General features: G+C 62.1%; 54 protein-coding genes (2 of these 54 cut by a window edge). 26 read left to right on the forward strand and 28 right to left on the reverse strand.

The genetic code is table 11. The annotated features are described in order from the left end of the window. The 3 genes from NCR39_RS27160 to NCR39_RS27170 all read right to left on the reverse strand — a co-directional run. Window positions 1-634: the beginning of an MFS transporter gene (locus NCR39_RS27160; protein WP_250455698.1), read on the reverse strand. It extends 677 nt beyond the left edge of the window; 634 of the gene's 1311 nt are visible here — the first part of the coding sequence; it begins with the start codon at window positions 632-634; the stop codon falls past the left edge of the window. 231 nt (window positions 635-865) lie between these two features. Then, a complete protein-coding gene (locus NCR39_RS27165) occupies window positions 866-1759 on the reverse strand; it encodes a LysR family transcriptional regulator (protein WP_250455700.1) in 894 nt (297 codons plus the stop codon). 119 nt (window positions 1760-1878) lie between these two features. Next, window positions 1879-2190: a hypothetical protein gene (locus NCR39_RS27170; RefSeq protein ID WP_250455702.1), complete on the reverse strand. Its 312-nt coding sequence runs from the start codon at window positions 2188-2190 to the stop codon at window positions 1879-1881. 234 nt (window positions 2191-2424) lie between these two features. On the opposite strand from NCR39_RS27170, the gene NCR39_RS27175 reads away from it, so the two are divergent. Continuing rightward, on the forward strand, window positions 2425-2646 hold the full coding sequence (locus tag NCR39_RS27175; protein WP_040052512.1) for an HP1242/YdcH family protein: 222 nt from the start codon (window positions 2425-2427) through the stop codon (window positions 2644-2646). An 85-nt stretch (window positions 2647-2731) separates the two neighbouring features. Beyond that, on the forward strand, window positions 2732-3805 hold the full coding sequence (ppk2, locus tag NCR39_RS27180) for a polyphosphate kinase 2 (protein WP_284507381.1): 1074 nt from the start codon (window positions 2732-2734) through the stop codon (window positions 3803-3805). A 3-nt stretch (window positions 3806-3808) separates the two neighbouring features. On the opposite strand, the gene NCR39_RS27185 is transcribed toward ppk2, so the two are convergent. Then, window positions 3809-4693 (reverse strand): LysR substrate-binding domain-containing protein, encoded by an 885-nt coding sequence (locus NCR39_RS27185; RefSeq protein WP_250455704.1) that lies wholly within the window; start codon window positions 4691-4693, stop codon window positions 3809-3811. An 81-nt stretch (window positions 4694-4774) separates the two neighbouring features. Between NCR39_RS27185 and NCR39_RS27190 the strand changes: the two genes are divergently transcribed. Both NCR39_RS27190 and NCR39_RS27195 read left to right on the forward strand, forming a co-directional pair. Continuing rightward, on the forward strand, window positions 4775-5542 hold the full coding sequence (locus NCR39_RS27190) for a sulfite exporter TauE/SafE family protein (RefSeq protein WP_250455705.1): 768 nt from the start codon (window positions 4775-4777) through the stop codon (window positions 5540-5542). A gap of 26 nt (window positions 5543-5568) precedes the next feature. Then, a complete protein-coding gene (locus NCR39_RS27195; RefSeq protein ID WP_250455707.1) occupies window positions 5569-5793 on the forward strand; it encodes a hypothetical protein in 225 nt (74 codons plus the stop codon). Here NCR39_RS27195 and NCR39_RS27200 read toward each other — a convergent pair. Together NCR39_RS27200 and NCR39_RS27205 are read right to left on the reverse strand one after the other, a co-directional pair. Then, window positions 5764-6198, reverse strand: a complete 435-nt coding sequence (locus tag NCR39_RS27200) for a hypothetical protein (RefSeq protein WP_250455911.1) — start codon at window positions 6196-6198, stop codon at window positions 5764-5766. The two genes, NCR39_RS27195 and NCR39_RS27200, sit on opposite strands and share 30 nt — an antisense overlap. Window positions 6199-6418: 220 nt before the next feature. Further along, a complete protein-coding gene (locus tag NCR39_RS27205; RefSeq protein WP_008347993.1) occupies window positions 6419-6622 on the reverse strand; it encodes a cold-shock protein in 204 nt (67 codons plus the stop codon). Window positions 6623-6933: 311 nt separating this feature from the next. On the opposite strand from NCR39_RS27205, the gene NCR39_RS27210 reads away from it, so the two are divergent. From NCR39_RS27210 to NCR39_RS27225, 4 genes are all read left to right on the forward strand, one after another. Further along, a complete protein-coding gene (locus NCR39_RS27210) occupies window positions 6934-7788 on the forward strand; it encodes an oxidoreductase (protein ID WP_250455710.1) in 855 nt (284 codons plus the stop codon). 23 nt (window positions 7789-7811) lie between these two features. Further along, window positions 7812-8354, forward strand: a complete 543-nt coding sequence (locus NCR39_RS27215; RefSeq protein ID WP_250455711.1) for a hypothetical protein — start codon at window positions 7812-7814, stop codon at window positions 8352-8354. A 109-nt stretch (window positions 8355-8463) separates the two neighbouring features. Continuing rightward, the gene (locus NCR39_RS27220; protein WP_250455713.1) at window positions 8464-9258 is read left to right on the forward strand and encodes an EAL domain-containing protein; all 795 of its coding nucleotides are present in this window, start codon (window positions 8464-8466) and stop codon (window positions 9256-9258) included. A 96-nt stretch (window positions 9259-9354) separates the two neighbouring features. Then, on the forward strand, window positions 9355-9699 hold the full coding sequence (locus NCR39_RS27225) for a response regulator (RefSeq protein ID WP_040052506.1): 345 nt from the start codon (window positions 9355-9357) through the stop codon (window positions 9697-9699). Between the two features lie 22 nt (window positions 9700-9721). On the opposite strand, the gene NCR39_RS27230 is transcribed toward NCR39_RS27225, so the two are convergent. The 3 genes from NCR39_RS27230 to NCR39_RS27240 all read right to left on the reverse strand — a co-directional run bounded on the left by NCR39_RS27230 (window position 9722) and on the right by NCR39_RS27240 (window position 13508). Continuing rightward, a complete protein-coding gene (locus tag NCR39_RS27230) occupies window positions 9722-9979 on the reverse strand; it encodes a hypothetical protein (protein WP_040052505.1) in 258 nt (85 codons plus the stop codon). Between the two features lie 50 nt (window positions 9980-10029). Further along, window positions 10030-11112, reverse strand: coding sequence for a glycosyltransferase family 2 protein (locus NCR39_RS27235; RefSeq protein ID WP_250455717.1), 1083 nt, complete (start codon window positions 11110-11112; stop codon window positions 10030-10032). Window positions 11113-11552: 440 nt separating this feature from the next. Next, a complete protein-coding gene (locus NCR39_RS27240; RefSeq protein ID WP_250455719.1) occupies window positions 11553-13508 on the reverse strand; it encodes a methyl-accepting chemotaxis protein in 1956 nt (651 codons plus the stop codon). Between the two features lie 412 nt (window positions 13509-13920). On the opposite strand from NCR39_RS27240, the gene NCR39_RS27245 reads away from it, so the two are divergent. Further along, window positions 13921-15210 (forward strand): MFS transporter, encoded by a 1290-nt coding sequence (locus NCR39_RS27245; RefSeq protein WP_250455721.1) that lies wholly within the window; start codon window positions 13921-13923, stop codon window positions 15208-15210. Between the two features lie 38 nt (window positions 15211-15248). Here NCR39_RS27245 and NCR39_RS27250 read toward each other — a convergent pair whose 3' ends face one another. Further along, window positions 15249-16262 carry a LacI family DNA-binding transcriptional regulator gene (locus NCR39_RS27250; RefSeq protein ID WP_250455723.1) on the reverse strand — a complete coding sequence of 338 codons (1014 nt, stop codon included), beginning with the start codon at window positions 16260-16262 and terminating at the stop codon, window positions 15249-15251. Window positions 16263-16450: 188 nt separating this feature from the next. On the opposite strand from NCR39_RS27250, the gene NCR39_RS27255 reads away from it, so the two are divergent. The 4 genes from NCR39_RS27255 (at window position 16451) to NCR39_RS27270 (ending at window position 20873) form a co-directional block, all read left to right on the forward strand. Then, window positions 16451-17281: an NAD-dependent epimerase/dehydratase family protein gene (locus NCR39_RS27255; RefSeq protein WP_250455725.1), complete on the forward strand. Its 831-nt coding sequence runs from the start codon at window positions 16451-16453 to the stop codon at window positions 17279-17281. Continuing rightward, window positions 17278-18186: an SMP-30/gluconolactonase/LRE family protein gene (locus tag NCR39_RS27260; RefSeq protein WP_250455726.1), complete on the forward strand. Its 909-nt coding sequence runs from the start codon at window positions 17278-17280 to the stop codon at window positions 18184-18186. The genes NCR39_RS27255 and NCR39_RS27260 overlap by 4 nt, the downstream gene beginning before the upstream one ends. A 156-nt stretch (window positions 18187-18342) precedes the next feature. After that, window positions 18343-19686, forward strand: coding sequence for an MFS transporter (locus NCR39_RS27265; protein ID WP_250455728.1), 1344 nt, complete (start codon window positions 18343-18345; stop codon window positions 19684-19686). A gap of 209 nt (window positions 19687-19895) precedes the next feature. Then, window positions 19896-20873, forward strand: coding sequence for an aldo/keto reductase (locus NCR39_RS27270; RefSeq protein WP_040052498.1), 978 nt, complete (start codon window positions 19896-19898; stop codon window positions 20871-20873). A 30-nt stretch (window positions 20874-20903) separates the two neighbouring features. Here NCR39_RS27270 and NCR39_RS27275 read toward each other — a convergent pair whose 3' ends face one another. From NCR39_RS27275 to NCR39_RS27300, 6 genes are all read right to left on the reverse strand, one after another. Further along, window positions 20904-22478 (reverse strand): phospholipase D family protein, encoded by a 1575-nt coding sequence (locus tag NCR39_RS27275; RefSeq protein WP_250455730.1) that lies wholly within the window; start codon window positions 22476-22478, stop codon window positions 20904-20906. Window positions 22479-22490: 12 nt separating this feature from the next. Beyond that, the gene (locus NCR39_RS27280) at window positions 22491-23846 is read right to left on the reverse strand and encodes a TAXI family TRAP transporter solute-binding subunit (RefSeq protein WP_250455732.1); all 1356 of its coding nucleotides are present in this window, start codon (window positions 23844-23846) and stop codon (window positions 22491-22493) included. Window positions 23847-23993: 147 nt separating this feature from the next. After that, window positions 23994-24815, reverse strand: coding sequence for a hypothetical protein (locus NCR39_RS27285; protein ID WP_250455734.1), 822 nt, complete (start codon window positions 24813-24815; stop codon window positions 23994-23996). Window positions 24816-24984: 169 nt separating this feature from the next. Further along, window positions 24985-25551, reverse strand: a complete 567-nt coding sequence (locus tag NCR39_RS27290; protein ID WP_250455736.1) for a TetR/AcrR family transcriptional regulator — start codon at window positions 25549-25551, stop codon at window positions 24985-24987. Between the two features lie 80 nt (window positions 25552-25631). Then, window positions 25632-26078, reverse strand: coding sequence for a hypothetical protein (locus NCR39_RS27295; protein ID WP_250455739.1), 447 nt, complete (start codon window positions 26076-26078; stop codon window positions 25632-25634). A gap of 130 nt (window positions 26079-26208) precedes the next feature. Next, complete coding sequence (locus NCR39_RS27300; RefSeq protein WP_250455913.1) at window positions 26209-27132, reverse strand: DNA-3-methyladenine glycosylase family protein; 924 nt, start codon at window positions 27130-27132, stop codon at window positions 26209-26211. A 133-nt stretch (window positions 27133-27265) separates the two neighbouring features. On the opposite strand from NCR39_RS27300, the gene NCR39_RS29710 reads away from it, so the two are divergent. Next, window positions 27266-27391 (forward strand): hypothetical protein, encoded by a 126-nt coding sequence (locus tag NCR39_RS29710; protein WP_284507383.1) that lies wholly within the window; start codon window positions 27266-27268, stop codon window positions 27389-27391. Window positions 27392-27434: 43 nt separating this feature from the next. Here the strand turns inward: NCR39_RS29710 and NCR39_RS27305 are convergent, their stop codons facing one another. Then, window positions 27435-28178 (reverse strand): GntR family transcriptional regulator, encoded by a 744-nt coding sequence (locus NCR39_RS27305; protein ID WP_250455741.1) that lies wholly within the window; start codon window positions 28176-28178, stop codon window positions 27435-27437. A gap of 163 nt (window positions 28179-28341) precedes the next feature. On the opposite strand from NCR39_RS27305, the gene NCR39_RS27310 reads away from it, so the two are divergent. The 6 genes from NCR39_RS27310 to NCR39_RS27335 all read left to right on the forward strand — a co-directional run bounded on the left by NCR39_RS27310 (window position 28342) and on the right by NCR39_RS27335 (window position 37647). Next, complete coding sequence (locus NCR39_RS27310; RefSeq protein WP_250455743.1) at window positions 28342-29562, forward strand: pyridoxal-phosphate-dependent aminotransferase family protein; 1221 nt, start codon at window positions 28342-28344, stop codon at window positions 29560-29562. Beyond that, a complete protein-coding gene (locus tag NCR39_RS27315) occupies window positions 29559-30341 on the forward strand; it encodes a 2-keto-4-pentenoate hydratase (RefSeq protein WP_250455746.1) in 783 nt (260 codons plus the stop codon). The genes NCR39_RS27310 and NCR39_RS27315 overlap by 4 nt, the downstream gene beginning before the upstream one ends. A 52-nt stretch (window positions 30342-30393) precedes the next feature. Next, window positions 30394-33432, forward strand: a complete 3039-nt coding sequence (locus NCR39_RS27320) for an FAD-binding and (Fe-S)-binding domain-containing protein (protein WP_250455748.1) — start codon at window positions 30394-30396, stop codon at window positions 33430-33432. Window positions 33433-33694: 262 nt separating this feature from the next. Then, entirely contained in the window at window positions 33695-34984 is a 1290-nt protein-coding gene (locus NCR39_RS27325; RefSeq protein ID WP_250455750.1) for an MFS transporter, read from the forward strand. 152 nt (window positions 34985-35136) lie between these two features. After that, complete coding sequence (locus NCR39_RS27330; protein ID WP_502800287.1) at window positions 35137-36384, forward strand: CaiB/BaiF CoA transferase family protein; 1248 nt, start codon at window positions 35137-35139, stop codon at window positions 36382-36384. A gap of 114 nt (window positions 36385-36498) precedes the next feature. Next, window positions 36499-37647, forward strand: coding sequence for a DSD1 family PLP-dependent enzyme (locus tag NCR39_RS27335; RefSeq protein WP_250455752.1), 1149 nt, complete (start codon window positions 36499-36501; stop codon window positions 37645-37647). A gap of 46 nt (window positions 37648-37693) precedes the next feature. Here NCR39_RS27335 and NCR39_RS27340 read toward each other — a convergent pair whose 3' ends face one another. The 5 genes from NCR39_RS27340 to NCR39_RS27360 form a co-directional block, all read right to left on the reverse strand. Beyond that, window positions 37694-38332, reverse strand: a complete 639-nt coding sequence (locus tag NCR39_RS27340) for a LysE family translocator (protein ID WP_250455754.1) — start codon at window positions 38330-38332, stop codon at window positions 37694-37696. A 93-nt stretch (window positions 38333-38425) separates the two neighbouring features. Next, complete coding sequence (locus NCR39_RS27345) at window positions 38426-40015, reverse strand: GGDEF domain-containing protein (protein ID WP_250455756.1); 1590 nt, start codon at window positions 40013-40015, stop codon at window positions 38426-38428. A gap of 146 nt (window positions 40016-40161) precedes the next feature. Continuing rightward, window positions 40162-40728, reverse strand: a complete 567-nt coding sequence (locus NCR39_RS27350; RefSeq protein ID WP_250455758.1) for a hypothetical protein — start codon at window positions 40726-40728, stop codon at window positions 40162-40164. Between the two features lie 554 nt (window positions 40729-41282). Beyond that, window positions 41283-42614, reverse strand: a complete 1332-nt coding sequence (locus NCR39_RS27355) for an MFS transporter (RefSeq protein ID WP_250455761.1) — start codon at window positions 42612-42614, stop codon at window positions 41283-41285. 143 nt (window positions 42615-42757) lie between these two features. Next, a complete protein-coding gene (locus tag NCR39_RS27360; RefSeq protein ID WP_250455763.1) occupies window positions 42758-43843 on the reverse strand; it encodes a tartrate dehydrogenase in 1086 nt (361 codons plus the stop codon). A 118-nt stretch (window positions 43844-43961) separates the two neighbouring features. Between NCR39_RS27360 and NCR39_RS27365 the strand changes: the two genes are divergently transcribed. The 6 genes from NCR39_RS27365 to NCR39_RS27390 all read left to right on the forward strand — a co-directional run bounded on the left by NCR39_RS27365 (window position 43962) and on the right by NCR39_RS27390 (window position 49731). Continuing rightward, on the forward strand, window positions 43962-44882 hold the full coding sequence (locus NCR39_RS27365; protein ID WP_250455765.1) for a LysR family transcriptional regulator: 921 nt from the start codon (window positions 43962-43964) through the stop codon (window positions 44880-44882). Window positions 44883-45063: 181 nt separating this feature from the next. Then, window positions 45064-46218 (forward strand): efflux RND transporter periplasmic adaptor subunit, encoded by a 1155-nt coding sequence (locus NCR39_RS27370; protein ID WP_250455767.1) that lies wholly within the window; start codon window positions 45064-45066, stop codon window positions 46216-46218. Continuing rightward, window positions 46187-46912 carry an ABC transporter ATP-binding protein gene (locus NCR39_RS27375; RefSeq protein WP_250455769.1) on the forward strand — a complete coding sequence of 242 codons (726 nt, stop codon included), beginning with the start codon at window positions 46187-46189 and terminating at the stop codon, window positions 46910-46912. Before NCR39_RS27370 ends, NCR39_RS27375 begins: the two co-directional genes overlap by 32 nt. Before the next feature lie 3 nt (window positions 46913-46915). Next, window positions 46916-48070: an ABC transporter permease gene (locus NCR39_RS27380; protein ID WP_250455771.1), complete on the forward strand. Its 1155-nt coding sequence runs from the start codon at window positions 46916-46918 to the stop codon at window positions 48068-48070. A gap of 12 nt (window positions 48071-48082) precedes the next feature. Continuing rightward, window positions 48083-49249 carry an ABC transporter permease gene (locus NCR39_RS27385; RefSeq protein WP_250455773.1) on the forward strand — a complete coding sequence of 389 codons (1167 nt, stop codon included), beginning with the start codon at window positions 48083-48085 and terminating at the stop codon, window positions 49247-49249. A gap of 98 nt (window positions 49250-49347) precedes the next feature. After that, a complete protein-coding gene (locus NCR39_RS27390) occupies window positions 49348-49731 on the forward strand; it encodes a tautomerase family protein (protein ID WP_250455778.1) in 384 nt (127 codons plus the stop codon). A 4-nt stretch (window positions 49732-49735) separates the two neighbouring features. Here NCR39_RS27390 and NCR39_RS27395 read toward each other — a convergent pair whose 3' ends face one another. From NCR39_RS27395 to NCR39_RS27420, 6 genes are all read right to left on the reverse strand, one after another. Beyond that, a complete protein-coding gene (locus tag NCR39_RS27395) occupies window positions 49736-50350 on the reverse strand; it encodes an HAD family hydrolase (RefSeq protein ID WP_250455780.1) in 615 nt (204 codons plus the stop codon). A 91-nt stretch (window positions 50351-50441) separates the two neighbouring features. Beyond that, window positions 50442-51095 (reverse strand): hypothetical protein, encoded by a 654-nt coding sequence (locus NCR39_RS27400; protein WP_250455786.1) that lies wholly within the window; start codon window positions 51093-51095, stop codon window positions 50442-50444. A gap of 155 nt (window positions 51096-51250) precedes the next feature. Beyond that, entirely contained in the window at window positions 51251-53728 is a 2478-nt protein-coding gene (locus NCR39_RS27405; RefSeq protein ID WP_250455788.1) for a glycosyl hydrolase 2 galactose-binding domain-containing protein, read from the reverse strand. Between the two features lie 75 nt (window positions 53729-53803). Then, window positions 53804-54796 carry a DUF1839 family protein gene (locus NCR39_RS27410; RefSeq protein ID WP_250455790.1) on the reverse strand — a complete coding sequence of 331 codons (993 nt, stop codon included), beginning with the start codon at window positions 54794-54796 and terminating at the stop codon, window positions 53804-53806. Further along, entirely contained in the window at window positions 54793-55851 is a 1059-nt protein-coding gene (locus NCR39_RS27415) for an amino acid--[acyl-carrier-protein] ligase (RefSeq protein ID WP_250455792.1), read from the reverse strand. Before NCR39_RS27415 ends, NCR39_RS27410 begins: the two co-directional genes overlap by 4 nt. A gap of 4 nt (window positions 55852-55855) precedes the next feature. After that, a protein-coding gene (locus NCR39_RS27420; RefSeq protein ID WP_250455794.1) for an acyl-CoA dehydrogenase family protein crosses the window boundary here: on the reverse strand, window positions 55856-56424 show its end. The gene runs 697 nt beyond the window's last position; 569 of the gene's 1266 nt are visible here — the last part of the coding sequence; the start codon falls outside the window, past its right edge; its stop codon occupies window positions 55856-55858.

Below are 56424 nucleotides of genomic sequence, written 5' to 3' on the forward strand. Positions count from 1 at the left end.
GCAGCGTGCTTTCGAGCCATTGCTTTTCGTCGGTGCTGAGCCACGTCGCATCGGCGGGACGCTCCTGCATCACGCGCAACGTGATGACGCCCAGCAGCATCGCGGGCACGCCTTCGCAGATGAACATCCATTGCCAGCCCGCGAGACCCAGTACGCCGTTGGCATACGTCATCAACGCGGTCGAAACGGGACCGCCCAGCACCGCTGAAAACGAGCCCGCGATGATATAGCCGCCCACCGCGCGCGCACGGTAACGCTCGGGAAACCACTTCGTCAGATACACCGCGACGCCCGGCAAGAAGCCCGCTTCCATCACGCCGAGCAGAAAGCGCACGATGTAGAAGCTCGTATCGTTGAAGACGAACGCGGTGGCGGCCGCGACCGCGCCCCATGTAATGAGAATGCGCGCGATCCATCGCCGCGCGCCCACGCGATGCAACAACAGATTGCTCGGCACTTCGAGCAGCATGTAGCCGACGAAGAACACGCTGCCCGCGAAGCCGAATACCGCAGGACTGAAGTTCAGCGCGTGATTCATGTCCAGCGCGGCGAACCCTATGTTGATGCGGTCGAGGTAATTGAAGAACATCATCGCGAAGAGCAACGGCATGAGGCGGCCGTAGACCTTGCGCATCGTCGTGGACGCGATGGCTGATTCTCTTTCCGATGAAAGCGCCTGGTTCATCTTCGTCTCCATGCTGCGCGGGCTTTTTGCCCGCGTCTATGTGATGGCGTGATGCGGGCGCATTGATTCGCCCGGTCACGAACGACGATCATAGGGACGCGAGGCGCACGCGTCCAAGACGGATTGCGTATCCTTGTATAGGCTTTTGCTTATAGCGTGCGCGAGCGCTTGCGAAGCGCGTTAGCGTGGCGCATCGACCGATGGAAGGCACGCGAGGAATGCTTGCAGATGCGGCGACGTATCGCCGGTTCGAAAGCTCGCGGTCAGCGACGTGATCTGTGCCGCGCCCGGTCCCGCGAGATGCCGATACACCACGTCGGATCGCCCATGACGCGCGACGGATTCGCCCACATAAGTCACGCCAAGGCCCGCAGCGACGAGCGCAATGGCCGTTTGAATTTCGTAAGCTTCATGCGCGATGTTGAGCGCGACGCCCGCATCGCGATACAGCGAAGCGATCAAACGAGGAAACTGCGCAGCGGGATGCTTCGGATAGACGATCAGCGGCGTGGTCGCGAGTTCGCCGATGCGCACAGCCTTGCGTTTTGCAAGCGGATGATCGGAAGCGAGCACCGCCATCACGCGTTCGTTCAGCAGCGTGCGCGTGGTGCACGAGGGCACGTCGGGCGCCTGTCTGCCGATGCCGACATGAATGCGCGCATCGCGAAAGGCATCGGCCTGTTCCTCCGTCAACATTTCGAACAGCTTTAATTCGACTTTCGGATAGGCCGAATGAAAGGCCTTGAGCGCGGGCGGCAACACGCTATACATCGCGGAGCGCGTGAAGCCGATGGCGAGCCAGCCATGCGTGCCCGCGCCGATGTCGCGCACGCCGAGCGTCGCCTGCTCGCAGCGTTCCAGTATCTCGCGTGCTTCGGTATGAAAGTAGCTGCCCGCTTCGGTCAGGCGCAGCGGCCGGCTGCCACGATCGACGAGCTGGCTGCCGAGCCGCGCTTCGAGCGCGCGGATTTGCTGCGAAAGCGCGGGTTGCGCGATATGAAGGCGCTCCGCCGCGCGGCTGAAGTTCAGCTCTTCAGCGAGCACGATGAAGCATTGCAATCCCCGTAAATTCATTGCGTGGCGCTCCTGCGGCGGTGCATTTTTTTATCGATGACGGGCGAGGACTCCAGCCCTCGTAACGCGACATGATAGCGAGCGGCACCGCGCGCTTGCACCCGACAGAGCTTGCGGTTTTATCGCCCGTTACGCGCTGCCGCAGCGGCATTCGCCGCGTTCGCTGAATTTGCGGCGTTGGCTGCATTGGCGTTGTATGCCCCGCTGTTTCCCGAATTGGCCGAATATCCCGACGTGCCCGGGCTTTGAGTCGTCGAATTGGTATTGGCTCCGGGCGATGATCTCGGCGGCTTCGGCTGAAGCGTCTGGTTGATGACGCCTATCTGCCCGAGCTTCTGGGCGGCGCGGCTGTCCGCATGCGCGGCATCGGCCATGAAAACGGCGGCCACGGCCATCGACAATGCGGCGGCGGCAATGCGATTTCTCTTCATGATGATCCTCCACAAGGGCGCTCGATGCGCCCGGACAACCCATCCATTGTGCGCAAGTAGCTTGCCTGCGTGCAGGAGGGTTTGTGCCTACGGTGACGGCGCGCCACGATGCCCCGCACTCGGGACTGCGGCGATATCACGCATGAGCAAAGTGCAATATCCGGACGAAAGCGCTGCACTCAATCGGTAAGATGTACTACGAAGTACCCAGCCGATTTTGCTTTGGAGATATGCATGTTTCCCGAATACCGTGACCTCATTTCCCGCCTCAAAACAGAAGACGCGCATTTCGCGAGGCTTTTCGAGCGTCACAATCAACTCGACCATGAGATTCAGAACATGGAAAGCGGCGTCACGCCCGCGGACGCATTCGCCATCGAATCGCTCAAGAAGGAAAAGCTGCTGTTGAAGGACAAGATGTACGTCGTGCTGCGAAAAGCCGCGCAAGCCGCTTAAAAAACTCAAGCCAACACCGCAGCATGCCAGGGAGAGATTGAACGTGAAAACCGCGCACCCATCCGAGGGAAACAGAAGCAAGACCTTGCAACGATCCGCGAAGGACGATCTGGACGGCGACGTCAGCGTCGTCGAGGCGTCGGAGCATGTGATCAGGCGCGAAACGCTAGAAGCGGTCGATGCCGCGAACGAGCTGATTTCCAGCAGCATGGAAGACATTCTCGTGAGCGCCGCAGCCGGCAGCGTCGAGACGCGGCTCGATACGATGAAGGCGATGATGGGCGGCCTCTCGCCGGATGAAATCGCGACGTTGCGCGCGTATCTGCTGGAAGGCGCATCGCCGATCGGTGCGCAAGGCTCGCGACGTCAGCGTCAGGACGAAGAGCTTGCGCCGGGCTGGCGTCATGGCGGCTACCCGTACAAGCATCTCATGTCGCGGCAGGCGTATGAGAAGCAGAAGTATCGGCTGCAAGTGGAATTGCTCAAGCTTCAGGCGTGGGTCAAGGAAACGGGCCAGCGCGTCGTCATTCTGTTCGAAGGGCGCGACGCGGCGGGCAAGGGCGGCGCGATCAAGCGTTTCATGGAGCATCTGAATCCGCGTGGCGCGCGTGTCGTTGCGCTGGAGAAGCCATCGGAACGCGAACGCGGCCAATGGTACTTTCAGCGATACGTCGAGCATTTGCCGACAGCCGGCGAGATCGTGCTGTTCGACCGTTCCTGGTACAACCGCTCGGGCGTCGAACGCGTGATGGGTTTCTGCTCGAATCAGGAGTACGACGCGTTCATTCAACAGGTGCCGGCGTTCGAGCGTCATCTCACGCAGAGCGGCGTGCATATCATCAAGTTCTGGTTTTCGGTGAGCCGCGCGGAGCAGCGTCGCCGTTTCAAGGAGCGCGAAGTGCATCCGCTGAAGCAATGGAAGCTGAGCCCGGTGGACCTTGCGTCGCTCGACAAGTGGGACGACTACACCGCCGCCAAGGAAGCGATGTTCGCTCACACCGATACCGCCGATACGCCCTGGACCGTCGTGCGTTCCGATTGCAAGAAGCGCGCACGGCTCAATGCCATGCGCTACGTGCTGCATCGCTTGCCGTATGCGAATCGCGATGTGCAGACCATCGGGCCTGTGGATCCGTTTATCGTCGGGCGTGCGTTTTGATCTCTAAGCGCCGGCTGCCATCAATTCGTGCGCAAGCAGGCTTGCATGCGGCGTGAGCGCATCGAAGGAGCGGGCGCACAGATGGAGGCGACGCGTGGCCCAGGGCTCGGATAGCGGCGCGATCACGAGCCCGGGGCGCTTGAGCAATTGCGCCGATGCACGCGAAAGAATCGCGATGCCAATGCCCGCTTCGACGAGCATCCCCACGTTGTCGATGCTGCGCATGTGAATGCGGTAGTTGAGCTGTCTGCCAAGCCGCGACGCGCGCTCGGCCAGATGCATTTCCAGCGCGGCATCGGCGAGTCCCACGAAGGCTTCCCCCACGATATCCGCGAACGCCACCGCGCTTTCGTTCGCCACGCGATGCGTGCGGCTCGTCACCACGACGAGTTGATCCTGCGCCACCACATGCGTCTTGAGGCTCGCCAGGTCCGTGATATCGGCGACGATACCCAGGTCCACGCGTCCTTCCATCACGGCCTGCACGATCTCCGAACTGGGCCGCTCATCGAGATCGATCGACAAGTCAGGGTGCGTCGCAAGGAAACGCGTGAGCCGCGGCGGCAGATACGCCGCCAATGCCGCCGTGTTCGACATCAGTTTGATGCGGCCTTTCAGGCCCGTCGCGTAGGTCCGCAATTCGCCGCGCATCTGTTCGACCTGCCCGAGAATCATGCGCGCGTGCCGCACGAAACTCTCGCCTGCGGCCGTTGCTTGCACGCCGCGCCGATTGCGCTCGAGAAGCGGCGCGCCCAACGCCGCTTCCATGCCCGCGATCCGCTCGCTTGCGGATGCCAGCGCGAGATGCATGGCCTGCGCGCCCGCCGTGATGCTGCCGCGTTCGATCACGGTCAGGAAGAGACGCATGTCGGTCAGATCGAAACGCATGCCGTGCCTTCGGCCGCGCCGAAGCCTCGCAAAGGAAATGCCAGATTGTAAGCGCGCACCGCGCTCGCTACGATTTGCCGCATGGAACCTCTCATCGTAGTGATCCTCGCGGGATTCGTCGCGGGCGCAATGAATGCGCTGGCCGGCGGCGGATCGTTCGTGAGTCTGCCCGCGCTCATCGCGGCGGGCGTGCCACCGGTCCAGGCGAACGCTTCGTCGACTGTCGCGCTGTTTCCCGGCGGCGCCGTGAGCGCGTGGGCGTATCGCGATGGCCTGAGTCCTGTCGGCGCGGTATCGATTCGCAAGCTGCTCGTCGCGACGCTGTTCGGCGGCCTGGCCGGCGCGGTGCTGTTGCTGTCGACATCGTCATCGACATTCTCGTTCGTCTTGCCCTGGCTGCTGCTATGCGCGAGCCTGACGCTCGCCTTCGGCCGACGCCTCGGCGAAGCGTTGCGCAAGCGCTGGCGTATCGGCGCGCCCGCCGTGCTCGCGATTCAATTCGCGCTCGGCGTATATGGCGGCTATTTCGGCGGCGCGGTCGGCATCATGATGATGGCCGTGTGGGGCTTGCTCGACACGCGCGACCTGAAGAGTCTCAACGCGCCGCGCACGCTGCTCGTGAGCGCGGCGAATTCGGTTGCGGTAATCACGTTCGCCGTGGCGCATGCCGTGCGCTGGCCCGAGACCCTCGCGATGCTCGTGGCCGCGATTGCCGGCGGATACGGCGGCGCGCAAGTGGGCCGGCGCGCGTCGCCCGCGCTCATCAGAGGAGGGACGCTGCTCGTGAGCGCAGGCATCACGGTCGCGTTCTTCGTGAAGACTTACGGGCCGATGCTGTCGCATCGATGACGCGCCACCTTCCTTATCGAACCATCATGATCGATGCCTTGCTCGAAACCGTCGGTGCGCTTTCGGTGCTCGCAAGCGTGGCCGCCAAGATTGCATGGATGCGCGAGCATCGTGAAGACGTCGCCGATCGCACGGCCTCGCCGACGCGCCGTCCGCAGTGCGCGCGCATCGAACATGCGAAGCGCGGCGCTGCGCGGTATCGTCGATGCAGGCAACGTGACTCAGCGCGCGTTGCGCACGAGCGGCGGTAATCCGAGCGGCTTGGCTGCGGATTCATAGGCGCGAATGAAGCGGGGATCGTCGGCAAGTTCGCGCGCCATCCACTTGGCGAGTTCGTCGCTGCAAGCCGGTTGCGCGATGGAATCGAAACACGCGGAGTTCGCGGGCATCATGCTCGCTGCCCAATAGAAGCTGAAGAGCGTCTGCTTTTCCGCGGGTTCCATGTGAAGGGCATCGGGCGCGGTGCCGGAAAGCCAGCGTTCCAGCTTGGCCGTCAGCGTCGCTTCGGTTTCCTGCTTCTCATAGGAGAAGACATAGCCGCCGCCTGCTTGCGCCGTGTGAAAGTCGTCCATGACGACGGCGGTCACGAAGCGAACCGCGCGTGCGTTGGCCGCAAACGATTGCGCATGCGCGTTGACGATCACGCACCAGAGCATGACGAGCAATGCACTTGTTGTTGGCCGTGCCCATGCACGGAATTCTTGTCGATTGCTTCGCGGCTTCACGCAGGTACGGAGAAAGAGGTGGACGCTTCTGACGCTCACGGCGCCGGGGCCGATGCGCGATTCTACTGATTTATCGCGACGCCGGATTAGACGCGCGCAAAAAAACAAACGGCCCCGAAGGGCCGTTGTGCACCGAGGCAGACCGCTTGTATTACAGCGGCTGGATGGTCGAAGCCTGCTTGCCCTTCGGGCCTTGCTTGACTTCGAAGCTCACCTTTTGGTTTTCCTGGAGCGACTTGAAACCCTTGGACTGGATTTCGGAGAAATGTGCAAACAGGTCTTCGCCGCCGTCATCCGGCGTGATGAAACCAAAACCCTTTGCATCATTGAACCACTTGACCGTACCTGTTGCCATTTTTCCAAACCCTATGAGACGAATTAAACGTTGATGATGCGCTCGCCGTTTCGAGCGACAGTGATTTTTACCACGGCTTGCTATTTTGGTCCAATAAGCGTTTTTGCTTATCTTATTGCCGCACGGTCGTCATAAAAGCCAAAATTACTTGGCCGCTCGCAATATACCGGTTTATTTTTCCTCCTTGCGTTTCACGAGTCTGTACGGTTTCGTACGAACTACCCAACGCGAAGGCGACGGCGGCATCCGGGCAGAGTGGCGAAGTTGCGTCCACAATGAGTGAGTCAATATCCCTCTCACGGAGACTCGCAATGTCAGTGTCGTCGAACGAATCGCCTGTCTGGTTCATCACGGGTTGCTCGACCGGCTTCGGCCGGGAATTGGCCGCCGCCGTCATCGAGCGCGGCTGGCGCGCAGTCGTTGCCGCGCGAAACCCGGATAGCGTGACGGACCTCGTCGAACGGGCGGATGGCCGCGCGATCGCCGTTCGTCTCGACGTCACGCGCCCCGATGAAATCGCCGCCGCGATGCACGATGCGCGCAACGCGTTCGGCCATGTCGACGTGCTCGTCAACAACGCAGGCTTCGGCTATCTCGCCGCCGTCGAAGAAGGCGAGGACGACGAGGTGCGCGCGATGTTCGAAGCGAACTTCTTCGGTGCGGCCGCGATGATTCGCGCGGTGCTGCCCGGCATGCGCGAGCGCCGCTCGGGGCATATCGTCAATATCACGTCGGTGGGCGGGCTCGTCGGCAATCCCGGCAGCGGCTACTACGCGGCGACGAAGTTCGCGCTGGAGGGCCTGGGCGAAGCGCTTGCCCGCGAAACGGAAGCGCTCGGCATCAAGGTCACCGCGGTCGAGCCCGGACCGTTTCGCACGGATTGGGCGGGGCGCTCGCTCAAGCAGACGCAACAGCCTATCGACGATTACGCCGAAGTCGCGGGCCGCCGCCGCGCGAGCATCGCGGAGAAAAGCGGCAAGCAGGCGGGCGATCCCGCGCGTGCGGCGCAAGTCATCATCGAAGCGGTGCTCGCGCCGCAGCCGCCTGCGCATCTCGTGCTCGGCAACGCGGGCATGGACCTCGTGCGCCGCAAGCTCGCGCGCCTCGACGCGGACCTCGGCGCGTGGCAGGAACGCAGCGCATGGAGCGATAACCCTATCGAGTGACGGCGTTTGTCTTCGCATCCATCATGGAAACGGCCGAGCAACATGTCTCGCGTCTCGTCGCGACCGATGCGGCGGCGCTCGGCATCGAGCCGCCCGCCGTGCGATTCGTCGCGACGAATTCGGGGCCGTGCTATGAAGCGCTCTTCGATCGCATCGAAGTCGATGCACGCACGCTTCTGTTGCCCGAGCCTTTGTTGCGCCTCGTGATCGCGCATGAAGTGGCGCATGCCACGCAACGGCCGGCGCTCTTGCTCGATTTCGCGTGGACCGTGCTCGGCGTGGCCGCGCTCATCGCAGGGCCGTGCGTCATGTTCGCGGCGTGGCCTGACGATGACCTGTGGCGCGTATCCGTTCCTGGTGCTGTGTTTGCGTTCGTCGTGGCGATGTTGTTCAAAGCATGGCGAACGCATGGCGCGAAGCGCGCGATTGCGCTGGAACTCGATGCCGATGCGAAAGCCGCCTTGATCTGCGGCGCGCGGCCCGCATTGCAGGCGCTCGAAGCGATGACCGAGCGCGGCATCATCGACGAGATGCGCCTTAAAGCCATGCGCGAGCGTTGCAAGTGAATTAAAGGACCGGAAAGCGCGTGCCGTTAAAAGTCTTGATGCGCGCCTGCATGATCGGTCATGTTGACTTGTCGAAGCGCGGCATCGGACAAAGATACAGGATTCATTCATGAGCGATGCTAAAGGCGCTGCCAGCACGATTGCAATTCATTCGGCTTCGTCGGGCTGCGCGGGATGCAAGACCGATCCCGATTCGACGATCGCGCTTGCGTTCGCGTTTCAGCCGATCGTCGATGTCAAGGCCGGCGTCGCCTATGCACACGAAGCGCTCGTTCGCGGTCCGCAAGGCGAACCGGCAAGCACGGTGTTGGGGCAGGTGAACGCCGAGAATCGCTACCACTTCGACCAGCGCTGCCGCACGACGGCCATCGCGCAGGCCGCGCAACTCGGGCTCGAAGGCTTCCTCTCGATCAACTTCATGCCGAACGCGGTGTATCGGCCCGAGGCCTGCATTCGCAGTACGTTCGAAGCGGCGGACAAGCACGGCTTTCCGATCGAGCGAATCATCTTCGAGACGGTGGAAGGCGAGGACATCATCAGCCGGCCGCATCTCGTCGATATCTTTCGCGCCTATAAGCGTTTCGGTTTCCAGACGGCTATCGACGATTTCGGCGCGGGCTACTCGGGCCTCACGCTGCTCGCCGATTTCCAGCCGGACCTCATCAAGCTCGACATGGATCTCGTGCGCGGCATCGATACGGATACGGTGCGGCAACGCATCGTGCGCGGCGTGCTCGCCATTTGCCGCGATCTCGGCATTCGCGTGATCGCTGAAGGCATCGAGACCAAGGGCGAGCGCGACTTCTTCATCGCGAACGATGTGCCACTGATGCAGGGCTACTTCTTCGCCAAGCCCGCTTTTGCGGCGGTTCCTTCGCTGAGCGCGCAATCTTTCGCTCTCTAAGCGTGGCTCGCTTCTTGCGTGAATCTTGCGTGAACTGAAAACGCGAAGGCAACGCCCTTGCATGGGAAGGGAACCAACGCTTCCGGATGACCGATCATGCTTGTCTTGTTTGTAGAAGATGACACCCATCTTTGCGATGCATTCCGAGACCTCGCGGTGTCGCTGGGACATGTCGCGCACGTCGCCTATGACGGTCATCAGGCGATGCTGCTCGCCGCCGCCCACAGCTACGACACGATCTTCCTCGATCTCGGCTTGCCCGATGTCGATGGTCGCGATTTATGCCGGCGTTTGCGCGCGGCGGGTCCGAGCAGGCTCGCGTGTGTCGTGGCCGTCACCGGCGACGACCGGCACCAGAATGATGCGCACGAGCACTTCGACGGATTTTTCCTCAAGCCATTTACCGCGGATGGCTTCAGAGCGGTGCTGAACGCGTGCTAAAGCGCCTGGCGATTCTCTTTAGCTAGAGATCCATGTCTTCGGCGGCTTTGCGCGCGCGACGCTCTTCATTGGCGCGTCGTGCGCGCAAGCGTTGACGCGACAGTTGCGCGATCACTTCGCCGGTGCTCGCGCCTGCCGCGATTTCATTGCGTATGACGTTCGGGACCATGGGCAGGCCCATGCGCTGTCGGCGCAGCGCACGTGCGATGGCGGTACGGCAGTCTTGTCCGTGACAGTCCCATTCGTCACGGATTCTTTCGCAGTAAGGGCACTTTTCCATTCGTGCAGTTTACTGCGAAATGTACGCCCGCCGCCCGTGCGCCCGGTCACTCAGCCGCTCAACTGATTCGACGGAGCCGGCCGCCGCGCGCGCTGATGATGATCGAGGCTGCGTCGCAAGATTTTCTTGACGAGCGCCTTGAGAAAGTGAACGGACCGATCCGCACGCACGTTCAGATCGAATGGCTTAAGCCGGACGACTTCGCGGCCATTGCGCTCGGCCAGTTTCGCCCGTGTTTCGCGATGATCCGCCGCCATGTCCGACAGCGTGTCCGACGCTTCCCGGAACGATGCGCGATCGACGCGTGCGCACACATGGCAGGCGCGCTGAAACTCCTTGTCGAAGACGGTCAGCCAGAAGTCGTCCATTTCGCCGCCATTGCAGCGTGCAAGCGCTTCGCGGCCATTGATGCGCAAGTCGCGCATGTCGTGCAAAGTGGCCTTCTGCGTGATGCTGCCGAAGCGCCGCCGATAGCCGAGCAACGGCTCGCTCACGCGAAAATAGCGCCTGGCGCGAAGGTACAGCGACGGTATGAGCGCCATGTCTTCGTACTGCCGGCGAACCGGGAACTGCATGTCCCTGAACATCGCGGTGCGATAAACGCGCGCCCACACGAAAGTGTGAAACGTGTCCGCGAACTGCTGTAGCGCATCGCGGTTCATCGGATGGCCGCCGCCTTCTCCGGCGTTCACGAGTTCGAGGCCGTCGAGTTCGCGGCCATCGTCGTCGATGATCTTGACGTTGTATTCCACGAGGTCGTACTGGTCTTCGGCCAATCGCGGAATGACCGCTTGCGTGAAGTTCTTCAGATAGATGTCGTCGCCATCGAGAAAGCCGACATAAGGCGTGCGCACGGCGGCAAGGCCCGTGTTGCGCGCGGCGCTCACGCCGCCATTCGCTTGCCGCATGACTTCGATATGTCTGCCGCCGTCGCGATCGGCAACGGCTTGCGCCGCTGCGTATGTTTCGTCACGAGAGCCGTCGTCGACGACGATGATCTTCATTGCATCGATATGAGGCTGCGAAAGCAGGGATTCGAGTGCTTCCTCTATATAGCCTTCGACTTCATAGGCTGCCACCACGATGGTGAGCAGCGGACTTTTGTACTGCACAGAGTCACGTTCAAAGGACATATGGACGCTCCGTCGTTGATGGTTAGGGTTGCGTCGCGTGGTTGACGCAATGGCGCGCGAAGCTGCGTGCGCCCCAGACGAGTGAGTGCTTGAGTCGAATGTCTGTCGATGATGTCTGCGGCGCGCCCGGTCATTGCATCGAATGCAATGGAAGGGCGACGTTGAGCCGTCTCATCGGGAATTGAGTCCCGAAGTGATGCACTGGATGTGATGGGGAATCGCAGTAGATCGACATTTCCAAAGCGGGTTCCCCCGAATTCGCTTTGGTATGACCTGCTGCGTATAAGCGTGCTGTGAGATGCTTTCGCAAGAACGGTGCCGCGCTTGATTCATTCACGCGGTGCGATGCATGTTAGCCGTACAAAAAGAATGAACGCCGCCACGGCGTTCATCAATGTGACTCACAGACTTCATGCGATGAAGCACAAAGCCTGTGCAACTCACACGCGGAACATGCTGACCGCGCGCGCAAGACGCTCTGCATGGTCGCGCAATTCAGCGGTCGAATGTTCAGCCTCGCCGACGAGCGCCGCGTTCTGCTGAGTCGCTTCGCCAATCAGCATGACCGCGCTATTGACCTGCTCGATGCCGCTTGCCTGCTCGCGCGACGCGACGCCGATCTCACCGACGATCGCATTGACTTGCGTCACGCGTTCGACGATGCCGTTCATCGTGCTGCTGGCCTGCTCGGCGATCTTGTATCCGCGCGAGACTTTGGCTGCGGACTCGGCGATCAACGCTTCGATCTCCTTCACTGCGGCGGCGCTTCGTTGCGCAAGCGCGCGCACTTCGGATGCGACCACCGCGAAGCCCTTGCCGTGCTCGCCCGCACGCGCGGCTTCCACCGCTGCATTGAGCGCGAGAATGTTGGTTTGAAACGCGATGCCTTCAATCGTCGCGGTGATGTCCGCGATGCGGCGCGCGGATGCATCGATCTCGTTCATCGTCTCGACGACGCGGCCCACTGCTTCGCCGCCTTCACGCGCGGCATCGGACGCCGATGCGACGAGCGTGCCCGCCTGCGCGGTGTTCGCGGCGTTGTGCTGCACCGTCGACGTGATCTCTTCCATGCTGGCCGCGGTTTCCTCGACGCTTGCGGCCTGCGTCGCGATGCGCGATGCAATGTCGGTGCTGCCCGATGCAATGCGCGCGGTGCCGTCCGTCATGTCGGCGGATGCGCTGCGCACTTGCGCGACGATGCCTGCAAGCCCTTGCGCGATGCCGTCGATCGCGCGCATGAGGCGGCCGATGTCGTCTTCGCGGTCCGTATCGATGCGCACGGTGAGATCGCCCGCTGCGATGCGTTCCGACGCGCGCGTGACTTCATCGATGGGACGGCCGATGAGACGCTTCACCGCCAACAGCAGCACGCCGACGAGCGCGACGATGACCGCGAGTCCGAGCAGCAGGAAGCGATTGCGGCTCGCGTGCACGCTGGCGAGCAATTCATCGCGATACGCGATGCCGCCGATCACCCAGTTCCATTGCGGCACCGTCATATAGACGATTTCCTTGGCGCCGCCATGCACGCGCGCGTTGGCGCCGGCAATGTCCTCGCCTTCGAATGCGAGCTTGCCTTCGCGCGTGTCGAGCATCTGCTTGAAGGGCGCGACGCGTTCGTCCGCCATTTGCCCTTCGCCATCCGGATGCACGAGCAGCTTGCCGCGATTCGCGCCATTCGATGCATCGACGACGAAGTGATAGCCGCTCTCGCCGATGGTGAGCTTGCGAATATCGTCCTGCAACGCGGCCATCTCCGACGACACGTCGACGCCGACGAAGAGCGCGCCGATCACGCGCCCCGACGCATCCGTCACGGGCTTGTACTCGGTGATGTACTGCTTGCCGAACAGCGCCGCAATGCCGATATACGACTTGCCGTTCAGCACCGGCCGGTACGCCGGCCCCTTGCGATCGAGCAGCGTGCCGATGGCGCGCGCGCCGTCCTGCTTCTTGAGCGAGGTCGTCACGCGCACGAAGTCGTCGCCGGTGCGCGCGAACACCGTCGCGATGGCGCCGCTTTCCGCGAGGAACGCATCGGGAATGGAGAAGTCGCCGTTCAGGGGCTTGTCGCCGGTGAGGAGGGTCGGCGTCGCGACCCCGCCGATATCGACCGTATGCGCTTCATCGAGCGTGAAGCTGTCCTGCAGGCGACGCGAGAACATCGTCATGAAGCGCGAGACTTCAGCGCTGACGGCCGTGTCGTAGAGGCCGATCATCGTGACGATCGAACGGTTGTCGCTTTCGACGCGGGCGATCGCGTGCGCGTCGATCTGATCGCCGGCCGAGCGCGTGACGGCGAGCGTGAAGCTCGCAACGACGATTGCCGCAAGCGCACACGCGATAGCGGCAAATTTGGCCCCGACGTTCGTGCGGGCCAGAGAGATGTGGGGCATGGGAAGGACTGGAGAGTTACCGGAGAGTTGAAACGTTGTCGTGTCTATATCGGCAACAGACGGCCTCGACTTGAGGCAAACGTGCTCTCGCGTCGAGCGGTCGTTTGCATGCGGCATGCAACATGCCGCATGCAAAATGCCATTTTCGCGTCTCACAGAAAACGATTGACGGTCGTTCGAGACTTCTCGTCTCGCGGCGCGACGCTTGATGGCAGCGCTTCTGAGACGGCGCTAGGGAAAGTCCTAGGCTACCGCCTCCCCGCCATCGTCTATATCCTTTAGAAAAACGTTTTCCAAGAAAAACTCCAGTGGCGTGCGTGCCTTCGAGCGACGCCACGCCTACGGCGCTCGTCGCCGTCCATGAACAAAAGACACGCGGTCCGACGAGCGCCGCCGCGTACCGGAGACTTTCATGCAAACAGCCGTCGTCGGCGTCGTGCGTGCCGCGAGCCGTTATCGCTGGACCGTGTGTGCGTTGCTCTTCTTCGCGACCGTCATCAACTACATGGACCGGCAGATTCTCGGTCTGCTCGCGCCGCTGCTCCAGCACGACATCGGCTGGACGCAGGTGCAGTACGGCCGCATCGTGATCGCGTTCTCCGCTTTCTATGCGGTCGGCCTGCTGTGCTTCGGGCGCATCGTCGACTGGCTCGGGACGCGCATCTCCTACGCGCTCGCGATGTTCGTCTGGAGCATCGCCGCGATGCTGCATGCGGCGGTCGGATCGGTAATGGGCTTCGCGATGGTCCGCGCGCTGCTCGGCATCGGCGAAGGCGGCAACTTTCCCGCCGCCATCAAGACGACGGCGGAATGGTTCCCGCGCCGCGAACGCGCGCTGGCAACTGGTATTTTTAATTCAGGCGCGAACATCGGCGCGGTCTTCGCGCCCGCCATCATCCCGGCGCTCGCGGTGGCGTTCGGCTGGCGCGCGGCGTTCGTGATCATCGGCGCAATCGGCCTCGTGTGGCTCGCCGTGTGGTTCGTCATGTATCGCCAGCCGGACGGCAGCGCGCATGACGACGAACTCGCCGAAGAGAACGACGAAGCCGCCGCCGCCGATGCGCGCAACGCGAAGGCCGCCGCGCCCGGCTTCGGCGTGCTCATTCGCAAGCGCGAAACGTGGGCGTTCATCGTCGGCAAGTTCCTGACCGACCCGGTGTGGTGGTTCTATCTGTTCTGGCTGCCGAAGTGGCTGAACGAATCGCGCGGCATGGACATGCAGCACATCGGCTTGCCGCTCGTCGTGATCTACGCGATCACCACGGTGGGCAGTATCGGCGGGGGATGGATTTCGTCGGCGCTCTTGCGCTCGGGATGGAGCGTGAATGCTGCACGCAAAACTGCAATGCTGATCTGCGCATGCTGCGTGTTGCCGATTGCATTCGTTTCGCAGGTTCACGACCTGTGGATCGCGGTGAGTATCGTCGGTCTCGCGGCGGCGGCGCATCAGGGCTGGTCGGCCAACCTCTTCACGACGGCATCGGACCTGTTCCCGAAGCGCGCGGTCGGCGCGGTGGTCGGTATCGGCGGGATGGCGGGTTCGGTCGGCGGCGTGCTGTTCTCGGAAGTGATCGGCCAGGTCCTGCAACGCACCGGTCAGTACTGGGCGCTGTTCGCCATCGGCGCGCTCGCGTATCTCGTGGCGTTCGGCGTGATGCACGTCCTCACGCCGAAGATGACGCCCGCGAAACTCGGCGCCTGATTGCGAACGTCGCGAGCGTCGGGATCATGCGCCGCGCTTCACGTGCTCGTTGCTGTCATGGACGCCGCAGCCGCGGTCGATTCACGCACGATGAGGCGCGGCTCGAACATGGAGTTGCCGGGATCGGGGTGACCGGCGAGTGCGTCGATGAGTTTCTGCATCGCGAGTTCGCCCATCTTCTCGCTCTGGATGTCGACGGTGGTGAGGCCGGGCGCGGCGTAGGCGCCGTAAGGCACGTTGTCGATGCCCGTCACCGACACGTCCTGCGGCACGCGAATGCCGAGCGTCGCCGCTTCCTTCATGAAGCCGAGCGCGATGAGGTCGTTGTAGCAAATCACCGCTTGCGGCCGCTTCGGTCCGAGCATCACGCGCGAGCAGGCATGTTCGCCGGCGAGCGCGGTCGGCGCGTGGGCGTCGTGCACGTCGAGTTCGAGGCCGGCTTCTTCGAGACACTCGCGCACGCCGCGGATGCGTTCGTCGTTGATGCGCGCCTGGCCGAAGCCGAGGTATGCAATATGCCGATGCCCGAGGTTCAGCAGATGCCGCGCGAGCATGTGCGCGGCGAGCCGGTTGTCGATGCCGACGCTCGGAATCGGCAGCGCCTCGGCGTTACGCAACAGAACGACGGGCTTGTCGAGATCGAGCATCCAGCGCGCGTCCTCATCGGGCAGACGCGAACTGACGATCAGCCCGTCCACGCGCTGCGACAACGCTTCGATCAGCGGCCGCTCGCGTGCCTGCTGTTCGTCGATATCGACGAGAAGCAGCGTGTAGTCGTGCCGCAGCGCGATGCGGTTCGCGCCTTTCACGACGTTGGTGAAGTGCGGATTGCTGATGTCGAGAATCGTGAGGCCGATGGTGCGCGTGCGGCCGGTGATCATCGAGCGCGCAAGCGGATTCGAGCGATAGCCGAGCGATTCGATGGCCTCCTTAAGCCGCGCTTCGACCGGCGCCGAGAAGCGCTGCGCGCCGTTGATGTATTTGGACACCGTCGCGACCGAAACGCCCGCTGCGGCGGCGACGTCGCGAATGGTCGGAGAGTTTTTCTTCATCGAGGTAACGTTTTCTCTGACTTTTCCAATATTTTCGGATTGTCGCAGAAAACGGCGCGGTCGAAATGTTTTTTGCATGCGGCATGCAATCGACAAAATGCCATTTGACGGCGGGTTGCGCGGATCGCTATAGTGCGGAAAACGTTTTACTTCATTCTGCTTTTTACGCATTCGAGAGGAGTGTTGCGATGAACCAGTCAACAGCAGCGGGCAAGCCGTTCAAGCGCCTGCTCCTGACCGGCGCCGCCGGCAATTTGGGCCGTCAGTTGCGCGGCGCGCTCGCGCAATGGGCCGATGTGGTGCGTGCATCCGACATCGCGCCGATCGACGACGCAGCCGCCCACGAAGAAGTGAGCGCGGTAGATCTCGCGGACCGCGACGCGGTCATGCGTCTGGTGGAGGGCGTCGATGCGATCGTGCATCTCGGCGGCATTTCGGTCGAAGCGCCGTTCGACGACCTGATCGAGGCGAACATCCGCGGCACGTACAACATCTATGAAGCGGCGCGGCGTCACGGCGTGAAGCGCGTGGTGTTCGCGAGTTCGAACCATGCGATCGGCTTTCATCCCGTGACGGAAGTGCTCGACGCCGACGCGCCGCAGCGCCCCGACAGCCTCTACGGCGTGACGAAGTGCTTCGGCGAATCGCTGTCGCGCTATTACTTCGACCGCTTCGGCATCGAGACGGTGTGCCTGCGCATCGGGTCGTCGTTCGAGGAGCCGAAGAATCCGCGCATGCTCGTGACCTATCTCAGCTATCGCGATTTCATCGAACTCGTGCGCTGCTCGCTGTTCACGAATCGCGTCGGGCATGCCGTGGTGTACGGCGCGTCGAACAATCCGCTCAAGTGGTGGGACAACACGAAGGCGAACTTTCTCGGCTTCGATCCGCAGGACAGCTCGGCCGAGTTCAGCGACCGCTTTCCGGTGCGCGCGCCCACCGACGATCACGACGATCCGGCGCAGCGGTTCCAGGGCGGCGCGTTCGTGCTCGGCGAGCCGATGGAGCGCAGCCGATGACTAGCACGCCTCGCGTGGAGCGGATCGAAGCGGCAGGGCGCGCGGCGGTCGGCGAGTGTCCTGTTTGGCATGCAAAAGACCGCGCGCTGTATTGGGTCGACATTCCCGCGCGGCGCATCGTGCGGTTGCGCACCGAGAGCGGGCAGCGCAGCGAATGGACGCTGCCCGAACAAGTCGCGTGTTTTGCATTCGATGCGGCGGGCACCATCGTCGCGGGCATGGAAAGCGGGCTCTTCGCGGTGACGCTGCAAGACGCGGGCGATGTGCGTTTGACGAAGCTCGCCGCGCCGCGCTTCGGTGCATCCGAAATGCGCTTCAACGATGGCCGCTGCGACCGGCAGGGCCGCTTCTGGGCCGGCACGATGGTGCAGGACATGGCGCAGGCGAGCACCGCGGGCGCGCTCTATCGCTTCGATGCGGATGGCACGCTGTCCGCGCCGATCGTCGACGGACTCATCACGCAGAACGGCCTCGCGTTTTCGCCGGATGGCGCGACCCTGTATCTGTCCGATTCGCATCCGCAAAGACGCCTGATCTGGGCCTTCGATCTCGATACCGACACGGGCGTGCCGCATGACCGTCGCGTTTTCGTGGATCTGAATCATCACGTGGGGCGTCCCGATGGCGCGGCGGTCGATGCCGATGGCTGCTACTGGACCTGCGCAAACGATGCCGGCTGCCTCTTGCGCTTCACGCCGGAGGGCAAGCTCGATCGCACCGTCGCGGTGCCGGCCATCAAGCCTTCGATGTGCGCATTCGGCGGCGACGATCTTTCCACGCTCTACGTGACATCGATCCGTCCCGCTTCCAACGCCACCGACGACGACGGTTGCGTGTTCGCTTTGCGTCCCGGCGTGCAAGGATTACCGGAGCCCGGCTACGCAGGAATGTTACCGGTCGCATAAACGTCACGAAGAGGCGCGTGAAAGCGCCTCTTTCCGGTGTTTTTTCGGCAAAACACAGGCTAAACACCAGTTCTGCAGTTCCTCCTTAAAGAGTAGGCTGCGCAAGTCGATTGCAAGTCAACGATCTGCCTGTTCCCTATAACGGAGGAGACATTGATGGACCTTGAAACTCGCACCATGAAGCGCGTGATGTTACGTCTCGTGCCGTTTCTGATTCTCTGTTACTTCATCGCCTATCTCGATCGCGTCAATGTCGGCTTTGCTGCACTGCAAATGAACAAGGCGCTCGGCTTTTCGGCGAGCGCCTTTGGTCTTGGCGCGGGCATTTTCTTTATCGCCTATTTCTTTTTCGAAGTCCCGTCCAACCTGTTGCTCGAACGATTCGGCGCACGCAAGTGGATCGCGCGGATCATGTTCACGTGGGGCATTCTCGCCGCGCTGATGGCGTACATCCCGCATATCGCGCAGGCGACGGGCTTGTCGAACGCGTATGTGTTCTTTGGACTGCGCGTGTTGCTGGGCATCGCGGAAGCGGGCTTCTTCCCCGGCATCATTTACCTGTTGACGCTGTGGTTCCCGGCGAAATATCGCGGGCGCGTCGTCGGCTATTTCATGGCGGCGATTCCGTTGTCCACCGTGATCGGCGGCCCCATCTCGGGCGCGTTGCTGCAGATGGACGGCATCGGCGGAATGCAGGGCTGGCAGTGGCTTTATCTGATCGAAGCATTTCCCGCGCTCATACTCGCGTTCGTCGTGTTCTTCTACCTCACGGACAAGCCCGCGAACGCACACTGGCTCGCCGACGATGAGCGCAACTGGCTCGTCAACCGGCAAGCGCACGAACGCGCGCATCGTGAGTCGGTGCATTCCTTTAGCGTGAAAGAAGCGCTCTTCAATCCGCGCGTGCTCGCTATCGCACTGATCTATTTCGGTGCAAACGCGACCAATTACGGCTTGAGTTTCTTCTTGCCGCAGATCGTCAAGGCGTTTGGCCTGACGAATCTTCAGACTGGTTTCGTGACGTCTCTGCCGTATGCAGTCGGTGTCGTCAGCATGGTGCTCTGGGGCCGTCATTCGGATCGCAAGCTCGAACGACGCTGGCACGTCGCCATTGCGCTGATGGTCGCGGCGGGCGGCATCGCGGCATCGGCGGGACTCGACAATCCGGTGCTGAAGATGATCGCGCTGTCGATTGCAGGCTTCGGTATCTTCGGCTGTCTGCCGGTGATCTGGACGCTGCCTGCATCGTTTCTCTCGGGTGCAGCGGCGGCGGGCGGAATCGCAGCAATCAACTCACTGGGCAATCTCGCGGGCTTCTTCGGGCCTTATGCAATGGGCTGGATTAAAGACAGCACGGGCGGTTTCGGTGCGGGCCTGCTTTGCCTCGCGGGGGCGGGCATGGTTGGCGTAGCGGCGGTCCTGCTGCTTCATCACGATCCGGCCTTGGAGGCCATTTCTCACGGGCGTGAGATGGAAGAGGGCGAGCCCGCGCGTTCCTGAGGCGCTTGAGAAAACGCACAGCGCCGCTCGGCGCTGTGCGAGTAAGTTTGCATCGATTCCTTGCAAGCAATACTTACGGTGCTTAACGACTGTAAGACAAGCAAGCGCGGCCAACCTGCGCTAATGTCTATGCTTTTCGCCTCTCGCGCACGAAGACGTCGAAGTCTTCGTGCTTTCAGAAAAGCAGTCGACGGCAAGGAGATTCCCCGATGGACTACGTGAAACTCGGCACGACCGGCCTGGACGTGTCGCGGCTGTGCCTTGGATGCATGACCTTCGGCGTGCCTGAACGCGGCACGCATCCCTGGACGCTCAACGAAGAGCAGAGCCGTCCCATCATCCAGCAAGCGCTGGATGCAGGCATTAATTTCTTCGATACCGCGAATACTTACTCCGATGGCACATCGGAAGAAATTGTCGGACGTGCATTGCGCGAGATGACGAAGCGCGATGACATCGTGATCGCGACCAAGGTATTCAATCGCATGCGGCCCGGTCCGAATGGCGCGGGCCTTTCGCGCAAGGCGATCTTCAATGAAATCGATAACAGCCTGAGGCGCCTCGGCACCGATTACGTCGATCTTTATCAGATTCACCGCTGGGATTACACGACGCCGATCGAAGAGACACTCGAAGCGTTGCACGATGTCGTGAAGGCGGGCAAGGCCCGTTATATCGGCGCGTCGTCGATGTATGCCTGGCAATTCAGCAAAGCGCTTTATACGTCGCGCGCAAAAGGTTGGACCGAGTTCAAGACGATGCAGAATCACTTGAATCTGCTGTATCGCGAAGAAGAGCGCGAGATGCTTCCGCTATGCAAGGATCAGGGCATCGGCGTGTTGCCATGGAGTCCGCTTGCGCGCGGCCGTCTCACGCGCGAGTGGGATGCGACGAGCGAGCGTCAGCAAACCGATGCCTTCGGCAGCACGCTTTATCAGACGCATGATGCGGACAAAGCCGTGGTCGAAGCCGTCGCAACGGTTGCCAAGGCGCGCGGTGTGCCGCGTGCTCAAGTGGCGCTCGCATGGGTCGCGCAAAAGTCGCCCGTCAGTGCGCCGATCATCGGGGCATCGAAGCCGAATCACGTCAGCGATGCGGTCGCGGCGCTGTCGCTGAATCTCACGGCCGACGAAATCGCGCAGCTCGAAGCGCCGTATGTGCCGCATGCGGTCGCGGGCTTCAAATAAGTCTATCGACGTTCGAGTCGCAATCCTGCCTCACAGTTGCGACTCGATCGGCAAGAGGCCCAGCATCCATATCGTCGCGCGCCTGAACGTCGAGACATCGGGCTCGCTGTCCAGCGTTGTGACCGCGCCGTTTGCGTCAGTGTCGATCCAGACCATGTGTTGACTGCCATCGGCATTCGGCTGTAATTCCACACGCCACGCAATGCGATCGATATTCGTCCCGATACCATCCGCGACTTGCTGCGCCGCTTGCGGGCTTTCGCAATAGACGCCTATTTCCGTATTCAGTTCGACGGAGCGCGGGTCCAGATTCATCGAACCGATAAAGATGCGTTCGCGGTCGAATACATAAGTCTTCGCATGCAGCGAGGCCTTCGACGAGCCGAACATCGCTTTATTTTCTTTGTCTTTGTCCTTTTGATCGCCGGAAGCCGCAGGCTTGAGTTCATAGAGCCGCACGCCCGCTTCCAGCATTTGCTTGCGATACCGTTGATATCCCGCATGGACGGCGGCTACATCGGTGGCGGCCAAAGAATTGGTCAACACAGTCACGCGCACGCCGCGCGCGGTCATCCCTTGCAGCCACTTCACGCCCGCTTCGCGCGGCACGAAATAGGGCGACACAATCAGCAATTCACGCTTCGGTTCGAGCTTGAGCGCCCTGAATCGCGACATGAGGCGGCCTTCGCTGTCGTCCGGGTTGCGCGTGATTTTGGCGGGATCGTCATAGAGTAAAGTGGCTTTGCCCCATGCGAAAGATGCATCGTGCGATTCGATCGCTTGCGCGATACGTTGCCTTGTTTGCGCGACATACGGCGAGTGAGTTTCAGACAGCAGATACGCATCGAGCCGGCTTCTATACGTTGCGAGTGAGTTCGCATCCGCATGGCGGCCCATGAGATTGTCGATAGGATACGCCGCATCGGAATTCCAATAGAGATCGAACGCATCCGATACTTCGCGCACGACAGGACCGTGCACGAGCACATCGAGATCGCCGAATGCCACCGTGCTCGACGCACCGAAATACTCGTCGCCAATATTGCGGCCGCCGAGAATCGCCGCCTGGTTATCGGCGACGAGCGACTTGTTATGCATGCGCCGGTTCACCCTGAAGAACTCGACTGCGGAGCCGAGCCGCTTGAAAGTACGATTCGCCACCGGATTGAAAAGCCGTACCTGTATGTTTGGATGCGAGGCGAGCGCGAGCAGGAGATTGTCGTCGGCGTTGGTGCCGAGGTCGTCGAGCAGCAATCGCACACGCACGCCGCGATCCGCCGCGCGCAATACCGATGCGGCCATCGCGCGGCCAGTGAGATCGTCGTGCCAGATGTAGTACTGGAGATCGAGCGATCGGTCCGCGGTTTCCGAAAGCACGACGCGCGCGACGAGCGCATCCATTCCATCGGACAAGAGATGAAATGCATTCTCGTCGGGGTGAAGCAACTCACTTGCATTAAAAGCCTTGCTTAAGCGCGTATCGGTTGTCTGCGTGAAAGCGTAGCTCGGCGTGCGGCCGCTTTGAGGCGGAAGGCTCGCGCATGCCGTCATCAAAGCGAGCATGATGATCGCGCAATGCAATCTCGTCACCGCTTGCTTGAGCATGGGCATCGCCTCCTAAACGGTGCTGCGTTCCTTGCGTACTGTGCCATTCAATCGCGAACGCACGAAGCCGATATGCTCGCGAAGCACATAGAGCGCATCCGTATAGGCAAGCGGCAGCTTGAGCGTATCGAGTGATTCTTCGATGTAGTCGAGTTCGACGAGTAGCGCACGTCGTTCTTCATCGCTCGACATATGCATTGCGCCGCGTTCGATTGCAATCAACGCACCGTAATAGCGATAGATACGCGAGCGCACGCGCCATCGATATAACGCGGGCACGACCCGCAACGCAGGAAAAATAAGCACCGCGACGGGCAGCAGCAACACAAGCGCGCGGTCCGCAATGTTCGCGAGCCAGAATGGCAGCGTGCGATAGAGAAAGCTTTTGCCAGAACGATAATAGCGGCTTGCGTCTTCGCTGATTGGAAACTCATGCGCGACGGGACTCGGAAACTGACCCGCGCGCTGCAACAATCCCGCCATGCCATGCACTTCTTGCGCAGCTTCGATCAATAGATCGGATAACGCGGGATGCAGGCTGGTGCGCGCAACCAACTCAACCGTCGGACTGATCAGATGCACGGTCGCCGGCGGAATGCGTCGGCCAAGATCGAGCACGCCGGGTGGCAATTCAATGTCGTCGAGATACGGAAAGAGCCGCGTATAAGCGCTCGCTTCGTTGAAGTCCATCACCGATATGCCGGGCACCTTGAGCAGGCGCAACATGAGCCCGCGCGTGGCCGAGTCACCGCTGAGAAACACGGCGTCCGCTTCGTTGCTCACCAGTTGCGTGGCGGCCTGCAGGCCGTCCGTTGGAAGAAGCTGGGTGCTGCCGCCAGGCGTAATGCCGTTTGCTTCGAGTAACTTCAGCGACAGCATGCGTGTGCCGCTGCCTTCGCGCCCGATCGCAATGCGTTTGCCTTCCAGTTGAGATAGCAACGTAAGCCCTTTGCCGCGATAAAACACGACGATAGGCACGTACGCCACACTGCCAAGCGACATCAGAGAGACCGCCTGCTCTTTAGTCGCGATGCCGCCCTGCACGAGCGCGAGATCGATCTTCTGTTTAGGGTCGAGGAGGCGTTCGAGGTTCTGCACGGAGCCGTCGGAGGGCAGCACCTTCAACGTGATGCCGTTGCGCGCGAGGATCTTTGCGTATTCCTGCGCGGTTTGATAGAGCGAGCTGTCGGGCTGGCCGGCGCTCATCGTGATCGTCTTGGGCGGCGCGGGATCGACGAGCCAGACGACGAGCGCGGTCGCCAGCGCAAAGGCGAGCAAGACGGGCCCGACCGTCCACGTGAGGTCGTGCAGGACCCCTTTCGCGTGATCGTGCGGCAGATGCGGACGCTGCATGCGATCCCGCGTCATGAGCGGATTGCCCTCGATCCGTGTACGTCGAACGAGACACTGAGCATGTCGAGCCTTCCCTGGCGGCGGCGTTGACTCGCAGTGTGCGCCAGCCGCCCGGTCGATGGCAACGACTACAGCGGCGATGGCGCTTTTGGCATTTTGTATTCAGGCCCAGTGCGCGGGGATCCAGACCGCGCCGGCCCAGTGGCCGGGCACCCATACGGCCGGCGCCGGCGCGGGCGCGACATACACGGTCGCGGGCGGCGGAGGCGGCATCACGACTACCGCGCTCGACGTCGTGGCACCGCCGGTCATGACCGTCGTGCTGTGCGAGCCGGTCGTCGCGACCGCCGTCCCCGAGGTCACGACGACGCCCGGCGCGACGCTCGTCGCACTGCCGGAATGGGCGACGGTGCCGCCGCTGGCTGTGTTGACCGTTCCGTACCGGTTGCATGTGTAACCGGCGCAACTGGTGGATGCGCTGTGCGTCGAGGTGTTGCCGTTCGGTCCGGTCACGGAGCCGGAGGACGAAAATTGCCCCGGCGCGTTGCGCGTGACGGTGTCCGCGCCGGTTGCGGTGTTGCCGTTGGGGCCGGTCATGCTGCTGGTGTGCGAGCACGATCCGCCCGCGCAACTCGTGTCGCCCGCGTGCTGCATCGAGCGCCCGTTGGGGCCGTATGCGGTGCCGGCGTTCGAGAACTGGCCCGGCGCGGTGCGCGTGACCGTGCCCGAGTTCGTCGCGACGCCGCCCCACGGGTTCATCACACCGCCCGCGTGGGAGCAGCTCCCGCCGCCGCACGAGCCGAAATGGGCGCCGTTATATTCGCCGCGCCCGGTATAGGCAGTGCCGCCCCGCGCCCAGCCGGCAAAGGCCGAGCCGCTCGACAACGCGAGCGCTGCGGCACTGACGACGATCAGCGTCCGGCGCAGTCCCGTCTTCGCAGCGGATGAAACGAGCTTGCATGCAAAATTCGATCTGTCGTTCACGGAAGCGTCCTCTCGGTGCGTGGGCCACGGCGTTGTGTGTGGCGACGTGCTCACTATAGGAGAAGGCTTCCGCGGAGTCTCGCTCAGACTTGTTTCACGCGATGTCACGCCGACGGGCAATCGAATGCGGCATGCAAAACGCAAGATGCAATCGCGCCAAAGGCGCAGGTCAGCGCGAAGGTTGAACGGCGCGCTCGCCGGTGCGCGGCAACATCGCGAAAAGGGCTTCGATGGCCGCGCTCGCACGCCGCTTGCCGTCGCTGCGTCCGACCGCGAGTTCGATCACCGCGAGTCCCACGACGAGCGCATGAATCATCGCGATGTGCTCCTTGCTCACGGCGAGTCCCATCGATTCGAGCATGCGCGTGATGCGCAGAGCGATGGCATCCGCGAACTCGCGAAACAGGCTCCGTATCGAAGGCTCTTCGTCGGAAGCCTGCGCGAGCGCCATCAGCACGCGTGTGTTCTCGTGCCGCATGGCGACGTTGGCAATGGACGCCGCCGTGACCTTCGGCGACGCTTCTCCCGCGAAGGCATCGAGTGCGTCGAGCTGACCGTTGACGGCGGCGCGCGCGACCGCTTCGATCAGTTCGAGACGCGTCGGGAAATAGTAGGTGAGATGGCTTTGCCGCACGCCGGCGCGTTTGGCGACGCGCGGCTGCGTGAAGCCCGAATAGCCTTCTTCGCGCAGGGTGGCGAGGGCGGCCTCGAGAATGATTTGTCGACGATCCTGCACGCTGGCTGCCTCGCATCGTGATCTTGGTTGGTTGACCAAGACCTTATCTTGCGATGCGTGCAACGTCAACCGTAGGCATTTCAGCCCTTGTCGTAGGACGGCGGTTGCGGGTTATGCGCGGGGTTCGTGTCGAACTTTCGGATGTCGGTGATGGCGCCGTGCCAATGACACGCGAGTTCGTGGAGGCCGGTTTCGAGCGCATCGGCGATGGCCTTGTCGTAGACTTCATCGCCATGCACGTATAGCGTGAAGGCCTCAAGATACTTCGCTTTTTTAGCGGGATTTTCGATGGTCTCGCGTGTCCATCGATACAGCGGGTAATGCTCCGTGCCTTCGCGCTCGGCTTGCGCAACGTATTCGGCGAAGGCATCGAATTGGCAGGTCAACGAGGCGTCGTGTTCGGCGAGCAGCGTGTTGATCGATGACAGTTCGGCGTTGGACGGATCCCTGCGTGCGAGGTCCGCGTATCGGGGGCTCAAGCGGATGCGGACCTGGTATTGCCACTTGTCGTTCGATACATCGGTCATCGGAGTGTCCTTCAGAAAAGGAGCCGTTGCGATCCATGCGCGACGACGAGAATCGACGACCGCATCTCCATGCAGGCTAGCCCATTTCCCGTGATTTGGCATGCTGCATGCAATCGACCGCATGCAAAATTCAACCGCCTCGTGCGAGTCCGGTCTCGGCAGCCACGCCGTTCCACAAGTGCATTGCCGCATAAGCGCGCCACGGACGCCAGCGTTCGGTGTACGCGCGCTGCTGGGCCGGTTTGATGAGTGATGGCTCGCGTCGAGCGATGGCCTGCATCAGCACGAGGTCGGCATCGGGCCATGCGTCGGGATCGCGCAGGGCGCGCATCGCGACATAGCCGACCGTCCACGGTCCGATGCCCGGCATCGCGAGCAGTTCGCGCTTCACGTGCTCGGGATCCGCGCCGGGCGTATCGATTGGCAGGGCGCCCGTCGCCACCGCATGCGCGAAGCGCTGCACGGTCTCGATGCGTTTGCCCGGCATGCCGATCTTTTCAAGGTCTGCCGCTGCGAGTTCGGATGGCGTCGGAAAGCGCCATGCCGTGCCTTCGTGCGGATGTCCGTCGATGCGCCGCCCGGCGCGCTGCACGATGCGTCCCATGATCGTCGATGCGCCTTTCACGCTGACCTGCTGCCCGACGATCGTGCGCACCACGAGTTCGAAGCCGGACCATGCGCCCGGCACGCGCAAACCGGGCGCGGCCTCGACGAGTGGCGCGAGCATCGGGTCGCGCGAGAGGCATTGCGAGATGGCGTGAGGATCGACGTGCACGTCGAACATTCGTGAAAGCGGGGCGGCGAGTGCATCGGCGTGGCGGCGCACATCGCCTTGAACGGTCACGACGAGGCGATGCTTGCGTTCATGTGGCCGCACTTCGACGGTGCCGTCGTCGCCGCGCCATGCGATCGCGCGTCGATACACGCCGCCTTCCACCGACTCCACGCCCGCCGACGCTCTTCCGCCGATGAAAGCGATGAGTCGCGTCCAGTCGAAGGGACGTTTGAACGGAAGTTCGAGCGTTGTGGCCGTGGTCGCGTGCGTCGAGGGCATCGATTGCATTCTGAATGCCGAATAAAGAATGCCGATGTTACCCCGCGAGCCGCGAACGTGAACGCGAACGCGCCGCGCTCATTTCCAGCTAACTGTGCGCGGCGACAATGGCTTCATCGAAACGGAGGTCAACATGAATGCCATCACTATCAGTGTCATCGCGGTCGTTATCACGGCTGCGCTCGCGTTCGTCACGCCCGTCACACGCTATGTCCAGCATGAGAGCGGTCACGTCGCGGCACTGGTTTCGCGCGGTTGAACCGGTTGAACAAACGGCAGCGAGCTCCCGCACGCTTCACGATCTACGCCTCTTTAGTTCCACGCTTCGCGACGGCGGCGGGCTTCACCGTCGTCAGCGTGCGCTCCGCGAGCACCGCATCGCGCTTGCTCAACAAATGCCGGCGCAGAACCGCAGCCATGCGCGGACCATCGCGCGTCTCGAGCGCCACAATCATCTCTTCATGTTCGCGTATGGCGCTGTCCCACTTCGGCGTCTGAAAATTCGACCGGAAGCGCAGCGCCTGCAAACGGCGATTGATCGACGTGTACGTCTGCCGCAAGGCGGTATTGCGCGCCGCTTCGTTGATCTTGTCGTGAATGGCACGATTGCGTGCGTAGTACCCCGAAAGATCGTTGTTCGCGCGACAGGCGATCATCGCTTCGTGCAGCGACTTGATCTCGTCGATCTCGGCGGGCGTGATGCGCTCGCACGCCAGCTCGCCCGAGAACGCTTCGAGGCCGCTCATCAGCTCGAACATTTCGCGGATCTCGAGGTCGCTGATCTGCGATACCGACGCGCCCCGGTTCGGCGCGATCTCGATCAGCCCTTCCGCCGCCAGCACCTTCAACGCTTCACGCAACGGCGTGCGCGAGATGCCGAGCGTCTCGCACAGCTTGCGCTCGTTCAGCTTGACGCCGGGCGCGAGCGTCCCCTCGACGATGAACGTGCGCAGGTTGTCCACCACCGTGTCGTGCAAACGGAGACGTTCCAGCTTGGGGAGCAACGCCGGCGACAGGCGCGATTCCGGGATGTCGGGATTTTGCATTCAATACCTCGAAATTCGTTTCGGCAATTTTAGCTCAAGGAAAGCGGAAAAAACCGCCAGCGGGTTATCCCTAGGCCATTCGGCCTAATAAATCCTTTGCTCGGCCGAAACACTGCGTTAGAGTATTTTGCATGCAAAATTCAATTTAAAAGGATGCGCACCCATGCTGAAGCTCGATTTCCATCCCGCTGGCCGTCACTTCCTGGGCATTCCCGGTCCGAGCCCGGTGCCCGATCGCATACTGCGTGCAATGAGCTATCCGACCATCGACCATCGCGGTCCGGAGTTCGGCGCGCTCGGGCTGAAGGTCCTCGATGGGATCAAGAAGATCTTCAAGACGACGCAGCCGGTCGTGATCTATCCGGCATCGGGCACGGGTGCTTGGGAAGCCGCGCTGTCGAACACGCTGAGCCCCGGCGATACCGTCCTCATGTACGAAACCGGTCACTTCGCGACGCTGTGGAAGAAGATGGCCGAGAACCTGGGGCTCAAGCCGGAGTTCCTCGGCTTGCCGGGCATCGAAGGATGGCGTCGCGGCGTGCAGCCGGACATGATCGAAAAGCGCCTGCGCGACGACACGCAGCACACGATCAAGGCCGTTTGCGTGGTGCATAACGAGACTTCGACGGGCGTCACGTCCGACATCGCCGCCGTGCGCCGCGCGATCGATGCAGCCGGTCATCCCGCGCTGTTGCTCGTCGATACCATCTCGGGTCTCGCATCCGCCGACTATCGTCACGACGAGTGGGGCGTCGACGTGACCGTTTCCGGTTCGCAAAAGGGCCTCATGCTGCCGCCGGGGATCAGCTTCAATGCGGTGTCGCAGAAGGCGATCGAGGCGTCGAAGCAGGCGAAGCTGCCGCGCGCGTTCTGGGACTGGAACGAGATCATCGAGATGAACAAGCAGGGCTACTGGCCCTACACGCCGAACACGAATCTGCTGTACGGCCTGGCTGAAGCGCTCGACATGATTCTCGGTGAAGGGCTCGACAACGTGTTCGCACGGCATCAGCGGCTCGCGGCCGCGTGCCGCGCCGCCGTGACGGCGTGGGGTCTCGAGATCCAGTGCGCGGACCCGTCCGTGTACTCGCCGGTGCTCACGGGCGTGATGACGCCCGAAGGCGTCGATGCCGATTCGGTGCGCAAGCTCATCTACGAACATTTCGATCTGTCGCTCGGCACGGGGCTCGGCAAGGCGAAGGGCCGCATGTTCCGCATCGGGCATCTCGGCGATTGCAACGATCTCACGCTGATGGCCGCGCTCTCGGGCTGCGAAATGGGCCTCAAGCTCGCGAACATTCCGTTGCAGGGCAGCGGCGTCACGGCCGCGATGGACTATCTGACGAAGCACGTCGCCAAGCCCGAACTGAAGGTCGCGGCATGAGCGCGGCGTTCGACGTAGCGGCGCTCGCGCGTCTCTTTGCCGAGGCGCGCGGGCATCGCGCGAAGCTGGACGACTTGCCCGAAACCGCGCGCCCGGCGAGCGCCGACGATGCCTACGCGACGCAGGAAGCGACGCTGCGCGCACTCGGCGCCGACAGCAGCGACAGCCGCGCGATCGCCGGCTGGAAGGTCGGCTCGAAATCCGCCGATGGCCCCATCCAGGGCGCGCTGCTTCCGGCGAGCGGCGTGCATGAATCGGGTGCGCATCTTTCGATGCAGGCTTTCGGCAAGACGGGGCTCGAGCTCGAAGTCGCGTTCACGTTCAAGCGCAGCTTCGACGCGAACAGCGGCCCGTACAGCGACGATGACATTTTGAATGCAATCGACTCCGTGCACGCGGCGATCGAAGTGGTCGCAAGCCGCTTTGCCGCGTGGCCCGACATCGACAAGATCTGGCAGCTTGCGGATTTGCAGAACCACGGAGCGCTCGTCGTCGGCGAAGGCGTGCCTTATGACGAGGCGTTTCCGTTCGTGTCGCCGGCGATGACGTTCGACTACGACGGCGCATCGCTCTTCGACGCCACGCCCGCCAATCCGGCCGGCGATCCGCGCAGGCTGCTCGCCTGGACGATCAATCACGCGGTGTCGCGCGGACTGATCGTGGAGAAGGGCACGGTGATCACAGCGGGTTCGTACACCGGCATGGCGTTTCCGGACAAACCGGGCGTGGCGACCGGCAAGATCGAAGGTCTGCCGCCCGTCCGATTGCATTTCGAATAACGCATTCGGCATCACGCATGCAAAAAACCAACCGCACTTACTGACAGCGACGATGCTCAATCCCACCAACGACCGTCTCGTCAAGCCGATTCATCTGATGCCCGCATCGGCGCGCGCGCGGCTCGCCGCGCCGACGCCCTTGCAGGCACGACTGCAACGTGAGTTGAAGGGCGACGTGCTGTTCGATCGCGCATCGCGTGGACGTTACGCGACCGATGCATCGATCTATCAGATCATGCCGCTCGGCGTCGTCGTGCCGAAGGATCAGGACGACTTGCGGCTCGCATTGGATATTGCACGCGATAGTCACGCGAGCGTGCTCGCGCGCGGCGCGGGCACCAGCCAGTGCGGGCAGACCGTCGGTGAAGCGCTCGTCATCGATACGACGAAGTGGCTCAACAACATCGTTCACTTCGACAAGGAAGCGCGCACGGTCACGGTCGAGCCGGGCGTGGTGCTGGATCATCTGAATGCATGGCTCAAACCGCATGGCCTGTGGTTTCCGGTGGATGTATCGACGAGCGCGCAATGCACGATAGGCGGCATGGCCGGCAACAACTCGTGCGGCTCGCGTTCGATGGAATACGGGATCATGGTGCATAACGTCGATGCCATCGACGCGATCCTCGCCGATGGCCACGAGGCACGCTTCGGCGCGCTTTCGACGATGCAAAGCGATGCGCGCGTGCGCGATCTCATCGAAGGCGTGCGCGGTATCGCCATGCGCGAACGCGATGAAATGCGCGAGCACATTCCGAAGGTGCTGAGGCGCGTCGCGGGCTACAACCTCGATCTCTTTGACTGTCAGAGCCCGTTGCCCTTCAGCGCGGACGAACCGAACATGGCGAACCTGCTGGTCGGTTCGGAAGGCACGCTCGCATTCAGCCGTCAGTTGACGTTGAAGCTCGCGCCGCTGCCCGCGCACAAGACGCTTGGCGTGGTGAACTTCCCGAGCTTCTTCGATGCGATGGACATGACGCAGCACATCGTGAAGCTCGGCCCCGTTGCAGTGGAACTCGTCGATCGCACGATGATCGATCTGGCAATGTCGAATCCCGCCTTTCGTCCGGTCATCGTGAAGGCGCTCGTGGGCGAACCGGAAGCGGTGCTGCTCGTCGAATTCGCGGGCGAGCAACGCGACGCGCAAGTGAGCAAGCTCGAAGAACTCGTCGAGCTGATGAGCGATCTCGGCTTGCCTGGCTCGGTCGTGCAGATGCCCGATGCGGGCCCGCAAAAAGCGCTGTGGGAAGTGCGCAAGGCAGGGCTCAACATCATGATGAGCATGAAGGGCGATGGCAAGCCGGTGTCCTTCATCGAAGATTGCGCGGTGCCGCTCGAAAGTCTCGCGCACTACACGAGCCGCCTCACTGAAGTCTTTAGAAAGCACGGCACCGAAGGGACATGGTATGCGCATGCGAGCGTCGGCACGCTGCACGTGCGGCCGATTCTCGATATGCGTCGCGACGGCGCGAAGAAAATGCGCGCGATTGCCGAAGAGGCGGCTGCGATGGTGCGCGAATGCAAGGGCGCATATTCGGGCGAGCATGGCGATGGTCTTTGCCGTGGCGAGTGGGTTGCATGGCAATACGGACCCCGAATCAATGAAGCGTTTCGCGACATCAAGCGGCTCTTCGATCCCGAGAACCGCATGAGCCCGGATCGCATCGTTGCACCGCCCAAGATGGATGACGCGACGAACTTCCGGTTTCCGCCGTCGTATCGCGAGCGTGCCTTCGAACCGCAACTCGACTGGTCCGCGTGGAACGTCACGCGCGATCCATTGACCGGTGAAGAAGGACCGAAGGGATCGGGTGGCGATCTTTCGAACGGACTCGCGAAGGCCGTCGAGATGTGCAACAACAACGGCCACTGCCGCAAGTTCGATGCAGGCACGATGTGCCCGAGCTATCGCATCACGAAGGACGAGCAGCATGTCACGCGAGGCCGCGCGAATACCTTGCGGCTCGCGCTGTCGGGTCAGCTCGGCGAAGACGGCGAAGGGCTCGCGAGCCAGGACGTCAAGGACGTGCTCGACCTTTGCGTCTCATGTAAGGGATGCAAGCGCGATTGCCCGACCGGCGTGGATATGGCGCGCATCAAGATCGAAGCGCGCGCGGCGTGGACGGCGCGTCATGGTTTGCGCCTGCGCGAACGGCTCGTCGCATTCTTGCCGCGCTATGCGCCGTATGCGAGCCGCATGCCGTCGTTGAGCGAATCGTTCGAAGCGAACATGCCGCGCGCTGCGCATTGGCTCAAGACGAAACTCGGGCTCGCGCCTCAACGTGCGTTCCCGCGATTCAAGAAGCCTTTTCTCGACGATGCGCGCGGCAAGCGCGTTGCATCGGCAGAGAAGGAAGTGCTGTTGTTCGTCGATACGTTCAACAATTACATGGAGCCCGAGAACGCGCGCGCCGCGCAACGCGTGCTCGAAGCGGCGGGCTATGCCGTTCATCTCAACACGAAGGCGGGAGAACGTCCGCTGTGCTGCGGCCGCACGTTTCTTTCAGCGGGACTCGTCGATGAAGCGAAGGCCGAAGCGCGCCGTGCGCTGGATGCGCTGCTGCCCTTCGTCGAGCGGGGCGTGTCGATCGTGGGGCTGGAGCCATCCTGTCTGCTCTCGTTGCGCGATGAATTTCTCGGCTACGGATATGGCGATGCGGCTCGTAAGCTGTCCGAAGCATCGTTTATGTTCGAAGAGTTTCTCGTGCGCGAACGCACAGCGGGACGCTTCGATATCCAGTTCAAATCGATCGACAAGCAAAAGGCTCTGCTGCATGGACACTGCCATCAGAAAGCCTTCGATGCAGTGCGTCCCGTCGAGGCGGTCTTGAGCTGGATTCCGGGGCTGGACGTCAAGACCATCGAATCGTCATGCTGCGGCATGGCCGGCAGCTTCGGCTATGAAGCGGAACACTACGAAGCATCGCAAGCAATGGCCGAGATGTCGCTCTTGCCGGCGGTGCGCAAGGCAAGGGATGCAAGCGATGCCGTGATCGTCGCGGACGGCACGAGTTGCCGGCATCAGATCGCGGATGGCGCACAGACCGACGCATTGCATGTCGCGCGCGTGCTCGAGCGTGCGATCGCTTGAAGGAAGTTGACGGTATTGATTTGACATAGCAGCAGGCAGAGGCAGTTCCATCGACACCATAACAGCGGACATGAACGATCCGCGACAGGAGACGACGCCATGACATCACCCCGCAAACCTCGCATCCGCCGATTGCGCAGACGCACGCCATAGCGATATTCGCGGGCACACGCCCTCATTCGACGCACCTAACGATGTTCCGTATGCCGTGACCACGGTGCATGCCGCGCCGGGGAAGCGCACGCGATCACTCAAGGAGACGATGATGTTCCGTCGAGCCACCACGCGCGTTCTGTTGCTGCTATGCGCGATGTATTTCATTACCTATATCGACCGCGTCAATGTCAGTACCGCGGCGAGCCAGTTCGGCGCGGAACTCGGCCTGTCACACACGCAGATCGGCTTCGTGTTTTCTGCATTCGCGTATCCGTATCTGGTTTTCCAGATCATCGGCGGATGGGTGGGCGATCGCTTTGGCCCGCGTCGTACGCTCGCGGTGTGCGCGATCATCTGGGCGGGCGCAACAGTGCTGACCGGCATGGCAGGCGGCTTCGTCTCGCTGATCGTCGCGCGAGTGCTGCTCGGTCTCGGCGAAGGCGCGACGTTCCCGACCGCGACGCGCGCCATGTCCAACTGGATGCCGGCGGATCAGCGCGGCTTCGCGCAAGGCATCACGCATGCGGCATCGCGCATCGGCAATGCAGTGGCGCCGCCGCTGATCGTATGGCTGATGCTTGCGACGAGCTGGCGCGGCGCGTTCATCATCACCGGCATCATCAGCTTCGCATGGGCACTCGCGTGGATCTTCTACTTCCGCGATAACCCCCGCGATCATCCGGCCATCACCGAGAGCGAATGCGCGACGCTTGCGGACTATTCGGGCGTGAAGCAGCGCAAGCCGGTACCGTGGCGCACTCTGCTCGGCCGCATGGCGCCTGTCACCGCAGTGTATTTCTGCTATGGCTGGGTGCTGTGGCTGTTCCTCGGCTGGATTCCGCAGTACTTCCTGCACAACTATCACATGCCTCTCGGCAAGTCGGCGCTGTTCGCATCGGGCGTGTTCTTCGCCGGCGTGCTGGGCGATTATCTCGGCGGCTCCGTGACCGATCGCATCCTGCGCAAGAGCGGCAACGTGCGTCTCGCTCGCAATGTGATGGTCGGCGTGTGCATGCTGCTGACGCTGCTCTCGCTCGCACCGATCATGCTCGTCTCCGATATCTCGATGACCTTCGTGGCCATCTGTCTGTCGGCCGGCTTCTTCTTCAACGAGATGACCATCGGCCCGATGTGGTCCGTGCCGATGGACATCGCACCGAAGCACGCAGGCACGGCGTCCGGCATTATGAATTCAGGATCGGCGCTTGCCGCGATCATCAGCCCGGTTATCGGCGGATGGCTCATCGACCGCACCGGCAACTGGAATCTGCCGTTCACGGTATCGATGATCGTCATGGCAGCGGGCATCATCCTGTCGTTCACGATGCGTCCGGACCGGTCGCTCGAGGTCGAAGAGGAGAAGACGGAAGGCGCGCACGCGGGCAAGCTGGTGTGACGTGGTGAGGCGGTCGTTCGGCGGCACGGATTGCATGCGGCATCAGGCATTCGGCATTCAGCATTCAAAGTGCAGCATGCAATCTCCGCGCGGACGGCCGCTATAGACATTCACGAAAGGCCCGATGAAACCGGAATAACAGGAACGTAGACATGGCAGACACGAAAGCGGCAGCGTCGACCGAGCAGGGCGGAGGTCCGCTCGCGGGCATGCGGGTGATCGAACTCGCGCACATCATGTCGGGACCGATCTGCGGGATGATGCTCGCCGACATGGGCGCCGACGTCATCAAGGTCGAGAAGATCCCGGGCGGCGATGATTGCCGCCGTTTTGCGCCGATCCTTCCGAGCGGCGAGTCGGCGTCGTTCATGATCGTGAACCGCAATAAACGCGGCATCGCGCTCAATCTGAAGACCGAGGGCGGCAAGGAAGTGCTGAAGAAGATGCTCGCGACGGCGGATGTCGTCACGGAGAACTATCGTCGCGGCACGATGGAAAAGCTCGGCATGGGCTATGAAGCGCTCAAGGCGGTCAATCCCGGTCTCATCTATTGCGCGATTTCCGGCTATGGCCGCAGCGGGCCGATGGCGGACAAGGGCGGCTTCGATCTCATCGCGCAAGGCCTGAGCGGACTGATGAGCATGACGGGCGAGCCGGGGCAGGCGCCGATCAAGGCGGGGTCGCCGGTGACGGACATCAACGCGGGCATTCTCGCGGCGCTCGGCATCAGTGCGGCTTATGCGAAAAAGAAGAGCACGGGTCTCGGCCAGATGGTCGATACGTCGCTCTTCGAAGCGGGCCTGCAACAGATGTACTGGGCGTTCGCGAACTATTTCGCGGACGGCACCGTGCTGCCGAAGGCCGGCTCGGCGAATCCGACGAGCGCGCCGTATCAGGCGTTCCGCACGCGCGACGGCTGGGTCAACATCGGCGCGGCGAACCAGAGCAATTACGAGCGGCTCGTGGGCGTGCTGAACATTCCGGGCCTCGCCGACGACGAGCGCTTCCAGACCAACGCGGGCCGGCTGAAGCATCGCGAGGCGCTGGTCGAGATTCTGACTGCGCGGCTCGTCGAGCGCACCACGAACGAATGGCTCGCAGCGTTCGATGCCATCGGCTTGCCGAGCGGCGCCGTGCTGAGCGTGCCGGAAGCGTCGTCGCACGAACAGGCTATCGCACGCGGCATGATCGTCGAGACCGAGCATCCGCTCGCGGGTTCGATGCGCGGCATCGGCTTGCCGATTCATTTCTCCGATGGCTGCACCACGCCCTCGCGTTCCGCGCCGCTGCTCGGGCAACACACGGCGGAAGTGCTGAACGAATACGGCTTCGACGATGCACGCATCCAGTCGCTCAAGGACGAGGGCGCGATTCTGGAGGCCGAAGCCCTGTCGGGATGATTCGTGCAGCTTTCGTTTGCTGCATGTGGCATTTTGCATGCAGCATGCGGTCGACCGAATGCCGGGCGTATAGTGACGCCCGGCCTTTTCATTTCTCACGCCTCTCGTTCAATCATGAAGCTCGTTCCTCCTCCCGCCGCGCGCGTCGGCGATGCGCTCTCGGCCGTCGCCACGCCGTCGCTGCTGATCGATCTCGACGCCTTCGATGCCAACCTGGCCGCAATGGCCGCATTCGTCGCGCATAACGGCGTCGCATTGCGGCCTCATGCGAAGGCGCATAAATCGAGCGCGATCGCGCGCCGTCAGATCGAGGCAGGCGCGGCCGGCGTGTGCTGTCAGAAGCTCTCGGAGGCCTATCCTTTCGCGGCGACCGGTGTCGAGAGCATTCATATCAGCAACGAGTTCGTCGGTGCGGACAAGGTCGCGATGGCCGTCGAACTCGCGGCGCACGTGCGTCTTTCCGTATGCGCCGATGCGATTCCGCAAGTCGAAGCGCTCGGCGCAGCGGCTCTGCGCGCGGGCGTGAAGATCGACGTGCTCGCCGAGGTGGATGCCGGCCAGCGCCGTTGCGGCGTGACGAGCGAGGACGCGCTTCTGTCGCTCGCCGATGCTGTCGCGGCCCAGCCGGCGTTGCGCTTCGCGGGCATCCAGGCGTATCACGGCGGTGCGCAGCATATCGCCGACTGGCAGGAGCGCAAGGTCGAAGCGGGGCGCGCAGCGGATCGCGCCGCGCATTTTGTACGCACGCTGGAGGCGCGTGGCATTCAAAGTGCCATCGTGACCGGCGGAGGAACAGGCACGGTCGAATTCGATGTCGCGAGCGGCGTCTATACCGAAGTGCAGCCCGGGTCGTACGTTTTCATGGATGGCGATTACGGCTCGCTGGCGTATAACGGCGAGTTGCGCTGGCGCCATAGTCTTTTCGTGCTGTCGACGATCATGAGCGCGACCCGTCCCGGCATGGCCGTTTGCGATGTCGGCCTCAAGGGGCTCGCGGTGGATTCCGGCTTGCCGCGCAACGTGCATTGGCTGAATGAAGCCGATGAGCCGGTGCTGACGTACGTCGCTGCGAACGACGAACATGGCATGCTGAATGCAAAAGGCGCGCCGCACGACGACACGTCGGCGCTGCTCGGCAAGCGCATCCTGTTGCCGCCGGGCCATTGCGATCCCACCGTGAATCTCTACGATGAGTACGTGTGCTATCGCGGCGAGCAGGTGGTCGATGTCTGGTCCATCGACGCACGCGGACTATCGCGCTAGCGTGCCTAAGCTGCGGCGGCGCTTGGCATTTTGAATGCAGCCAGCTTCAAATGCCGCTTCTTCCCGCCGCGAGAATGAGCCGCAGTCCGAGCGCGGCGATCATCGTCGCGGCAACGCGATCTATCCATTTCTTCGCGCGCAGATACAGCTCGCGCGGACGGCGGCTCGAAAAGCATAGTGCGACGATGGTGTACCAGCCGAACTCGATGCCGAACACGAGCGGCGGCAGCACGAAATAACACCAGAGGGGAGGGTGCTGCGGCAGCAGTGCGGCGAAGATGCTGCCGTACCAGATCGCCGTCTTCGGGTTGCTCAGTTGCGTCGTGAGTCCCAGCCAGAAACACTTCGAGGCGCTCCGGGCGTGCGGCGTGCCATCGGCCGGCATCGACATCGGCTGGGCCGCCCCGCGCCAGATTCGCGACGCGATATAGATCAGATAGAGTCCGCCCGCGGCTTTCAATGCGATGTAAAGCCATTCGACCGCAAGCAGCAGCGTGTAAAGGCCCGCCAACGCGACGCCTCCGAACACGATCCCGCCGAGGCCCATGCCGAGCGCGGTGGCGAGCCCGTCCGCCCGCGACAAGCCGATCGCGTTGCGGGCGACCAGCACGAAGCTGGGTCCGGGAATCATCGCGCCGAGCAATATCGCGAAGAGGATGGCGAATACCGCGGCCGAGGCTGTCATCGTCTTGTCTCCTTCGAATGCAAAATGCCGAAAGATTTTGCATGCAGCATGCAAGCGCGTCCCGCTCGCGGCTCGCAGTTCAAGATTCACGCCTTACACGTTGCCGTCCGCCATGCTGTCTTCGTGAACAGCCGTGTTGCGGCCGGCGCGCTTCGCCCGGTAAAGCGCAGCGTCGGCGCTGTTCAGCAGCTTGAGAGCGTCGCCGCCGTGGTGGGGAATCGTCGTTGCGGAGCCGATGCTGATCGTGAGAAAGCCCTTGGGCGAAGCGCTGTTGGGAATGGCGAGCGATTCGATCTTCAGCCGCAGCCGGTCCGCGAACGTCACCGCGCTCGCCGCCGTCGCGCCGGGCAGCACCAGCACGAATTCCTCGCCGCCGTAGCGCGCGACGATATCGCTCGGGCGCTTGATGGAATGCTGAATGCAATCGGCGACGGCGACGAGCGCGTCGTCGCCCATCGCGTGGCCGTAGGTGTCGTTATAGAGCTTGAAGTGATCCACGTCGATGAAGAGCGCCGACAGCGGTTGAGCCGCACGACGCGCACGGCGCCACTCCTCGCCCAGACGACGATCCAGCGCGCGGCGATTGCTCAGGCCGGTGAGCGAGTCCGTGCCGGCGAGCCGCTGCAGTTTGTCGAGCGCGATGGCGCGTGAGCGCAGCGAGATCGCCAGCAGCCACGAAATGGCGATGAAGCCGCCGCCGAACATCAGCGTGAGGCCGCCGATGATCATGCTGCGGTGCCGCCAGCCTTGCAGCACGTCGGCCTCGGCGGGCGCGACCCCGGCGATCAGATTCGTGCCCGGCACCCGCGTGAACGTGAAGAGGCGGCGCACGCCATCGAGTGCGGATACGGAGATATACGACCCCGAAGGCCGATCCTTCATCGCGGCGAACGCCGGGGACAGCGCGATCGTCCTTGGCGTATTGCCCGCGCCGGCCTGCAGCGGAGGCTTGCGCGCGAGCATCACGCCATCGCGCTGCACGATGAATACCGAACCCGCGCGGCCCACGTTCACGCGCGCAAGCAGCCCATCGAAATAGCTTCTGTTCAGCGCGATGACCGCGACGCCCGCGAACGAGCCGTCGGGCGCGTTGATGCGCCGGCTCAATGCGAGCGATGGCTTGCCGCCGCGCAAACGCGACTCATACGGGCCGGAGATGTAGAGGCCGACATTCGCGCGTTGCGCGTGAGTCGTGAAGTAGTCGCGATCGCTGAAGGAATACGCTGCGCGCTGCGAAGGATCGCGCGCATCGACGATCCGTCCTTGCGCATCCATCACGAACGCGCCGCCGATATAGCTCGCGGCCGTCGCGCCGTCGAAGAGGACGAGGCTGCGCAGCGCCGGCGCCATGTTCGCGATTTCCGGGTTCTCCATGCCGCTCACGATGGTGCGCAACGACAGGTCGCTCGATTCGAAGTTGCGCGAGATGTCGGCGCTCAGCGTCGCGACGAGATTCGCCGATGCCTCATGCGCGCTCTGCAACGCCTGCGCGCGACCCTGCCAGAGCGCGGCAAACGACAGCACGCCCATCGACAAAGCCATCGCGGTGCCGATCACGCCCGCGAGCAGCGGAAAGCGCGAGAACACATCGGCGACGCGCACCCACGCATTGCTATTGCGCCGAAACAGGCGCAAGCCGACCGCTCGGCCGGTCTTGTGCACGCTTTTCAAACTACGGGGCATTCGTGTCTCCATAACGCGAGCGTGTCGTTCATCGACTCATGGTGCCGCCTCGTGAGTATTCAAAAAACATCATGAAACAAGCGGTTTTCTGCGTCGGTCTTGTGTGCCGCTCGCATCCCGCGTTCACATCGAAGCCGCTCGATGCGCTATTTGACGAGTCGAAGCCGCTTCGTGACGATCGTCCCATCGTTGCGATCGACGAGCCATAGCCCATCGATACGTCCATGTAATGTCGATGTCCTGCGCGTGATGTCGGTCGGCTCCTCGTCGGTGGGATCGCTATGTTCGGAGCGATCGGAGAGATAAGGCGGTTCGAGCGAACAGACGAGCACGATCGCGAAGTCACCGTTGCCGTGCGAAGGATCGAAGTCCGGAAGCAGCGCGCTTCCACGCACACTCGTTTTCGCGTGGTCGTCGGTTTCGAGCTGAATCGTATCGATGGTCTGGATGAAGCCCTTCGCCTTCGCTTCCGGCGCGATCACGAGCTTGCGGCCGCTTTGCCCTTCCACCGTGCGCTTGAGCAGGATGACGTCCGGATGCTCCGGCGCGGCCAGCGACACATTTACCGATAGCAGTTTCTTTTTGGATTCAAAACGCACGCCATACGACGCTGGTATGACGAATGCAAAAGTGCGCTCGGCTTGCGACTGCGCATCGCCCTGCGACGCGGACGCGCTCGCGCGATGAAACGGACGAGCCAGGAAGCTGTGCACGCGGCTCGTGATCGTCGGATTGGCTGCTGGTTTCTTGTTGGGCGAGGTCGCCGCCGCCAATGCGTCCCTGACGTGCTCGGGATCGTCGCCGCTGAAGTGCGGTGGCAGCGACGTCGCCGAGAGAATGCTTGGTGCGGGTGCGCTCGCGGCGGGCGCCGTGGCCGCCGATGCGGCTGACGCAGCGGAACGGGCGGCTTCTGCATCAACCGCTGCCGAGAGGCACAAAACAGCGCCAAATGCCCACGCTGCGGCGTTCTGAGCTTGCTTCGGAAAGAACACGAACCTATCCCCGGCACACGATGCCGAATCGCTGAAAGCGGCTATCTTAAAATAAAGCCGACTGTTCCGTCGCGAAATGCGGCTGAAAGGGAGCGCAGTATCGCGGGGGCGAGCGTGGTGCGCGGCGCGCGGCATTTTGTATTCTTTACGCCGCATGCGGTCGATTGCATGCAATGCGATGACGTCACCCGCCGTCGCGCAAAATGCAAAACAACAACGCGAGCCTCGTCCGAAGAGGGCTCGCGTCCGGGCGCGACATCGAATGTAAATACTGTCTACAGACGAGCCGTCACGCCATGTTCTCGCTCGGCCTTTGCCTTGCGACTCAGCATCAATGTCATGACCGCAGACATCGCAAGCGTCGCGCCGACCACGTACAGCCCTGCTGCATAACCGCCCGTCACGTTCTTGAGCCAGCCGATCGCGAACGGTCCCACGAAGCCGCCGAGATTGCCGATCGAATTGATCATCGCGATGCCCGCCGCCGCGCCCGCACCCGAAAGGAACATGCTCGGCATCGCCCAGAGCGGCGCCTTCGCCGCGCTGATGCCCACGTTCACCACGACGAGCGCCAGCACCACGAACAGCGCCGTCGCCGCCTGGCCCGCGAAAATGAAGCCGACGCACGCCAGTGCGCAAGGAATGACCACATGCCACGTACGTTCCTGCGTGCGGTCGGAATGCTTCGCCCAGAGGATCATCGCGACGACCGCAACCACGCTGGGAATGCCGTTGATGAGGCCCGTCTGCATCGCGCTGAATCCGTACTGGCGAATGATGAGCGGCGCCCACAGCCCGAGCGTATAAAGTCCCGCCGACGTGCCGAAGTAGATCAACGCCAGCGCGAGCACGCGCGGATCGCGCAATGCATTCCACGCGCCGGCAGTGTGGCCTGCGTGAGCCTGCTTCGCATCGGCTTCGGACTTGAGCTTCGCGATGAGCCACTCGCGTTCATCGCTTGCGAGCCAGTGCGCTTTGGCGGGTGTATCGGTCAGATACTTGAGCACGACGAAGCCGAGCACGATGGCGGGCAGCGCTTCGATCACGTAGAGCAATTGCCAGTCGGCGAGGCCGAACACGGGCGGCATCTGCATGATCGCGCCGGAGAGCGGCGAGCCGATGGCCGTCGATATCGGCGCAGCCGCCATGAACCATGCAGCGGCCACGGCGCGCTGCTTCGCGGGAAACCACAAGCTCAGATAGAGAATGACGCCGGGAAAGAAGCCCGCTTCCGCAACGCCGAGCAAAAAGCGCAGCACATAAAAACTGTTCGGACCGCTAACGAAGGCGGACGCTACCGACACGATGCCCCACGTGATCATCACGCGTGCGATCCAGATACGCGCGCCGACCTTGTGAAGAATGAGATTCGACGGAACTTCGAACAAAAAATAGCCGATGAAGAACAGCCCGCCGCCCAAACCGAATGCAGTGGGCGAAAGGCCGATGGCCTTGTTCATCGTCATCGCCGCGAAGCCGACGTTGACGCGATCGAGAAAACTGACGAAGTACAGCAGCATCACGAACGGAATGATGCGCCACGCGAGCTTGCGCGACACGCGTGCTTCGACGTTCGATTCGCTTGGGGACTGGATGGCGGGCTGCATGTGTCTCCTCCTTGGGAGGCGAGCGGTGCTCTTTTGAAATGGCGATGGAAAGACGCGGCGCGCGTCTCCCTTGCCCGCGATGTGCGATGCATCGCGGGCAAGGACCTGGAATCAGGCTCTTTTCTGAACGAAGGCAGTAAGGATCAGGCGGCAGCGGCTTCCACGCGCTCGACGAACGCGCACACGGCGGCCGTTACTTGCGCGGTCGTCGCCTTGCCGCCGAGGTCGCCGGTGTGCAGCGATTCGTCGGCGGTCACGGCTTCGACCGCGGCCATCACGCGCTTCGCGGCTTCGAATTCGCCGAGATGTTCGAGCAGCATCACGACCGACCAGAACGTGCCGATCGGATTCGCCAGACCTTTGCCCATGATGTCGAATGCGGAACCGTGGATCGGCTCGAACATCGATGGATAGCGGCGCTCCGGATCGATGTTGCCCGTCGGCGCGATGCCGAGGCTGCCCGCGAGCGCGGCGGCCAGGTCGCTCAGGATGTCGGCGTGCAGGTTGGTCGCGACGATGGTGTCGAGCGTCGCGGGACGGTTGACCATGCGCGCGGTCGCGGCATCGACGAGTTCCTTGTCCCACTTCACGTCGGGAAATTCCTTCGAGATTTCCAGCGCGACTTCGTCCCACATGACCATGGCGTGACGTTGCGCGTTGCTCTTCGTGATCACGGTCAGCAGCTTGCGCGGACGCGACTGCGCAAGTTTGAATGCAAAACGCATAATGCGTTCGACGCCGGCGCGCGTGAGGATCGACACGTCCGTCGCGGCTTCGATCGGATGGCCCTGATGCACGCGCCCGCCCACGCCGGAATACTCGCCTTCCGAGTTTTCGCGCACGATCACCCAGTTCAGATCCTCGGGCTTGCAGCGCTTGAGCGGCCCGTCGATGCCCGGCAGGATGCGCGTCGGGCGCACGTTCGCGTACTGGTCGAGACCCTGGCAGATCTTCAGGCGCAGGCCCCACAGCGTGACGTGATCGGGCACCTCGGGATCGCCCGCCGAGCCGAAGAGAATCGCGTCCTTGTCGCGCAGCGCGTCGAGGCCATCGGCGGGCATCATCACGCCGTGCTGGCGATAGTAGTCGGCGCCCCAGTCGAAGTTCTCGAAATCGAATGCAAAATTCCGCGTGCTGCGGGCGAGCGCTTCGAGCACTTGCTGGCCGGCGGGTACGACTTCCTTGCCGATGCCGTCGCCAGGAATGGTTGCGATGCGATAGGTCTTCATGTCTCCGTTCCTCTATGGGGTTGAATGTGTCAGCAGCGTGAGACCACTCTACCTAACTTCAGCCACAGGAACCGGTGCTAGACTCAAAGCATCTTTAACTTTAATTCACAAGTGAATCGTGGCCGAAACCGTCCAGCCGTCCGATCTGAGCTTCTTTTCGACGCTTGCCGCGTCCGGCAGCCTGAGCGCGGCGGCGCGCGAACTGGGGCTGACGGCTGCGGCGGTGAGCAAGCGCCTGACGCAGATGGAAAGCCGCGCGGGCGTGCCGCTCGTGAACCGCACCACGCGCCGCATGATGCTGACGCCCGAAGGCGAGCTGTATCTCGATCACGCGCGCCGCATTCTCGATCAGATCGACGAGCTGGCCGAGCTGCTCGGCAGCGCGAAGAAGAGCCCGAAGGGTTTGCTGCGCGTGAACGCGACGCTCGGCTTCGGGCGAAGTCACGTCGCGCCGGCCATTTCGCGTTTCGTCGCGCGGCATCCGCAGGTGTCGGTGCAACTGCAGCTATCGGTCGCACCGCCGCCGCTGACCGACGACAGCTTCGACATTTGCATTCGATTCGGCGAGCCGCCCGACACGCGCGTGATCGCGCGCCGCCTTGCGGCGAACCGGCGTCTGCTGTGCGCGTCGCCTGCGTATATCGCGACGCACGGCATGCCCGCGACACCGCACGATCTCGCGCGGCATAACTGCATCGGCATTCGACAGGGCGACGAAGCCTATGGCGTGTGGCGGCTGACGACGGGTCGCGGTGCATCGCGCAAATCGGAAGCCGTGCGCATCAAGGGCAATCTCACGACCAACGACGGCGAGATCGCAGTGAAATGGGCGCTCGAAGGGCACGGCATTCTGATGCGCGCCGAATGGGATATCGAAGACTATCTCGCCGATGGCCGGCTCGTCGTCGTGCTGCCGGACCACGAGACGCCCAACGCCGACATCTACGCGGTGTATTCAAAACGCCATCAGATGTCGGCGCGCATTCGGGCGTTCGTCGACTTCATCGCAATCGATCTGAAAGAGGCGCGCAGCGAATGATTCATCCCGTAACGAAGCTGAAAGCGCCGCAAGCCGCGGCGCTATACTGAGCATCCCTTCACGCACCACCTGCCAACCGCTGCGCAAAGCAGCGAAAACCGCGCCGCAGGTCCAAAGAAAATTGGCTGAACACGATTTAGAAAAACTCAGGATCGACCGCGGACCGGCTGCGGCCACGGTCATGCCGCGTCGCCGGCGCAACTGGCTTCGCTATGCCGTCATCGCGGCGATCGTTCTCGTGCTGATCGGCGTCGGATTGAAGCTCGCGGGTCCGCAAACAGTGGAGACGGCGACGGTCACGTCCGTGTATCCATCGCAGCGTTACACGCTTTTGAATGCAACCGGCTATGTCGTGCCGCAACGCAAGGCGGCGGTGGCGTCGAAGGCGCAGGGGCGCGTCGAATGGCTGGGCGTGCTCGAAGGAACGGTCGTGAAAGAAGGGCAGATCATCGCGCGGCTGGAGAGCGCGGATGTTGCAGCTTCGCTTGCGCAGGCACAGGCGCAGGTCAAGGTCGCGCAAGCCAATCTTCAGTTGCAGCGCGCCGAGTTGGAGAACGCTGCGGCCAATCTCAAGCGCTCGCTCGTGCTTGCGCCACACGGCGCGATCTCCGCTTCCCAGTACGATGCCGATCGCGCGCGCTATGACAAGGCGCAAGCATCGATCAATAGCGACGAAGCCGCGATTCTCTCCGCGCAAGCCAACGCGCGTGCAGCGCAAGTCGCGGTCGATCAGACCGTGATTCGCGCGCCGTTCGATGGCGTCGTGCTCGAAAAGCATGCGAACGTGGGCGACAACATCACGCCGTTTTCGTCGGCATCGGATAGCAAGGGCGCGGTCGTCACCATCGCGGACATGAAGACGCTTGAAGTGGAAGCGGACGTCGCGGAGTCGAACATCGCACGCATTACAGTGGATCAACCGTGCGAGATTCAACTCGATGCATTGCCCGACACGCGCTTTGCAGGCCGTGTATCGCGCATCGTGCCGACGGTCGATCGTTCCAAGGCCACCGTGCTCGTGAAGGTGCGTTTCGTCGAGCGCGACGAACGCGTGCTGCCCGATATGAGCGCGAAGATCGCGTTTCTCTCGAAGCCCGTGCCGCCCGACGAAAAGAAGGCCGTGGTGGCCGTGCAGCCGACGGCTGTCGTGATGCGCGGCGGCAAGAGCGTCGTGTATCTCGTCGATCACGACAAGGCGCGCGAGGTACCGGTAACAACAGGCGAGCGCATCGGCGATTTGCTGGCGGTGTCGGGCGTTAAACCAGGCGACACGCTCGTGCTCGCGCCCGGCGACACGCTCAAGGATGGCGCCGCTATCACCGTGGCGAAGAAGTAACGTGAGCACCGCGCCGCTCGTTCAAATCAGCCACGTCGCGAAGTCGTATCGGCGTGGCGTGCAAACGGTGCCGGTGTTGACCGACATCACGCTGTCCATCGCGCAAGGGGATTTTGTCGCGTTGATGGGTCCGTCCGGCTCCGGCAAGAGTACGTTGCTCAATCTGATCGCGGGCATTGACCGGCCGGATAGCGGCGAGTTACTCGTCGGAGGACTCGATATCACGCGCTTGCCTGAAGCCGCGCTTGCGGACTGGCGTGCATCGCATGTCGGCTTCATTTTCCAGTTCTATAACCTGATGCCCGTGCTCACCGCGTTCGAGAATGTCGAGCTTCCGTTGATGCTCACGCGTCTCTCGCGGGCGGAACGGCGCGAGCGCGTCGCGATGGTGCTCGACATGGTCAACATGAGCGAGCGCACGAGTCACTATCCGTCGGAACTGTCGGGCGGGCAGCAGCAGCGTGTGGCCATCGCGCGTGCGTTGATTACAGACCCGCAATTGATCGTCGCCGACGAACCGACCGGCGACCTCGATCGCACGTCCGCAAGCGAAGTGCTCACGATGATGCAGCGCCTGAACGAACGCTTGGGCAAGACCATCATCATGGTCACGCACGATGCCCATGCAGCGAACGCGGCCAGAGCGCTCGTGCATCTGGAGAAAGGGGAATTGATCGATGGCGAGGCGCGCTAAGCCATGTACGCGCTCAAGCTGATTCTGCGCAACGCGACGCGCCACAAGCTGCGCACCGCGCTGACCGTGCTCGGGCTGACCATCGCCGTGCTTGCTTATGGCTTGCTGCATACGGTCGTCGATGCGTGGTATGCGGGCGCGGCGGCGGCATCGAATGCAAGACTCGTCACGCGCAATGCAATCTCACTCGTCTTTCCCTTGCCGCTTGCCTATGAAAATCGCATACGCGGCGTGGATGGCGTCACCATCGTCGCGCGTTCCAACTGGTTCGGCGGCATCTATCGCGATCCGAAGAATTTCTTTGCGCAGTTCGCGGTGTCGGATAACTATCTCGATCTTTATCCCGAGTTCATCGTTTCGCCGCAAGCGCTTTCGGATTATCGGCGCGACCGCAAAGGCTGTCTTATTGGACGGCAACTCGCGACACAGTACGGCTTCAAGGTCGGGGACGTGATTCCGCTCAAAGGCACCATTTATCCGGGCACATGGGATTTCGTCGTGCGCGGCATCATGGAAGGGCGCGACGAATCCACTATCACGCGACAACTCGTGTTTCACTGGGAATACCTGAACGAAACGATCCGCAAGACCACGAAGCGCAATGTCGATCAAGTGGGCGTGTATGTCGTGGGAATCGATAATCCGGATCAGGCAGCGGTCATTTCACGCAATATCGACGGGGTATTCAAGAACTCACTCGCCGAAACGCTGACCGAGACCGAACAGGCGTTTCAACTCGGCTTCGTCGCGATGTCGAATCAGATCATCGCGGCAATACGCGTGGTTTCGTACGTCGTGATTCTCATCATCATGGCCGTGATGGCCAATGCCATGGCGATGAGCGCGCGCGAACGCACCGTCGAATACGCGACGTTGAAGGCGCTCGGCTTCGGCCCGACGTTTCTTTCCGTGCTCGTGTTCGGTGAGTCGCTTGCCATTTGCGCAATCGGCGGCGGCATCGGCATGCTGCTGACGCCGCCTGCCGCCGTCGTATTTCAGCACGCGACGGGCGGCGTGTTTCCGGTCCTCAAGGTGTCGCACGAGACCATGCTGTTGCAGGCCGCGTGTGCGCTCGCCGTTGCGCTTGCGGCGGCGATCGTGCCGGCGGTGCAGGCGAGCCGCGTGCGGATCGTCGAAGGCTTGCGCGCCATCGGCTAAGGACACGCGACGATGGCCATTCCCGTTTCCTATGTCGCGCGCAACTTATGGGCGCGCCGCCTCACGACGATGCTGACCGCGGGCGGCCTCGCGCTCGTCGTATTCGTTTTCGCCACCGTGCTGATGCTCGATGCGGGCCTCAAGAAGACACTCGTTTCAACGGGCGAGCGCGACAACGTCGTCGTGATTCGCAAGGGCGCGGAAACGGAGATACAAAGCTCGGTCGATCGCGCACAGGCCAATGTCATGGAGATGCATCCGTCAGTCGCGCTCAATGGCGAAGGCGAGCCGCTTGCATCGAAAGAGACGGTCGTGCTGATTTCGCTCACCAAGCTCGGCACGAACACGCCGGCCAATGTGGTGATTCGCGGCGTCTCTTCATTGGGCGTCGAATTGCGTCCTCAGGTGAAGCTCACGGCGGGGCGCATGTTCAGGCATGGGTCGTCGGAAATCATCGTCGGCAGCAGCATTGCGAAAGGTTTTGGCGGCACGCGCATTGGCGAGCATTTGCGTTTTGCGCAACGCGACTGGACGATCGTCGGGCACTTCGATGCAGGCGGCAGCGGGTTCGACTCGGAAATATGGGGCGATGTCGATCAACTCATGCAGTCGTTTCGCCGCACGACTTACTCGTCGATGATCGTGCGCCTCGCGCGCAGCGATGCGTTCGAACGCTTCAGAAGCGATATCGACGTCGACCCGCGGCTCGCGGATGAAGCGAAGCGCGAACAGGTCTTTTATGGCGATCAGTCCAAGGCGCTTTCGACCTTTATCAATATTCTCGGCTTCACGCTAACGATCATCTTTTCGATTGCCGCGATGATCGGCGCAATGATCACGATGTACGCGTCGGTGGCCAACCGCGTCGCCGAGATCGGGACATTGCGCGCGCTCGGCTTCAAGCGCATGGACGTGCTGCTTGCCTTCCTGCTCGAAGCGCTTTTGCTCGGACTGGTGGGCGGCGTGGCGGGTCTGTGCTGCGCCGCGCTCATGCAGTTCGCCTCGTTCTCCACCACCAATTTCCAGACGTTTGCCGACTTGTCCTTCCGCTTCATTCTCACGCCGTCGGTCATCGTCCGTACCGTGCTGTTTTCGCTCCTGATGGGCTTCGTGGGTGGATTCCTTCCTGCGCTAAGGGCGTCGCGCTTGAGTATCGTCGATGCGTTGCGGGCGCATTGATCGTTCCATTCGGTGAGGCTTTTGATTCGAAACTTTTGAATTTTCGATGACCACGCGGCGGCGTAGAGTGAGTGACGTCAAACCACCGGGGAGTCATCGTGCCGCTCGTTAGAATCTCACTCATCAAAGGCAAGCCGCGCGAGTACGTTCGCGCTATTTCCGAACAAGTGCATGAGGCATTGGTCGAAGCGTTTCAGGTTCCGGCCACGGATCGCTTTCAACTCATAGAAGAACGCGACCGCGACGACTTCATCTACGACGCGAACTATCTCGGTGTCGAGCGAAGCGACGATCTTGTTTTCATCCACATCACTGCAAGCGATTGGCGCGATCTCGCAACCAAGAAGGCCCTTTACAAGGCGCTTGCGACACGTCTTGCCGCTTCGCCGGGTTTGCGGCCCGACGACGTGCTGATCGTGCTCGCACCGAATCGGCGCGAGGACTGGTCGTTCGGAAACGGACTCGCGTCGTACGTTCAATAGCGCCTTAAAGCAGGCCGTGTTGTGCAAGGAATCGTGCGAGTGATTCCGCATCGACGAACCGATAGCCCGCGAGACCCGCATCGATGGCGCCTTGCACGTTGGCCTCGGTGTCGTCGATGAATAGCGTATCGGCGGGCGGCACGCCTATTCGCTCGACACAGCCGAGATAAGCCTGCGCTGCCGGCTTGGTCGCGCCGAACGTCGCCGACGAATGCACGGCATCACCAAAAAGCGCCGCAACAGGTGGATTCAGATAGTCGAGATGATCGGTGACGAGACCGCAATTATTCGTGAGAATGGCAATGCGGCATCGCTTGCGCACCTGTTCCGCGAGCGCGAGCGTCTGCGCATTGGGCGTGATCGATGCGCGGCGCGAGGCGAGCCATTGCTCGCGGCTAACGGGATAGCGCAACATATCGCCAAGCAGGCGAAGGTACTCGTCCACGCTTATTTCGCCGGCATCGGCACGCGCTTCGAGCCCCGAATCCCAGATGGCATGACGAATGGCGGCGGCATCGCAACCGGTTGCAGCGGAAAGATGCACGACACGCGCATTGCGGTCATAGTGAGTCAGCACGCCTTCCATGTCGAAGAGCACGAGCGAAAAGCGGAATGACATACGCGGACCTCTAGGCGACGGACGCGAAAATCTTAGCAAGACAAAAATCGCCGCTTGGCTTTACGGTCCGCCGCGCGATTCGCGCAGTCGCTTAGAAGCGATACGTCACGCCGACCTTGACGATCGGATAGAAGCGCAGCTTGTCCGCCTTGTCCTGCAGCTCCTGCTTTTCCGCGTCGATGCTCGCCTGTCCCGCTTCCGCGACGATATCCGCGGGCACATCCAGATCGACGCGTGGCCGGCCGTAAGCGACGCCCGCGTCGAAGAACATCGAGAAACCCTTCTGCGCGACAGGCGTATGACCGAAGCCGATACCGACATACGGACGCACTGTCGGAAAGCGCGCTTTGGCGTGGATGCTCTGGCCCAGCGTGGAGTAGGGCACGCCGTTGATGGTATAGGTGCCATTCATGCTGGTCGCGGTGGCATCGACGTTGTCGCCGCCGATGAGCGCGCCCGCCGTTAGGCGAAAGCCGACGCTATTGGGCGCCGGAAAAAAATCGACGTACAGGCCGCCGTGATAAATGTTTGCGGTGCCGTCGTAATGAAGGTCGCCCGTATTGAAGCTATGCGAGAAGCTGAGTCCGTTGAACTCGACACGCACGTTGTCGCGAGTACCAAACGGCTCCGAATAGCCGATACCGACGCCTTCGGTGCCGATCTGGCCATAGACTTCTCGCGCTTGCGCGAGCGGGCAGGCGAGCACGGCGGCGCCTGCCGCCATGACGATGAGTATGTTTTTCATTGAGAATTCCTGTAGCGGATCGAGCCTCGCTAATCCGCGTGGTAAGCCTTACCGACGGTCAACGCCGATGACACACCGGTTATCGGAAGCGCTTAAGGAATTCTTTAGAAAACGTTTGCTTGCAGTGATTCTCGCCTTTGCTGTTCTGGTTTTGCTCAACCGCGATATGAAGCGCCACGCATATCGTTGATCGCGAATACATCGCCTTCGGGCGCTTGGCGCACGTTGGCGTTGCGGGCAATGAGCGGAACCGTTCGCGTGCTGCCGGGGGCGAGATGGAACCAGTCGACGGCGGCATGGTAATTCGGATCGACCACATGCACCCAGCGTGCAAGTTCCGTCGCACTGATCTCGAGCGCCCACTCGCCGTCATTTTGTTCGACTGCAACGCTTAAACCCACATCCCGTCGCTCGCGAGCGGTCATGTCCGGAAAGTGAAAGGCTTCGGACAGTACGATGCCGGTGTCCGAATCACTCAGCCGGACGTGCGTTGCATCGTGAGCGCGGGGGCCGAAACGGTACGCATACGCAATATCGAAAAAGGCGCCATTCAACTCACTCGAATTCACTCGCTCGACGCTGCGTGCCTTTAACGTAAGTTCGCATGAGCCGCCTGCAACCTTGAGCGCGCCGTTGCGCAAGCACGTCATATCCACGCGAACGCGAATGTCGTGCGCGGTTTCATTCACGAGATGCACATCGAGGCCGTCGAGGCCTTCGTCGGTGATCAGCGCCTGAACCGGCTGAAGCACGCGTGCAAGGCCATGCAAGGCGCTCTTGGGAACGCCGAATACATCGATCACACCCCAACCCGCGCCCGCGCGCACATCGAGCATGTTCCACACGATGCCGCCCGCGCATGTCGATCCCTTGCGACGCCATTCGGAAAACACTGCGCCGACGACATCGGCGACGACGGCGCGCGAGAGCGTCAAATAGCGCTCGGGATCTTCGTATCGCAAGCGGGCGACGTCGATGTCATAGAGCGTTCGCAGGTAATGCTCGCGTACGTCGTCGAAATCCCAGGCCGCGCCGGGATCGCGCGGTACGCCGATTTTCCATCGCGGCTCGTGGGGCCGCGATGCGTTGGGCACTGCGCGCAAAGCCACGTCGTCGGGAACGTTCGCGAATGCAAGACATTCGGATGCGAAGCGGACCTGTGCGCGACGCGCATCGTCGAATGGGCGTTGATACGCACCGACGCCGTAGTAATGCGTGACGCCGCCGCGCGTACCGAAGGGCATCGATCGCGTGTCGCCGGGTGCTGCGCTCGGCGAGTTGACGACGTAAGGCACATCGGGTCGCATCGTTGCGATGATCGAAGGCAATTGCTCGGTAAAGAGCCGCTGCTGATACGCGTCGAAGGGAAGGCCGAGCATGGCCGCCTGTTGATGCACTTCGCTTCCGCCGCACAAGACGGCGAGCGATGCAAAGCGCCGCGTGCGCGCAAGGAATTGCTCTGCTTCACGTTGCACGCTTCGCTCGAATGCTTCGTCGGTCGGGTAGTCGAAGTTGGCGAATGCGAAGTCTTGCCACACGAGCATGCCGTGCTCGTCGGCCAGTTCATAAAAGGTATCCGATTCGTAGAGCGTGATGCCGCTCACACGAATGATATTGAGGCCCGCTTGACGGCACGTTTCGAAAATCGAACTCAGCCTTTCGCGCGGTGCGTCGAGCGCGACGATATCGCCGGACGTCCAGCATGCGCCGCGAGCAAACACGGGTACGCCGTTCACGACGAGTTGAAAGCCCGTGCCATCCGCGCCGCGATCCACTTCGATCGAACGAAAAGCGGTATGACCGAGTGAGATTTCCCCAAACGATCCACCCTCGATTCTCACTGCATAGCACGCCGGTTCGCCATGCGTATGCGGCCACCATAAGCGTGCATCGGGCACGCGCACACGGCCCGTCACCGTATGCGCATCGCGCCAGTGAAGCGCCACCGATGCCTCGCCGCATTCCAGGCGCAGATCGTCGGGTGCCTGGGGGTGATAGAAACGCACGGTGACATCGAGCACGCCGTCGCTGCCATCCACATTCGATGCCATCTCCACGCTATCGATCGATGCGGAAGACTCGCCGATCATTTCCACTGCACGCCATGGACCCGCAGGCTGTATCGCGGGGCACCAGCCGGGCATATGCCCAAGCAGCGTCGTGCGTATGTTGCGCAAGATCGCGGGCTGCGCGAGCTTGGGACGCCAGCGTGCGCGACCGCGTCTCGCAGCAAGCGCCGGAGCAATAGAGCGAAAGCAAAGAAAGAGTGTCGCTTCGCCTGCTATTTCGATGTCGATATCATGCGCGACGAACATCGAATCCGAATCGAGTACCTTTCTACCGTCGATCCATACTTCCGCGATGGTCGCGAGTCCGTTGAAACGCAGGCGTCGCTTGCCGTTCGCTTCAAGCGTCGTGCGATACCAGTGATCCGACATCGCATACGGTTGAGCGAGTGAGTCTTCGCGAATGCCCGCAGCGCGATGCGCGGACGCGACGGTGCCCGGCACGGGCGCATCGAGCCAGTTCGTGAATGTATCGAGCGTTTCAGGGGTCGGGCACGCGCCTGCGGGCGTGCTCACGCATTGCCAGCCGGCGTCCAGACGGCGCGGCGCGAGCGGCGAGACGTGCATGGCGTTTCCTTCGAGTGGATTTTTTAAAGCAAGCCTAAAGCCGTGCGAAAGCGCGGCTTCAGGCCTTGGGGAAATTCACAGAAAGCGCGCGGCAAGCGGCTCGATGACCTTGTCATATGCTGCTTCGAGTGAGTCGAAGCAATCGGTGCAAGGATCGGAACGCGAGCGCATGCGCGCACGCGCGAGGCGAAACTGCATCACCATTGCTTCGCTTGCAATGGTTTGTGCGTTCGATTGAATATCCACCGGAATATCAATGCCGTGCGCATTCAGCCAAGCAAGATACTTCGACAGCAACTCGAAGTTCGAGCCGAGCTGACGCATCACGTTGAACGTGTACAGGTGGTAGTACGCCACATCGCGCTCGAGCAAGGCACGTAGATGCTCGGGAAATTCCGCGCGCCATTGCGAAATCGGGTTCGCCGCGGGTCGATCTTCGAGACGCAGCCTGAGTAAGTCGACGGAGCGTTGCACGAGCGCGTTGCCTTCCAGCGGCGCCCGCAAGCGCTTGACGAATTCGACGTAAGGGAAAAGCACATTCACGTCGCTGGCCAGTTCGGGCGTCAGCCTGAATACCGCGTCGTAATCGTCGCCCGACAGCGCGAAATAGCCCGCGTTATGAAAATACGTGATGCGCTTGGCCTGTGCGTCGATCGAATCGACTGCGATGGTCGTCTTCGAGTGAGTTTGCCGATAAGCGGTGGCACGCGTATCGGGCAAATAGAATGCGTCGACTTCGGCGACCACGACATGCCCGCGTTTCGTCTGCTCGCACACGTGCGCTTCGAGCGTGTCGTAAATGGCAAGCTCTTGCGCTTGCAGGCCGTAAAGCCTGCTGATGTCGTCGAGCGAGAATTTCGGAAACGTGAACTGATCGCCCTCGAATGCCTGCGTCACGGTAAAGCCGAGCGCCGCATGCGGATCGCAGCCCAGATGATGCAAGAGCTCGATCCACAAATCGACATAGCAGTTGGTTTCGAGCCAGACACGCTCGCCGCGATGCAATGCATGGCGGCTCGCTTCGTCGTCTGTGCCAGTCAGTGCTTCAGCGGGCGAGCGTGCGTTCATGCCGCGTTGCCCAGGTTGGAAAGACCATCGGCGATGATCGGCTCTGCATTGCCCCACAGCAGTTCGCGCACCGGTGCGGGCCATGCCTTCACGTCGAGGCCATGATGACGGAAGAGGGCAAGCGTCGTGCGCTCCATGCCGAAGCCCACGCATGCCGTATGAGCGACGCTATCGTCCGCCTGGCGAATGTTCCACAACTCGCCGAAGTGCTCCATGTGATAGTTGAACGAGAGGCATGCGGTCGGACGGTCGGGCGTCGCCACCGGCACGAGCAATTCGAACTTGAGCTCTTGTGCGCGCTGGCTATCCGCGACGATCTTGCCGCCGCGTCCGAAGAACGGGTCGTTGGCGAGGTCGATCTCGAACGGCAATTGCAGCAGTTTCACGAGCAGCGATCCGCGCTCGATCCATTTCTGCCTGAACGCCATGACTTGCTCAGGGCTACCGACGCGAATGTACTCACGCATGCGGAACATTTGCATGCGGCCCGGATCGATGGACGGCTCATGGCGGAAGCAATAAGAGAACGCGTCGAACGTTGCGCCGTCTTTAGCGAGATTTCCGCGCTTCGCAACGAGCGGATAAATCGGATAGCAAGCGGCCGGCGTCAGCACGAGACGCGTCGGCTTTTGCTGATCCATCCATTCATCCGAACGCTCTTCTTCTTCGCCGATATGCACGATCTTGTCGAGCGCCTCGAGCAGGCGATGATGCCCGCGGTCGTTGCCCGCGAACGAATGAACCGTGCCGGCGAGATTCGGGAAGCTCTTGAGGTACTCGCTATCCTCGAAATCGCGGCGACGCATGGCCGGCGGAAAGCGCAGCACTTCGGCGTGCTGGTCCGCGCCGAGCAGCGTGATGGCCTGATTCAGGCGCTCGACGATATCTTCGAAAATCGCGCTGCGGCCATAGAGTCCGTCTTCGCCCGTGTCGATGAGAATGCCCGCTTCGATCAATCGGTCGCGCAGCGTCAGGTCTGATTTGTCGTAAGCGGCCTGCGTCGTTTTTGTTTCTGCGTCAGCCATGATTGCGGCTTGTTCGGTCGGCATGTTCATGTCGTTATAGGTCCCCGGTTGCGGCGCGCTGCGCAAGCAGCAGGTTCGCCGTATTCAATTCGATGCGGTCATTGCTGATCATGAGCGGCGCGGAATGCAGGTCGCGCAAGTGCCGCCCGACGCTAAAAGGCGTGTCGTTCTTATAGCCCGCCATGCCGCAGATCATCAGCGTTTCCTGCACGACGTTCACCGCCGTTCGCGAAATCGCGAGCTTCAGCATGTTGAGGTCGGACGCGAGGCCGATGGACGCGGTAAGCGGTGCATCGATATCTTCCGCGTGACTGGCCTGACGCGTTGCACGTTCGCGTTGCGCCGCTTCGACGGCCACGATCGATTCGCGCAAACGCGCCTGCATCATGCGCACGAGCGTCACGGCTTGCGAAAGCCGCGATGCGCTGGGCGGCAATGCGCCCGGCTTGCCGCGCGCCTGATTGCGGAAGAACTGATGCGCGCGATGCACGGCATCCGATGCAATGCCGGTCCATACCGACGACCACAGCGTATGCGATACAGGCAACATGCTTTCGTCGGCGATCTTCGAGAAGGGCACGGGCAGGATCTGTTCTGCCGATC

The sequence above is a fragment of the Caballeronia sp. ATUFL_M2_KS44 genome, assembly GCF_023630965.1.
GTDB lineage: Bacteria > Pseudomonadota > Gammaproteobacteria > Burkholderiales > Burkholderiaceae > Caballeronia > Caballeronia concitans.

What these genes read in the sequence shown, in the direction of transcription:
- NCR39_RS27380 (WP_250455771.1), top strand. Translation starts at nt 46,916, where the DNA reads ATGTACGCGCTCAAGCTGATTCTGCGCAACGCGACGCGCCACAAGCTG.
- NCR39_RS27370 (WP_250455767.1), top strand. Translation starts at nt 45,064, where the DNA reads ATGCCGCGTCGCCGGCGCAACTGGCTTCGCTATGCCGTCATCGCGGCG.
- NCR39_RS27165 (WP_250455700.1), bottom strand. Translation starts at nt 1,759, where the DNA reads ATGAATTTACGGGGATTGCAATGCTTCATCGTGCTCGCTGAAGAGCTG.
- NCR39_RS27320 (WP_250455748.1), top strand. Translation starts at nt 30,394, where the DNA reads ATGCTCAATCCCACCAACGACCGTCTCGTCAAGCCGATTCATCTGATG.
- NCR39_RS27300 (WP_250455913.1), bottom strand. Translation starts at nt 27,132, where the DNA reads ATGCCCTCGACGCACGCGACCACGGCCACAACGCTCGAACTTCCGTTC.
- NCR39_RS27210 (WP_250455710.1), top strand. Translation starts at nt 6,934, where the DNA reads ATGTCAGTGTCGTCGAACGAATCGCCTGTCTGGTTCATCACGGGTTGC.
- NCR39_RS27345 (WP_250455756.1), bottom strand. Translation starts at nt 40,015, where the DNA reads ATGCCCCGTAGTTTGAAAAGCGTGCACAAGACCGGCCGAGCGGTCGGC.
- NCR39_RS27200 (WP_250455911.1), bottom strand. Translation starts at nt 6,198, where the DNA reads ATGCTCTGGTGCGTGATCGTCAACGCGCATGCGCAATCGTTTGCGGCC.
- NCR39_RS27260 (WP_250455726.1), top strand. Translation starts at nt 17,278, where the DNA reads ATGACTAGCACGCCTCGCGTGGAGCGGATCGAAGCGGCAGGGCGCGCG.
- NCR39_RS27330 (WP_502800287.1), top strand. Translation starts at nt 35,137, where the DNA reads ATGGCAGACACGAAAGCGGCAGCGTCGACCGAGCAGGGCGGAGGTCCG.
- NCR39_RS27240 (WP_250455719.1), bottom strand. Translation starts at nt 13,508, where the DNA reads ATGCCCCACATCTCTCTGGCCCGCACGAACGTCGGGGCCAAATTTGCC.
- NCR39_RS27190 (WP_250455705.1), top strand. Translation starts at nt 4,775, where the DNA reads ATGGAACCTCTCATCGTAGTGATCCTCGCGGGATTCGTCGCGGGCGCA.
- NCR39_RS27305 (WP_250455741.1), bottom strand. Translation starts at nt 28,178, where the DNA reads ATGCAAAATCCCGACATCCCGGAATCGCGCCTGTCGCCGGCGTTGCTC.
- NCR39_RS27310 (WP_250455743.1), top strand. Translation starts at nt 28,342, where the DNA reads ATGCTGAAGCTCGATTTCCATCCCGCTGGCCGTCACTTCCTGGGCATT.
- NCR39_RS27175 (WP_040052512.1), top strand. Translation starts at nt 2,425, where the DNA reads ATGTTTCCCGAATACCGTGACCTCATTTCCCGCCTCAAAACAGAAGAC.
- NCR39_RS27340 (WP_250455754.1), bottom strand. Translation starts at nt 38,332, where the DNA reads ATGACAGCCTCGGCCGCGGTATTCGCCATCCTCTTCGCGATATTGCTC.
- NCR39_RS27360 (WP_250455763.1), bottom strand. Translation starts at nt 43,843, where the DNA reads ATGAAGACCTATCGCATCGCAACCATTCCTGGCGACGGCATCGGCAAG.
- NCR39_RS27335 (WP_250455752.1), top strand. Translation starts at nt 36,499, where the DNA reads ATGAAGCTCGTTCCTCCTCCCGCCGCGCGCGTCGGCGATGCGCTCTCG.
- NCR39_RS27245 (WP_250455721.1), top strand. Translation starts at nt 13,921, where the DNA reads ATGCAAACAGCCGTCGTCGGCGTCGTGCGTGCCGCGAGCCGTTATCGC.
- NCR39_RS27215 (WP_250455711.1), top strand. Translation starts at nt 7,812, where the DNA reads ATGGAAACGGCCGAGCAACATGTCTCGCGTCTCGTCGCGACCGATGCG.
- NCR39_RS27315 (WP_250455746.1), top strand. Translation starts at nt 29,559, where the DNA reads ATGAGCGCGGCGTTCGACGTAGCGGCGCTCGCGCGTCTCTTTGCCGAG.
- NCR39_RS27235 (WP_250455717.1), bottom strand. Translation starts at nt 11,112, where the DNA reads ATGTCCTTTGAACGTGACTCTGTGCAGTACAAAAGTCCGCTGCTCACC.
- NCR39_RS27355 (WP_250455761.1), bottom strand. Translation starts at nt 42,614, where the DNA reads ATGCAGCCCGCCATCCAGTCCCCAAGCGAATCGAACGTCGAAGCACGC.
- NCR39_RS27250 (WP_250455723.1), bottom strand. Translation starts at nt 16,262, where the DNA reads ATGAAGAAAAACTCTCCGACCATTCGCGACGTCGCCGCCGCAGCGGGC.
- NCR39_RS27225 (WP_040052506.1), top strand. Translation starts at nt 9,355, where the DNA reads ATGCTTGTCTTGTTTGTAGAAGATGACACCCATCTTTGCGATGCATTC.
- NCR39_RS27410 (WP_250455790.1), bottom strand. Translation starts at nt 54,796, where the DNA reads ATGAACGCACGCTCGCCCGCTGAAGCACTGACTGGCACAGACGACGAA.
- NCR39_RS27170 (WP_250455702.1), bottom strand. Translation starts at nt 2,190, where the DNA reads ATGAAGAGAAATCGCATTGCCGCCGCCGCATTGTCGATGGCCGTGGCC.
- NCR39_RS27280 (WP_250455732.1), bottom strand. Translation starts at nt 23,846, where the DNA reads ATGACGCGGGATCGCATGCAGCGTCCGCATCTGCCGCACGATCACGCG.
- NCR39_RS27415 (WP_250455792.1), bottom strand. Translation starts at nt 55,851, where the DNA reads ATGAACATGCCGACCGAACAAGCCGCAATCATGGCTGACGCAGAAACA.
- NCR39_RS29710 (WP_284507383.1), top strand. Translation starts at nt 27,266, where the DNA reads ATGAATGCCATCACTATCAGTGTCATCGCGGTCGTTATCACGGCTGCG.
- NCR39_RS27325 (WP_250455750.1), top strand. Translation starts at nt 33,695, where the DNA reads ATGATGTTCCGTCGAGCCACCACGCGCGTTCTGTTGCTGCTATGCGCG.
- NCR39_RS27385 (WP_250455773.1), top strand. Translation starts at nt 48,083, where the DNA reads ATGGCCATTCCCGTTTCCTATGTCGCGCGCAACTTATGGGCGCGCCGC.
- NCR39_RS27275 (WP_250455730.1), bottom strand. Translation starts at nt 22,478, where the DNA reads ATGCTCAAGCAAGCGGTGACGAGATTGCATTGCGCGATCATCATGCTC.
- NCR39_RS27205 (WP_008347993.1), bottom strand. Translation starts at nt 6,622, where the DNA reads ATGGCAACAGGTACGGTCAAGTGGTTCAATGATGCAAAGGGTTTTGGT.
- NCR39_RS27255 (WP_250455725.1), top strand. Translation starts at nt 16,451, where the DNA reads ATGAACCAGTCAACAGCAGCGGGCAAGCCGTTCAAGCGCCTGCTCCTG.
- NCR39_RS27220 (WP_250455713.1), top strand. Translation starts at nt 8,464, where the DNA reads ATGAGCGATGCTAAAGGCGCTGCCAGCACGATTGCAATTCATTCGGCT.
- NCR39_RS27195 (WP_250455707.1), top strand. Translation starts at nt 5,569, where the DNA reads ATGATCGATGCCTTGCTCGAAACCGTCGGTGCGCTTTCGGTGCTCGCA.
- NCR39_RS27265 (WP_250455728.1), top strand. Translation starts at nt 18,343, where the DNA reads ATGGACCTTGAAACTCGCACCATGAAGCGCGTGATGTTACGTCTCGTG.
- NCR39_RS27400 (WP_250455786.1), bottom strand. Translation starts at nt 51,095, where the DNA reads ATGAAAAACATACTCATCGTCATGGCGGCAGGCGCCGCCGTGCTCGCC.
- NCR39_RS27375 (WP_250455769.1), top strand. Translation starts at nt 46,187, where the DNA reads ATGGCGCCGCTATCACCGTGGCGAAGAAGTAACGTGAGCACCGCGCCG.
- NCR39_RS27295 (WP_250455739.1), bottom strand. Translation starts at nt 26,078, where the DNA reads ATGACCGATGTATCGAACGACAAGTGGCAATACCAGGTCCGCATCCGC.
- NCR39_RS27185 (WP_250455704.1), bottom strand. Translation starts at nt 4,693, where the DNA reads ATGCGTTTCGATCTGACCGACATGCGTCTCTTCCTGACCGTGATCGAA.
- NCR39_RS27230 (WP_040052505.1), bottom strand. Translation starts at nt 9,979, where the DNA reads ATGGAAAAGTGCCCTTACTGCGAAAGAATCCGTGACGAATGGGACTGT.
- NCR39_RS27395 (WP_250455780.1), bottom strand. Translation starts at nt 50,350, where the DNA reads ATGTCATTCCGCTTTTCGCTCGTGCTCTTCGACATGGAAGGCGTGCTG.
- NCR39_RS27405 (WP_250455788.1), bottom strand. Translation starts at nt 53,728, where the DNA reads ATGCACGTCTCGCCGCTCGCGCCGCGCCGTCTGGACGCCGGCTGGCAA.
- NCR39_RS27270 (WP_040052498.1), top strand. Translation starts at nt 19,896, where the DNA reads ATGGACTACGTGAAACTCGGCACGACCGGCCTGGACGTGTCGCGGCTG.